This window comes from Rhizobacter sp. Root1221 (assembly GCF_001425785.1).
Lineage (GTDB): Bacteria > Pseudomonadota > Gammaproteobacteria > Burkholderiales > Burkholderiaceae_C > Rhizobacter.
In genome coordinates, this window is sequence record NZ_LMDI01000056.1 from 56006 (window position 1) to 112368 (window position 56363).

Here is a 56363-nt window from a genome sequence, read left to right on the forward strand (position 1 = left end):
GCGCCAGCTCACGCGGGAGGTCACCCGCCGCTACGACGCGGAGGTGGCCTGCAGCGGCCTCAAGACCACGCAGTACTCGCTGCTGAGCCACGTGATCGCGCTGGGGCCGGTGCGCCCGTCCGACCTGGCCGCGGCCATGCACCTGGAACCCTCCACGCTCACCCGCAACCTGCAGCCGCTGGTGGCCGCCGGCCTGGTCGAACAAGGGCCCGGTGACAACGCCCGCAGCCGCCTCATCACCGCCACCCCCGAGGGCCGTGCCAAGCGCACCGAGGCGCAACGCGCCTGGAAGGTGGCGCAGACCGGGCTGAACCAGACGCTGGGCGCCAGCCGTGTCGCCCGCCTGCACACCCTGATCGACGAATGCCTGGCGCTGCTGGGCGAAGCCCCTGAAGGACCGTCCGATGACTGACACCTCACGCGCCAGCGGTGCCACCCTCACCCTCGTGCTGCTGGCCGCCGCCGGCACCTTCGCGCTGACCATGGGGGCCCGCCAGTCGATGGGCCTGTTCCTCGGGCCACTCAACACGCAGACCGGCCTCGGCCTCGCGAGCATCAGCCTCGCCTTCGCGTTCGGCCAGCTGTGGTGGGGGCTCACGCAACCGTTTGCAGGCATGGCGGCCGACCGCTTCGGCGCTGGCCGCGTGATGGTGGTGGGCATCGTGATGCTGGCACTGGGCACCGTGCTCGTGCCGCTGATGACCACCACCGCGGGCCTGATCCTCGCGATCGGCGTGCTCGCCGCCGGCGGTTCGGGCATGGCCGGTCCGGCCGTGCTGATGGGCGCCACCACCCGGCTCGTGCCGGCCGACAAGCGCGGGGTGGCCACCGGCATCGTCAACGCGGGCGGGTCGTTCGGCCAGTTCGTGTTCGCCCCGCTCGCGGCGTTCATCACCGTCACCGCGGGCTGGGTCACCGCGGTCCAGGCGCTCGGCGTGATCACGCTGCTGGCGCTGCCGGCAGCCTGGGTGTTGCGCGGTGCATCGCACACGCCCGCGGGGTCGCCCACGGCACCGGCGGCACCCCGCGAATCCATTGGTGCCGTGTTGAGCCGAGCCTCGCGCACCCCGAGCTACCTGATGTTGTGCGCGGGCTTTTTCGTGTGCGGCTTCCACGTCGCGTTCATCGCCACCCACCTGCCCGGTGTCGTGGCGTCGTGCCAGCTGCCGCCACAGGTGGGCGCCTGGGCGCTGGGCACCATCGGGCTCTTCAACATCGTCGGCAGCCTCGCCGTCGGCTGGGCCGTCGGGTTCCAGGGCGGCCGCTGGCGCATGAAGTCGCTGCTGTCGCTGATCTACGCCACGCGCGCGGTTGCGGTGCTGGTGTTCCTCCTGGCCCCGAAGACCAACACGACGATGCTCGTGTTCGCCGCCGTGATCGGTGTCACGTACCTGTCCACCGTGCCCCCCACCGCGGGCCTGGTCGCCAAGATGTTCGGGCCGGCCCACATGGCCACGCTGTTCGGTGTGGTGATGCTGGCCCACCAGATGGGCGGCTTCCTCGGGGCGTACCTGGGTGGCAAGTCGTTCGAGTGGACCGGGGCCTACGACTGGATGTGGTACGCCGACATCCTGCTGGCCGTGGGCGCCGCCCTGGTTCACCTGCCGATCCGCGAGGCGCGCCGCGGCGAACCGGCGCTCGGCGGCGTGCCCGCATGAAGGCTTGGCAAACCATGCCGCCCCCCTCACTCGGGCGGCCAGGCCGCGAGGGTGCGCCGACGTAAAATTCAGCCAACGGCCCGAGGTTCCGTCCAGCAGGACGAACCCGCCGGGCCTGTCACGCCGTCGCTTGGAAGTACTCATGCCTGATACGGCACGCGTTGCACGCGTGGCTGACGTGGCTCAGCGGTTTGGTCTTGTCCTGATGGTTGGCTCCTTGCTGGCCGCGTTGTGGGTGGCATTGGCCGTCTTTTTCGTGGTGCAGCACGAGCGCCTGTTCGACCAGGCCTTCCGCGACCTGCGGCTGGTGAACAACGCCGTCGCCCAGCACACCAGCGGCCTCTTCCGGACCATCGAGACCGACTTGCGCATGCTCGAGCTGTGGATGCAGGCGCACCCGCGCACGGACCCCCTCACCGACCCCGAATTCGCCACCCTGGTGGCCGAGATGGACCGCGCGTCGCAGGGCATGATCAACCTGCGGCTGGTCGACGAGAATGGCCTTGCACATGCGCTGAGGCAGGGCCCGGACCGTGCCCCCGCGCGCGTGGACGACCGCGACTACTTCCTGGGCAGTGACCGCGGCCACGATGCGCCGCGGTCGGTGTTCATCGGCAAACCGGCCAAGAGCCGCTTGACCGGCGCGTGGTCCATCCCGGTGTCCTGGCGCCTCGAACCCCAGGTGGGCCGCTACGTGCTGGTCACGGGCGTGGTGCAGCTCGACCGGCTGTTCGACCAGCACGACCGCCTGCGCCACCAGCCTGACGGCAGCGTCAGCCTGGTGCGCCAGGATGGCATCTTGCTGTCGGTCACGCCGTTCGACGAACGTTTCCTCGGCCGCGACGTGCGGGAGGCGCTGAACGTTCCGGCCGACATCGCCGTGCCGCCGAACGGCCGGTTCACGAGCGATGGACGGCAGTCGGATGGCATCCCCCGCATCGGCACGTACGAACGGCTCACGAACTTCCCCGTCACCGTGGTGGTCGCGCGCAGTGTCCCGGCGATCATGGCGCCCTTCTACTTCCAGCTCCGGAACGTGCTCGCCGCCAGCGCCGTCGTCACGTTGGCCATGATCGCCTTCACCACGTTCCTCCACCGCTCACAAAGCGCGCTGCGCCCCGCCCGGAAGGACCTGCAGCCGCTCGGCACCACCGACGAGTCGACCGGCACTTTCAACCGCCATGCGTTCGCGCACATCGCCCGCCGCGAGTTCCTGCGCGCGCGCCGCTTCGACCGGCCCTTGACCATGCTGGCGCTCGACGTGGACCACTTCGGCGACATCGACGACCGCCACGGCCATGCCACCAGCGGCCGGGTGCTCATGGAGTGCACCGGCCGCTGGGTGCACCTGCTCCGCGAGCAGGACGTGCTGGGCCGGCTGGGCGAGGAGGAGTTCTGCGTTCTCCTGGCGGAAACGCCAGGCAACATCGCCCAGGCCGTGGCCGAACGGCTGCGCGCCGCCACCGCCGCCACGCCGATGCACGGCGGCCAGCACGTGTCCGTGAGCATCGGCCTCGGCACTGCCACCGTCACCGACCAACAGTGGACCGACACGCTGGAGCGCGCCGACCAGGCGCTGGACGCCGCCAAGGCCGCCGGACGCAACCGGGTGGCCGTCGGCTCGTGACACGCCCCTCCTGCTTGTCACACCCTTCTGGTGGATGGCGGCGCAGCGGGTGGCCGACGATGATTCCACCAAGGTCGGCGCACACAGTCGACAGGCCCCGGGGAACACAACCAGCATCTCGGCGAACCGGCCCACCGCCACGGGCGGGCACGCTCTGGGCGGACAATGGCGGATCCAGCCTTCCACAGCCACCGCCATGATCGTCCGCATCGACATCGAACAAACCGCACCCTCCGTCTTCGCCTACCGCGTGAGCGTCGAGGCCGAGACGCTCTACGACGACGAAAGCCTCGGCTCGTTCGAGGAAGCCCTGATTGCCGCCATCGAGGGGCTGGCCCCGGATGCCGTGGCCATCGAACTCGCCTATGGCGGCGTGGTGTCGGGCACCTACCCGCTGCACGTGATCGCGACGAACCTCGACCAGGTGGCCACCCACGCCATCAACACCACGGCCGCCATCTACGAAGCGCGCGCCCGCTGACCCGGTAATTTGTCACGCGTGCCGCGCCCTGCGGCCCGCTCGGGGTGGCCCACAATCCGCATCCGGTGCGCGGCCCCGCGCAGAAAGAAACACGCATGAACGGCTTGCTGGCCCTCCTCGGCATCGAATCCTGGAAACCCGTGCTGACGGCGCTCGCGCTGCCGCCGGTGCCATTCCTGCTGCTGGTGCTCGTCGGTGCCCGCCTGATCCTGCCCCGGCGCGGCCTCGGCTGGTTCGTCACGCTGCTCGGCGTGGCCGGCCTCTGGCTGAGCGCCTGTTCGGGTGCGGGCCAGCTGCTCAACACCTACGCGCTGAAGCCGCCGGCGCCCCTGTCGGCGTCCGACATTGCGGACCTGAAGAGCGAAGCCCGCGCCAAGAAACCGGTGGCCATCGTGATCCTGGGCAACGGCGCCGAGGTGCTCGCGCCCGAGTACGGGGTGTCGAACCTGGTGGCCTCGTCCCTCGAGCGCCTCCGCTACGGGGTGTGGCTGCACCGGGAAACCGGCGTGCCCATGGCCTTCAGCGGCGGGGTGGGCTGGGCGCAGCGCGATGGCCAGGCGGAAGCCCAGATCGCCTCCCGCATCGCCACCCAGGATTTCGGCCGCCCGCTGAAATGGGTGGAAGACAACTCCCGCGACACCCGCGAGAACGCCATCCGCACGCTCGCCCTGCTGCGGGCCGACGGCATCACGCACATCGTGCTCGTCACCCACGGCACCCACATGCCCCGGGCCTTCAAGGTTTTCCAGGAGGTGGCAGCCGGCACCGTGCGCATCCAGCCCGCCCCGATGGGGCTGGCCGTCGGCAGCGGGTCGCGCACGCTCTCCTGGATCCCCTCCCCCCAGGGCTTCGACCTGATGCGGCGCGTGCTGCACGAACTGCTGGGCAAGTGGATGGGGGCCTGAAAACACGAACCCCTCCCGACCTGAACAGGTGGGAGGGGCGGGCGGCTGACGCCGCCGTTTCGGGGCTCCGGAGGATAGAGGTCCGGGGCTCCTGTGCGCAGAGACTGCGACTTGGGTTGCACCTGCTTGGCAGGTGACTTGAAGTTAGTCGCCCACCCAGGGTCCTTCAAGCGGACTGTTCCTATGGATTACCCGGAATCAGTTCGGAGGTTTCATCACGGTGTCCACCAGCCGTGCTACCCGCGCCTCCACATCGGCATCCATTGAAATGGTGCGCCCCCATTCCCGCGACGTCTCGCCCGGCCACTTGTTGGTGGCGTCCAGGCCCATCTTGCCCCCGAGCCCGCTCACCGGCGACGCGAAGTCGAGGTAATCGATGGGCGTGTGTTCGACAAGCGTGGTGTCGCGCACCGGGTCCATCCGGGTGGTGATGGCCCAGATCACCTCCTGCCAGTTGCGGATGTCCACGTCGTCGTCGGTCACGACGATGAACTTCGTGTACATGAACTGGCGCAGGAAGCTCCACACCCCGAACATCAGCCGCTTGGCGTGGCCGGGGTAGCTCTTGCGGATGCTGATGATGGCCATCCGGTAGCTGCAACCTTCGGGGGGCAGGTAGAAGTCGGTGATCTCCGGAAACTGCTTCTGCAGGATGGGCACGAACACCTCGTTGAGCGCCACGCCCAGCACCGCGGGCTCGTCGGGCGGTTTGCCGGTGTAGGTAGAGTGGTAGATGGGATCGCGGCGCCGCGTGATGCGGGTGACCTCGAACACCGGGAACCAGTCCTGCTCGTTGTAATAGCCGGTGTGGTCGCCGAAGGGCCCCTCGATGGCATGCAGGTACCCGCCGATCTCCTTCAACGCGACGCCATGTTCGCTGGTGCCGGTGTAGCCCGGCGCCGCCACGGGAATGCGGCCTTCCAGCACGATCTCCGCGGAGGCCGGGGCCTGCAGCATCGTGCCGGCCTCTCCTACCGCGGTGTCGGCCACCTCGGTGCGGCTGCCGCGCAGCAGGCCGGCGAACTGGTACTCCGACAAGGTGTCGGGCACCGGGGTCACCGCCCCCAGGATGGTGGCCGGGTCGGCCCCCAGCGCCACCGCGATGGGGAATGGCTGGCCGGGATTGGCACGGGCGAAGTCGCGGAAGTCGAGCGCGCCACCCCGGTGGGCCAGCCAGCGCATGATGACCTGGCGCCGGCCGATCACCTGCTGCCGGTAGATGCCGAGGTTCTGCCGCCGCCGAGGGTTGGCCACCTGCTGCGGTCCGCGCGTGATCACGAGGCCCCAGGTGATCAGCGGCCCGGCGTCGCCCGGCCAGCAGGTCTGGACCGGCAGTTCGCCCAGGTCCACCTCGCTGCCCTCGAGCACTTCTTCCTGGCACACCGCCTTTCGCACGGAGGCGGGTTTCATGTCCCACAGCGCCTTGGCCATCTGAAGCAGCCGGCCGGTGTCCTTCAACCCGCGGGGGGGCTCCGGTTCCTTGAGGCTCGCGAGCACGCGGCCCACGTCCCGCAGCTCCGACAGGCTGCTTGCACCCATCCCCTTGGCAACTCGACCTGTCGTTCCGAACAGGTTCGTCAAGGCCGAAATTTTGTAACCCGTGGGGTTCTGGAACCAGAGCGCCGGGCCGCCGGCCCGTAGCACTTTGTCACTGACCGCTGTCATTTCAAGCCGCGCCGATACAGGGTCCGCAATGCGACGAAGGTCACCCTCCCGCTCCAGACCCGCCATGAAGTCACGCAAATCGCGGTATTTCATACTTTTTGGCTATTAAGAGCGAGCTTCATATTCTTGACTCATGATGAAATGCCTTCCTAGAATCCGCCCACTCTGACACAGATCAGGGATTACCCGTGCCACTGTTCGGTGACGTGAACCGGTGTTGCACATGCACAGAGAAGACTCCGCGGAGCAGGCCCCCGGTCGTTGGGATCGGGCCGGCAACGCGGCGAATTATCGCCGTCGCCCTCCAACGCAAGCCCCGATCACGGGCCGCGTGGAACCAGGCGGGGATGAGGACAGGAGTGACATGGAAAACAATCGTCAAGGAACGGGTGCCGCGGTTTCGCGTGTGGCCCGTTCGGTCGCCCGGGGCGGCCAGGTGTTTCTGCGTGACGTGGGCCAAGGCCTGCTCGAAGTCAGCCACAACACGTTCGCCCTCGTCGGGTTCGCGCTCGTGGCCCTCGTGGTGTTCGGTGCCGGCCGTGCCGACCTGCGCGCCACGTTCGAATCGCGTGCCCTCGGCTGGCTGCAAGCCCGCCACGAGGCCCGCACGGAAGGCACCGTCGAGGCCCTGGCCTCGCTGAACGAGCCGGACGCCATCCTGCGCGCCACGGCAGCCGACCTGAAGGATCTCACCAAGCAGCAGGCCGCCGTGGCCGTCTGGATCTCCCGCCGCTACCGCGTGGCGCCGGAACCCGTGAGCCGCCTGGTCAAGGAAGCCTGGACCGTCGGGGCCAAGACCAACCTCGAGCCCACGCTGATCCTGGCCATCATGGCCATCGAGTCCAGCTTCAACCCGTTCGCCCAGAGCCCGGTCGGCGCCCAGGGCCTGATGCAGGTGATGACCCGCGTCCACGACGACAAGTACGAACCGTTCGGTGGCACCCACGCCGCCTTCGACCCGGTGACGAACCTGCGTGTCGGTGTGCGGGTGTTGAAGGAATGCATCGCCCGCGCCGGCAGCATCGAGGGTGGCCTGCGCTTCTACGTGGGCGCCGCGAACCTGACCGACGACGGCGGCTACGCCTGGAAGGTGCTGGCCGAGCAGGCCCACCTGCGCGCCATCTCCGGCGGCCAGGCCGTGCCGGTCAATGCGCCGCTGAACGCCGCCCCGCCTGCGGTGGCGGTTGTGCCCGAGCCCGCGGCCGTGCCGGCCGTCGACACCCCTCCGGCCGAGTCCGCGCGCACCCCGGCCACGGCAGCCGGCGACAAGGTGGCGCTGCTCAACTGAGTTGGTGGTGCCCGGGCGGGCACCGCGGTACACTGGCGGCACTGCGCAACTGGCGATGGGGCGCCGCGGAACACATCCGCGGGCCTGAGGTGGTGAACCACCGGGGAGCGCAGCCGGCCCAGGGCAAAAGCCCGGTCCGTTTCAGCCGTTCGCCTGGGCAGCCCTGTGATCGCGTGCAAGCGACCCCGAACCGCTCGGGCCGCCTGCGCGCCGTTCCGACCGGGACTTCTTTCCAAGAGGACTGCCAAACCATGTTTGACCGCACCCAATCCACCATCGCCGCCGTCGATCCCGACCTGTGGGCCGTCATCCAGCGCGAGAACCAGCGCCAGGAAGACCACATCGAGCTGATCGCGTCCGAGAACTACGCCTCGCCCGCCGTCATGGCCGCGCAAGGCACCCAGCTCACCAACAAATACGCCGAAGGCTATCCCGGCAAGCGCTACTACGGCGGCTGTGAACACGTCGACGTCGTCGAGCAACTCGCCATCGACCGCCTGAAGCAGATCTTCGGCGCCGAAAACGCCAACGTGCAGCCGAACTCCGGCTCGCAGGCCAACCAGGGTGTGTTCTTCGGCCTGCTGCAGCCGGGCGACACCATCATGGGCATGAGCCTCGCCGAAGGCGGCCACCTGACCCACGGCATGCCGCTGAACATGAGCGGCAAGTGGTTCAAGGTCGTCAGCTACGGCCTCGACGCCAACGAAGCCATCGACTACGACGCGATGGAGCGCCTCGCCCTCGAGCACAAGCCGAAGCTGATCATCGCAGGCGCGTCGGCGTACAGCCTGCGCATCGACTTCGAACGCTTCGCCAAGGTGGCCAAGGCCATCGGCGCCTACTTCATGGTCGACATGGCGCACTACGCCGGCCTGATCGCCGCCGGCGTGTACCCGAATCCGGTGCCGTTCGCCGACGTCGTCACGTCCACCACGCACAAGAGCCTGCGCGGCCCGCGCGGTGGCGTGATCCTGATGAAGGACCACGTCGCCAAGCAGATCAACAGCGCCATCTTCCCCGGCATCCAGGGCGGCCCGCTGATGCACGTCATCGCCGCCAAGGCCGTCGCCTTCAAGGAAGCGCTCTCGCCCGAGTTCAAGCTGTACCAGCAGCAGGTCGTCAAGAACGCCGCCGTGCTCGCGGAAACCCTGACCCAGCGCGGCCTGCGCATCGTCAGCGGCCGCACCGAAAGCCATGTCATGCTCGTCGACCTGCGCCCGAAGGGCCTGACCGGCAAGGAAGCCGAAGCCGTCCTCGGCCTCGCGCACATGACCTGCAACAAGAACGGCATCCCCAACGACCCGCAGAAGCCCATGGTCACGAGCGGCATCCGCCTCGGTTCGCCGGCGTTCACCACGCGTGGCTTCAAGGAAGACCAGGCCCGCGCCACGGCGAACCTGATCGCCGACGTGCTCGACAAGCCGCACGACGAAGCCAACCTGGCCGAAGTGCGCGCCAAGGTCGCTGCACTGACCCGCGACTTCCCGGTCTATCGCTGATCGAATGGCAATCGCCGGCCTCACGGCCGGCGATTGCCCTTTCATCGACTCACGATGCGTTGCCCTTTTTGCAGCCACGAGGAAACCCAGGTCGTCGAGACACGCGAATCCGACGAGGGCGATGTCGTGCGCCGTCGGCGCCGGTGCCAGAGTTGCGACAAGCGTTTCACCACCTATGAACGCGCGGAAATCGCGCTGCCCCACGTCGTCAAGAAGGACGGCACGCGGGCCGAGTTCGACCCGTCGAAGATCCGCGGCTCCATGAGCCTCGCACTGCGCAAGCGGCCGGTGAGCGTGGAGCAGATCGACGCGGCAATGGAACGCATCCAGGACAAGCTGCTGAACTCGGGCACGAAGGAAGTGCCCTCCACCCGCCTCGGCGAGCTGGTGATGCGTGAACTCAAGCGCATCGACAAGGTGGCCTACGTGCGGTTTGCCTCCGTGTACCGCAGCTTCGAGGACGTCGACGAGTTCAGGCAACTGATCCGCGACATCTGACGCACCCCAGACCACTGAACGGCACCCCCTGCGGGTGCCGTCTGTTTTGTGCCGTGCTTGGCAGGCGATGGTTCTGGCGGGGTTCCTAGAGTAGGGGCATTGATTCCCCACGAGGCCCCCATGCCACCCCTTCCCCGCCCTGCTCCCGGCTTCACGCTGGTCGAAGCTGCCATCGTGCTGTGCCTGATCGCCGTGCTGGCCGCGCTCGCGTGGCCCTCGTTCGATGCCCTGCTCGAGAACCGGCGCCTCGACGGCCTGGCCTCCGCCCTCGGAGCCGACCTCCAGTTCGCCCGCGCCGAAGCCGTCGTCCGCAACGAGGCGGTGCGCTTCACCGTGTTGCCCGGCGGCGATGGCGGCACTTGCTGGCTGGTCCACACCGGCCCCACCGCCCATTGCACCTGCGAGGCCGGCTGCACCGGCGACGCCCAGCTGCTGCGCCGCGCCAGCGTGCCATCGGCCCAGCGGATGCAGGTGCGTGCTCCGGCGGTGTCGCTTCAATTCGACCCCCAGCTGGGCACCTGCACACCGGCCGGCACGTTCGAACTGGCGGCGGTGTCGGGTCGCGCGGTGCACCAGGTCGTCAACGTGATGGGGCGCGTGCGCAGTTGTTCACCGCAAGCACGGGTGCCAGGCCATGTGGCGTGCTGACCCCTCGCGCCGGCAGCGCACCGGCCGCGGCTTCACGCTGATCGAGCTGGTCGTGGTGATGTTGCTGGCGGCGCTGCTGGCCACGCTGGCCTACCCGAGCTTTCGCGCCCAGTGGCTGAAGGCGCGGCGTGGCGACGGCCGTGTCGCGCTGATGCAGCTGCAGCAGGCACAGGAACGCTGGCGTGCCGAGCACCCGGCGTACGCCTCCGCGAGCGACCTGGGCGCCCCCGCCCAATCCGCCCATGGGCACTACCGCCTCGGCGTGTTGTCCGCCTCCACCACCGGCTACGAGCTGCAGGCGGTGGCCCACGGCCCGCAGCGGGCCGACGAACGGTGCATGGTGCTGCGCGTGCGCCAGGCGCAGGGTGAAACCACGTTCCTGTCGGGGCCCACCGAACTCACCGACAACCCCGACCCCACCAACCGCGGGTGCTGGAACCGATGAGCATCCCTTCCCGCCACCGAACGCGCCCGCTCGGGCTGTCGGTGCTCGAGCTGATGGTCGGTCTGGCCGTGGGCCTCGTGGTCACCGCACTGGGCGTGTCGGCCATGGCCCGGCAGGCCACGGCCAGCCGCCGCGTGCTGCTCGAGGCCCGCGTCACGCAAGACCTCCGCGCCGCCGCCGACCTGCTGGCCCGGCACGTGCGCCGCGCCGGGCACTGGTCCGGCGCGGCCCGCGGCGTGTGGCGCCCCGGTGCTGCACGCCCTGCCACCAACCCGCACACCTTCAGCCCCGAAGCACCCGACCTCCTCCGCTTCACCTACTCGTCGCCCGCCGGCGGCCCCGGCGAGGGTGTGGCCACGAACGACCACTTCGGGTTCCGGCTCCGCCAGGGCATCCTCGACATCGAACTCGGCGACGGCCACTGGCAGCCGCTCACCGACCCCGGCGTGCTGCGGGTCACCCGGCTGCAACTGATCCCCCATCACCATGAGCGGATGCTGCCCGCACCTTGTGCCCAACCGTGCCCCGCCGCAGCCGGCCTGTGCCCGCCACGCGTGCAAGTGCGCGGGGTCGATGTCCTGATCGACGCCGAAGCCACCACCGACGCATCCCTCCACCGCCAGGCCAGCGCCCACGTGCGCCCCCGCAACGACGTGCTGGTCGGCCAGTGCCTCCCATGACCGGCCAGCGCATCGTCCTCCGCCGCACGGCAGGCGCCGTGGCCCTGCCGGTGGCGCTTGCCATGGCGCTCGCCATGCTGCTGTACATCGGCATCGTCAACGGCAACCTGCTGACCGAGCAGCGCCTGTCGGCCAACCGCCATCGCGCGGCGGTGGCGTTCGAGGCCGCCGATGCCGGGATCGACTGGATGCTCGGGCGGCTCAACGCCGGTGACCCGGTCGACCCGCAGTGCGAACGCCGGCCGGCGCCGGGGCGGCCCTCGTTCCGGGAGCAGCACGCCGGGCTGCCGGACGCCCATGGCGCCTGGGCTCCGTCCGGCCTGCCCGTCGCCTGCACGGCAGGCGGCGCCACCTGGACGTGCCAGTGCGGTTCGCCGGCATCCGTGGGCGACAACGGCCCCACGCCCGGGTCGGCCGCCGCGTTCTCGGTGCAGTTGGAACCGGTCGCCCCCTCCCATCTGATGCGCGTGGCCTCCACGGGCTGCAGCAACCCGGCGCCCCCCTGCACCGGTGGCACCGCTGGCACCGGCCAGGCCGACGCCCAGGCGCGTGTCGAATTGTCGATCGCCCACCTGCCCGCGCTGGCCCAGTGGCCTGCCGCGGCACTCACCGTCCTCGGCAGCCTCCAGCTCGGCAGCGCGCCTTGGGTGCTGCTGCACCCGGACCCGTCCTCGGGCGGGCTGGCGCTGCACACCGGAGGCGCCGTGGCCGCCGACCGCCTCGTCACACGGGGCCCGCCCGGCACACCCGCCGCCGCCAGCATGCTCACGGCCGACCCAGCGTTGCGCCACACCGACCGTCCGCACGCATTCGCCGCGCTCTTCGGCATGCACCACGCCGCGTGGCGAACCCTGCCCACGGTGCGGCATGTCGATTGCGCCTCACCTTGCGACGGCGCGCTGCGCCGGGCACTCGGCCCGGGCGGGCACCACACCATGCTCTGGCTGAACGGCGGGTTGCACCTGGCCGAGCCGCAGCAACTGGGCACCCCGGAACGGCCGGTGCTGGTGATCGCCGACGGGCCCGTCTCCTTCGCGCACGCGGTGACGGTCCACGGGCTCGTCTACACCACGGCATCCCGCTGGCAGGCGCCCGCCGGTGCCGAGGTCACCGGGGCCGTGGTGGCCGAGGGCGACCTGCACGGCAGCGGCACCACCGTCGTCCGGCACGACCCGCAGGTGCTGCAGGCGCTGCACGAGCGCACCGGCACGTTCGTCCGCGTGCCTGGCAGCTGGAAGGACTTCCCTTGAGCCCGCCGCACCGGCTTCGGAGTCGGGCCGCAGGCCGTGGCATCGGCCTGCCCGAGGCCCTGATCGCCCTGGCCGTGCTGACGCTGGCCCTGATCGGGGCGCTGCGCTGGCAGGCCATCGCCCACCACGGGGCCGGCGTGGCCGCCGAGCGCACCGAGGCCGTGTGGCTCGCCCAGCAAGCCCTGGAGCGCCTGCGCGGGTTCACCACCCTCGAGCCCGAGCCGGGCCGGTTCTCGTTTGCAGACATCGAGTCCGCCGAAGACACCCTTCCCGGGCGAACCACCCGCTTCACGGTGCGCCGCAACGTCACCCCGGACCCGGCGGCTCGCAGCAAGCAGGTGCTGGTCACCGTGTCCTGGGACGACCGCACCGGTGCCTCCCGGCAAGTGGCGCTCCATTCGGTGATCGACGGGGCGCTACCCGAGCATTCGGCCACGCTGGGCCTGCCGTGGGCACCCAGCCCCCTGGCGCTGCCCGCGCGGCCCGCCGTCCCCTCACAATGACGTCTCCGCCCTCACCGTGTTGCCCCGCCGTGACCCACCACCCCGACCCGTCCCTGCCCCCTTCCGAGTTCGACCTTGCCACGATGCAGCAGGCCCTGTCGCTGGCCCACGCCGCCATTGCGCTGAGCGAACCCAACCCGCGCGTCGGGTGTGTCATCGTGGACGCGCAACGGCGGGTCATCGGCCAGGGCCACACACAGCAGGCGGGAGGACCCCACGCCGAGGTGATGGCCCTGCGCGATGCGGCCAGCCGGGGCGTCGACGTGCGAGGTGCCACTGCGTACGTGACGCTCGAACCGTGCTCTCACCACGGGCGCACGCCGCCGTGCTGCGACGCGCTGATCGCCGCGGGCCTGGCGCGGGTGGTGGCCGCCATCGAGGACCCGAACGTGCTGGTCGCCGGCCAGGGCATCGCCCGGCTGCGGGCCGCCGGCGTGCAGGTGGACGTGGGCGCAGGGGGTGAGGCGTCCCGCGAGCTGAACATCGGCTTCTTCTCGCGCATGCAACGCCAGCGCCCATGGGTGCGCCTGAAAGCCGCGGTGTCGCTCGACGGCCGCTCCGCCCTGGAAAACGGCGCCAGCCAATGGATCACGGGCGACGCTGCACGCGCCGACGGCCACGCATGGCGGCGGCGTGCCGGCGCCATCCTGACGGGGGTGGGCACCGTGCTCGACGACAACCCCCGCCTCGACGTGCGCCTGGCCGACACCCCGCGGCAACCGTTGCGCGTGGTCGTGGACTCGCAGTTGCGCACGCCACCCGCGGCCCGCATCCTCGACGCCCCGGGCGAGGTGCTGGTCTTCTGCGCAGCCGGGGCTGATCCGGCCCGTGCCGACGCCTTGCGCACACGCGGCGCCGAGGTGGCCGAGGCCCCCGGTGCCGACGGGCGTGTCAACCTGGCCGCCGTGCTGGCCCACCTGGGCCGGAGGGGCATCAACGAACTGCACGTCGAGGCCGGCCGCACGCTGAGCGGCGCTTTCGTGCAGCAGCGGCTCGTGGACGAGTTCCTCGTGTACATGGCGCCGAAGCTGCTGGGCCTCGGGCGCGAGCTTGCCGCCTTTGGCCCGTTGACGGCACTGGATGATGCAGTGACGCTACAGTTCCACAGTGTCGAGCGGATCGGCGGCGACCTCCGCCTGCTGGCCCGGCCCTGACATCCCACTCCACGAGTTCCCCGACATGTTCACTGGCATCATCACCGGCCTCGGCCAGATCACCGCCGTCGACGCCCTCGGCGCCGACCCGTCCCACGGCAAGCGTCTCACGCTCGAAGCCCCGCCCGGTTACCTCGACGACGTGCAGCTCGGCGACAGCATTGCGCTCAACGGCGCCTGCATGACCGTCACCACGTTCGACGCCGCTACCCGCCGGTTCACCATCGACATTTCAGCCGAAAGCCTCGACAAGACCGCCGGGCTCGACCGCGCGGGCTCAGTGAACCTCGAGAAGGCGCTGCGCGCCAACGACCGCCTGGGTGGCCACCTGGTGAGCGGCCACGTCGACGGCCTGGGCCGCGTGACCCATTTCGCCCCCGTGGGCGAATCCTGGGAACTGCGCATCGAGGCCCCGAAGGACCTGGCCCGCTACCTGGTCTACAAGGGCTCCATCACCGTCAACGGCGTGAGCCTCACCGTCAACCGTGTCGCCGACTCGGCCACTGGCTGCGAGTTCAGCATCAACCTGATCCCCCACACCCTCGAGCACACCACCCTGGGCAAGCTGGCCGCCGGCCACCCGGTGAACCTCGAGATCGACCAGATCGCCCGGTACACCGAACGCATCCTGTCGTTGAAGTAGGCCCCCCAGTCGGCTAGCGCCTCCTGCCCCCAAGGGGCGCCCGCGGTCGCCCGGGGGACCCGGGCTCGGCGGTAGCTTGATCTGGCGCGGAGCTTCGCTTGCTCTGGCACCCCCGGGGCATAATGCGGGCCTATGCCGATTTCACCGATTCCTGAACTGGTCGCCGAGCTGGCCGCCGGTCGAATGGTCATTCTCGTCGACGAAGAAGACCGCGAAAACGAGGGTGACCTCGTCCTCGCCGCCGACCACGTGACCCCCGAGGCGATCAACTTCATGGCCCGGTTCGGGCGCGGCCTGATCTGCCTGACGCTGCCGCGCGAGCGGTGCGAGCGGCTGCAGCTGCCACCCATGACTCGCCGCAATGGCACGCAGCACGGCACGGCGTTCACGGTGTCGATCGAGGCTGCCACCGGCGTCACCACCGGCATCTCCGCGGCCGACCGTGCCCGCACGGTGCAGGCCGCCGTGGCCAAGGACGCCCAGCCGTCCGACCTGGTGCAGCCCGGTCACATCTTCCCGCTCCAGGCCCAGGACGGCGGTGTGCTGATGCGCGCCGGTCACACCGAGGCCGGTTGTGACCTGGCCGGCATGGCCGGCCTGAGCCCCACGTCCGTGATCTGCGAGATCATGAAAGACGACGGCACGATGGCGCGGCTGCCCGACCTGGAGGTGTTCGCGAAGGAACACGGCCTGAAGATCGGCACCATCGCCGACCTCATCGGTTACCGCAGCCGCAACGAAACCCTCATCGAACGCCTGAGCCAGCGCGAGATGGTCACGGCCCAGGGCACGTTCACGTGCACCGCGTTCCGTGACCGCACCGGCGGCGTCCACCTCGCGCTGAGCCACGGCCCCGTCGATGACAGCGACGAAGTGCTCGTGCGTGTGCACGAACCCTTCTCGGTGCTCGACCTGCTCGACGCCGGGGCCTGCGGCCACTCGTGGCCGCTGCCGAAGGCCCTCGCCGCCTTGCAGGCCGCGGGCCGTGGCGTGGCGGTGCTGCTCAACTGCGGCGACGACGCCAAGACGCTGCTGCCGCGCCTGAGGGCCCTCGACCAGCCGGTGGCTCCGCCGCGCGGCCAGATCGACCTGCGCATCTATGGCGTGGGCGCGCAGATCCTGCGCGAACTGGGTGTCACGCGCATGAAGCTGCTCGGCAGCCCGCGCCGCATGCCCAGCATGGCCGGTTATGGCCTCGAGGTCACCGGCTTCGTTTCGGCCGACTGACCGACGCCCTGTCCCCTTTCCTCTTCCCTCCGTTCGTTCTTTTGCTCCCCCTTCCCGAGGAACCCTCCCATGCAAGCTGCTGACAAGGGCCAGGCCACCGATCTGGATGGAACCGACCTGCGCATCGGCATCGTGCAGGCCCGCTTCAACGAGAAGCTGACCGCGCAACTGGCCACGTCGTGCATCGACGAGCTCGTGCAGCTCGGCGTCTCTGCCAAGCACATCAAGCACGTCACCGTGCCGGGCGCCCTCGAGGTGCCCATCGCCCTCAACGCGATGGCCGAGAGCGGGCGCTTCGACGCGCTCGTCGCGCTCGGCTGCATCATCCGCGGCGAAACGTACCACTTCGAACTCGTGGCCAACGAAAGCGGCAGCGGCGTGACCCGCGTGTCGCTCGACCACGAGGTGCCCGTGGCCAACGCCATCCTGACCGTCGAAGATGAAGCGCAGGCCTGGGCCCGCGCCGAGGAAAAAGGGCGCGACGCCGCCCGTGTGGCCGTCGAAATGGCCAACCTGCTGGAAGACCTCTCGTGACCGACACCCCCAAGAAAAAGAGCGCCGCCCCCCGTGGCGCACCGAAGGCGAACGCGCCGAAGTCCGCCCGCCGCCGCTCGCGCGAAGTGGCCCTGCAAGGGCTGTACGAATGGCTCATCTCGGGCGCCGAGGCCGCCGTGATCGACGCCCACATGCGTGAGCAGGAAGGCTTCGAGAAGTGCGACCCGGCCCACTTCGAGGCGCTGCTTCACGGCTGCATCTCGGAGGCCGCCGACCTCGACACCGTGCTCAAGCGCCACGTCGACCGCCAGACCAACCTGCTGTCGCCCATCGAACACGGTGTGCTGATGATCGGCTCGTACGAGCTGAAGCACTGCATCGACATCCCGTACAAGGTGGCGATCAACGAGGCCGTGGAACTCGCGAAGAGTTTTGGCGGCACCGACGGCCACAAGTACGTCAACGGCGTGCTGGACAAGGCCGCGGTCGACCTCCGGCCCGTGGAAGTGGAAGCCTTCCGCGCGTCGCGCCGCTGATCCACCGAACGCCGGGGAGCGCCCGGCGTGGGGCCGGCGCATCGCCGGTAACCGCCCGGATGTCGTGTTTCGTGTCGGTGTGTTACGAAATCAACGAAGCCGGTGTTTTTTGGTGCCAAGGCCCACCCACATTGCACTAAGCTTGGTTCGTGGTGGTCCTTCGACCACGCCCAATGCCTGCCCATGTCTGGTCCCGAGCCCGAACCGTCCCTGCCAGCCCCTTCCGACGCGACACCCTCCCCGGACTCCGCGACGTGGAGTGACACCGACCTGGGCCTGTCCGCCAAGGGTGCTCCTGCCAAGCCCGAGATCCCCCAGCGGGCCGTGGTCGCCACCGACCAGCTCTCCACCATCGGGCACATCGGCCGCTACGCGCTGAAATACCAGATCGGCGAAGGCGGCCTCGGCCGCGTCTACGCCGCACACGACCCGCTGCTCTCGCGGCTCATCGCCATCAAGACGCTGAACCTCGAGATCTCCGCCGACGAGCGCGACTCCTTCAACGCCCTGTTCCTGAACGAAGCCCGTGCGGCCGGCGGCCTGAGCCACCCGCACATCGTCACGGTGTTCGACGCCGGTGTCAGCGAGCAAGGCCCTTACATCGCCATGGAACTGCTGCGCGGCCGCGACCTGCGCCAGCTCCGCCTCGAAGGCTGGCGCCCCACGCCCATGCAGGCCGCGCTCGTGATCCGCCGCGTGGCCGACGCCCTCGCCTACGCGCACTCGAAGGGTGTGGTCCACCGCGACATCAAGCCCGCCAACATCTTCATGGTGGGCCGCACGCAGCCGCGCGTGCTCGACTTCGGCATTGCCCGCGTGGCGCACCACCACGATGCACAAGGTGAAGGCGACGTGGTCGGCGGGTCACCGTACTACATGTCGCCCGAGCAGATCCGCCAGGAAACGGTCGATCGCCGCACCGACGTTTTCTCGCTCGGCGTGGTGCTCTACGAACTGCTGACCGACGTGCGCCCGTTCCGCGGCAGCTCGCTCACCGAGATCACCGGGGCCGTCCTCGACGTGGAGCCCCCGCCGGCCCACGAAGTGGACCCCAACGTGCCGAAGGCGCTGTCCGACATCGCCGCCCGTGCCATGCAGAAGAACCGCGACGACCGGTTCAGCTCGGCCCGCTCACTGTCGCGCGAGCTGCGCCATTGGCTCGAGGAACACCCCCAGCACGACGCCGATGCCCCCGAGACCCCGGCCGCCAACAAGCGCACCCTCGCCTGGGCCGGTGCCGGCGTGGCCGCGCTGGCCCTCGCAGTCGCCGCCTGGTGGGCGCTCGGCTCGCATGGCGACGACACCGGGGCCCTGCAGGCCACGGCGCCGGCAGCCTCGGCCGTGCAAGCCGCCCCCCCCGCCGCTTCGGCCCTCCCCGTGCCCATGCCGCTCCCGGCGGAGCCCCAGGCGTCCGCACCGCCGCCCGACACGGCCATCGCGTCGGCCAGCGCGCCGCTGCCCGACGCCGCGCCGTCCGCCGGGAACACGGTGGCCCTCGCCACCACGCCCAGCACCGCGCCCGCGGTGGTGCCTCCGGCCGACCTGCCCACGGTGAAGCTCGTGCCCGCCACCACGGCCAAAGCCCCGGCCGTCGAGGCGCCGGCCAAACCCGCCAAGCCACCGAAGGAAACCCCGAAAGAGCGCCGCGCGCGCGAAGCCCGTGAAAGAGCCGAGCGCACCACCGCCGGCGCGCCCGTGCTCGTCACCGGCATCGTGCGCATCGCGGTAAGTCCATGGGGCAACGTCGAAATCGACGGACGTCCCATGGGCACCACGCCCCCGCTCAACGAACTGACCCTGCCCGAGGGCCGCCACACCGTGACGATCCGGAACGATGAATTCCCGCCGTTCAGCGCCTCGATCAACGTCGTGCCCGGTCAACCCGTCAACGTGAAACACCGCTTCGGATCATGACCAAGACCCTGCTGCTCGCCATGTCGGCAACCGCGCTCGTGCTCATCGCCGGTTGCGTGCAACCGCCGCCGGCGCCGCCGGTCGGCCTGCTCGATGTCACCTCGCGTCCGGCCGAGAGGGCGCTTCTGGCCGGCATCCGCGCCTACGAGGACGGCCAGTACCCCGAATCGGAAAAGCAGCTCAACGCGGCGCTGCAAAGCGGCCTCGTCTCGCCGAAGGATGCGGCTGCCGCGCAGAAGCACCTGGCATTCATCTACTGCACGAGCAACCGCACGCCACAGTGCGAAGGGGCGTTCCGCGAGGCCCGCAAGGCTGACCCGGCCTTCGCGCTGAGCCGCTCCGAACAAGGCCACCCCTCCTGGGGGCCCGTCTACAAGCGCATGTCGCCATAATTCGCGGTTCGCGCGGCATCGGGCCGCGCACCGCCCTCATGACCACACCGTTCTCGCACCTGCTGCGCATCTACTGGGAAGACACCGACGCCGGCGGCGTCGTCTTCTACGCCAACTACCTCAAGTTCTTCGAACGCGCCCGCACCGAATGGCTGCGCACCCGCGGTTTCGAGCAGGAAGTGCTGCGCGCCACGCAACGCGTGATGTTCGTCGTGGCCGACACCCGCGTGCGTTACCTGCGCCCCGCCCGCCTCGACGACCAGCTGCGCATCACGGTAGACGTGCGCGAGGCCGGCCGGGCCTCGATGGACATCGCCCAGGTGGCCTGGCGCGGTGACCAACGCCTGGCCGAAGGGGAAATCCGCATTGGCTGCGTGGACACCGACAGTTTCAAACCCAGGCGTATTCCCGGCGAACTGCTGGAGGGGCTCGTCCTGGCGCCGCGATAATGTCGGTTTCACGGAACAACTGACGCCCGGGGGCGTCTGACCGTCGACCTTTTCGAGACTGGATACCGGCTGAATGAACCAAGATTTTTCGATCGTCTCGCTGATCCTGCACGCGAGCCTTGTCGTGCAGCTCGTGATGGCGGGTCTGTTGCTCACGTCGCTCGCCAGCTGGACGGTGATCTTCGGCAAGCTCTTCGGCCTGCGCAAGGTGCGCAGCACCAACGATGACTTCGAGCGTGAGTTCTGGACCGGCCGCAACCTGAACGACCTGTACAGCGACGCCGCCCAGCGCACCGATGGCGCACCGATGGAACGCATCTTCGCGTCCGGCATGCGCGAATTCATGAAACTGCGCGAGCGCCGCGTGGTGGACCCCGCCGCCCTGCTCGACGGTTCCCGCCGCGCCATGCGGGCCAGCCTGCAGCGCGAACTCGACACCGTCGAGTCGAACCTGTCGTTCCTCGCCACCGTGGGCTCGGTCTCGCCGTACGTGGGCCTCTTCGGCACGGTGTGGGGCATCATGCACGCGTTCGTGGGCCTGTCGAACCTGCAGCAGGTCTCGCTGTCCACCGTGGCGCCCGGCATCGCCGAGGCGCTCGTGGCCACCGCCATCGGCCTGTTCGCAGCCATCCCGGCCGTGATCGCCTACAACCGCTTCGCCCGCGACATCGACCGCATCGCGATGCAGATGGACACCTTCACCGAAGAGTTCTCCAACATCCTGCAGCGCAACGCCGGCCACCCGGCGCCGGCACCGGCCGCCGCCGGCCCGGCCTCGATGGGACACTGAACCATGCCCGCCGTTGCCGGACGCGGCTCGCGCCGCCGCACCATCGCCGAGATGAACATGGTGCCGTTCATCGACGTGATGCTCGTGCTGCTGATCATCTTCATGGTCAGCGCGCCGCTCATCACGCCGGGCGTCGTCGACCTGCCCACCGTGGGCAAGAGCAAGCAACAGCCCCCCCACGTGATCGAGGTCGTCATCGCCAAGGACGAGACGCTGAAGCTGCGCTTCGACAACAAGGACGACGGCGCCGCCACGATGAAGAACCTGAAGGACCGCGTGCTCACCCTGCAGGACGGCGACGAGCGTTCGCCCGTGGTCATCTCCGCCGACCGCGCGGTGAAGTACGAGGTGGTCGTCAAGGTGATGGACACCCTGCAGCGCGCTGGCGTGCAACGTGTGGGGCTTGCCGTGAAGACCACCGGTGTTTGAATCGCTTCACAAGCCCATGCACGACCTGCACCTGCCGGGCCTGAACCGCAACGATCTGCTGCCGCGCCAGCCCGCCGGCATGGGCCGCGGGCTCATGCTTGCACTGGCCGCGCACGTGCTGCTGGTCGTGGCCATCGCCTTCAGCGTGCACTGGAGTTCGAGCGATCCCGCCGGGGTCGAGGCCGAACTGTGGTCGGCGGTGCCCCAGGTCGCGGCGTTGCGCACCGAACCGCCGCCGCCCGAACCGGAGCCTGCACCCAAACCCGAACCCGAACCCAAGCCGGTGCCCAAGCCCGTCGAGGCGCCCCCGCCTCCGAAGGCCCTCCCCGATCCGCAGATCGCGATCGAGAAGGAAAAGGCGCGCAAGGAAAAGCTGAAGGAAGACAAGCGCCGCGAAGAGGAAGATCAAAAGCGCGAGAAGGCCGAGCAGCAGAAGCGCGACGACGCGAAGAAGCTCGAGGAGAAGAAGCTCGCCGACAAGAAGCTCGCGGACCAGAAGAAGGAAGATGCCCAGGCCGAGGCGCGCCGCAAGGAATGGCAGGCCCGCATGGACAAGAACCTCGGCAATGACAAGGGTTCCCCCAGCGGCACGGCCGCGCAGACGTCGGGCCCGTCGTCCACCTACGGCGGCCGCATCCGCGGCGCGGTGGAGCCCAACATCACGTTCACCACCGAGCTCAACGGCAACCCGACGGCCGAGGTCGAGGTGCGCCAGAGCCCGGACGGCACCATCACCGGCAGCCGGCTCGTCAAGAGCAGCGGCGTGAAGGAATGGGACGACGCGGTGCTGCGGGCCATCGACAAGACGCAGAAGCTGCCGCGAGACATCGACGGCCGCGTGATCTCGCCCTTCATCATCACCTTCCGGCCGAATAAATAGAGCCCCCTACGGCGCTTCGCGCCGGTCCCCCCATGGGGGAGCCCGCGGTCGCCCGGGGGACCCGGGCTCGGCGGTAGCTTGATCTTTCGCTTCGCTTCGCTCGCTCTCTCCTGGCGTTCGCGATTCGGGGCGTTGCTCGCTGCGCGTCGCTTGCCTCTCACTTTTGTCATCCCGGCGTTCGCCCACTGCTGTCCGGGAAAAAACAGGCTGTCGCCCCGGCGCAGGCCGGGGTCTCCACCGGTGCCGAGCATCCGGGCGGTGGTGAGCTTGTGGCGGCTCAGCCGCTCACACCATCGTCTCGTCCACTTCCTTTGCCTCCCCTGCCACCGGGGCGCCTTGCGGGCCGGGCACCTGCAGGCGACGAATGCGGCGGCGGTCGGCGCGTTCCTTGAGCCATCCGACCCAGCGGCCTTCCACGGTCAGCCGCCCCCACGACGCCAGCGCGCGCCCGTGCCCGGCGTCGAGCAGCCCCATGCCGTGCGTGGGTGCGGGGTGCGACACGAGTTGACCACCGGCGAGGAACCGGCGCAGGTTGAGGCCCAGCGGGGTATCCCGGCCGAACATCAGGGTGCCGCCCGGGGCACGCCAGCCATCGGACCGCACGGCCACCTCGCCGGTGATGAACACCTCGGGGTGCGACGGGCTCTGCAAGGTATCCCCCACGAGCAGGAAACCCTTGTCGCCCAGCGACAGGCCGCTTTCGGGGGCCCAGCGCGGCGGGCCGGGCTCCAAGGCCACGAGCGGTGCGTCACACGCGAGGCGCATGCCCTGGCCGAGCAGCATCTGGTTGCCGAAGAGCGCGTCGCAGCGATCCTCGAACAGGGTGACCTGGCCACGCTTCAACACGCGGCGCACGTGCTGCTGGAACGCCGGTGGGTGGTGCGGCACCGGCACACCGCCACCCGTGACCAGCGCCACCCGCGCACGTTTGCCGAGGCGCAGGTGCACGGCCAGGGCCAGTTCGACGGCGGGGATCTCTCCGCCCACCACTACCACGCTCAGGGCCTGCTCCTCCGACAAGGCCACGAGCGCGCTCCACAGCCGCATGAAGTGGTCGACCGGGCGGTGGAACAGCGCGTTTTCGCGGGCACCGGCGATGCGGTCGCGGTCAGGCACGGCGGGGGAATCGACGCTGAGGGCGTCGTACGTGAGGGTGTGGCCGTTCGCCAGCGTGACGCGGCGGCGCGGCGCGTCGAGGGCGAGCGCGTCGCTGTCGACGAGTGTGGCCCCGGCGCGCTGCGCCAGGGGTGCGAGGGCCACGCAGCAGTCGTCGGGTGTGTGCCGCCCGGCAATCCAGCCGGCGAGCATGCCCGGCGCCACGTGGCGCGCATGGGCCACGAGGGTGACCTGGGTGCCCGGCAGCGGCGAGGCGGCCAGTTCATGCAACACCTGCAGGTGCGCCGGCCCGCCGCCGATCAAGACGAGGTGCTTCATGGGGCGACAGTGTCGCATCCCTGTCGCACCGCCGGGACTCAACCCCTGGACACGGGTGGCAGAAGGCGTTCGAGTGACCAGGCCCCGGGGCCCCACAGGACCAGCGCGATCAGCAGGCTGCCCCAGAAGACGTGCTGCTGCAGCGCCTGCGGTGCGATGTCCGCCAGGCTCAGCACCGCCATCAGGTTGACGACCGACAGGCCGAGTGCCGCGAAGCGGCCGCCCAGGCCCAGCACCAGCAGCACCGGCAGCACGAGCTCGCCGGCCGTGCCCATCACCGCGGCGAGCGCCGGTGGCAGCAGCGGCACGTGGTAATCCTCGGTGAAGAGCGTGAGGGTGGTGTCCCAGTCGTTGATCTTCGTGAGGCCGGACAAGAAAAACACCTGCCCCACGTAGAGGCGCGCCGCCAGCTGGGCAAGGGGTTGAAGGTGTTCGAGGCCCCGCACCAGCAGGCGCCAGGGGGCAAGCAGGGGGTCGAGCCAGGCCAGGTTCATCGGGGGTTCCTCCGGTCGTTGTGCATGCCCGTTGGTCGCATGGAACGACCGATCCTTTCAGGCAGCGATGCGCACTTGCAGCAGCCAGCCGTCGCGCACGGCGGCCACGAGCCACGGTTCGAACACGAACGCGGGACCCGCGCCGTGCAGGGCCTCGCCGAGCGATGCCCCGGCGAGCAATGCCGACGTGAACTGCACGGCCGGACCGTCGACCAGCGACACCTCGGGACGCCAGCCGGCACGCCACACGAGCGCATGCTCCGATCGGCCCTCGGCCAGTGCGGCACGCGCCAGCGGGAGACGGTCGGGCAGGCCGGCGGCGCGGTGGGCATGCCACAGCGTGACGACGGGGAAGGCGCTGTCGACCACCGACACACCGGGCGCCAGGTCGAGGTGCAGGCGATCGGCGTCGGCCTCGCCGAGTCGTGCGAGCGTGGCCGGGTCCGGTGCAGCATCGGCGGCGCCGGCGCATCGGGCCACGGCCGCGTCGAGCCGGGCGCAGTCTGCCAGGTAGGGCCATTCGGCGAGCGACCGGTCGGCGGCCAGGAAACCGGGCAAGTCGCCGCCCCAGGTGGACAGGTCACCCCGCAGCGGCGGATGGGCCGCCCAGAGCACCTGTGCCAGGCGGCCGAACGGCTCGGTACCGAGCATGGCCTTCACCGTGGGGTAGGTGCCGGCCAGCGCCCGCTCGGCGGCACCGGCGGCGTTGGCCTCGTATGCGGCCAGGCCACGCGGCAGGCGATGCGGACGCAGCCCGTCGGGCAGCGCCTGCGCGCCCCGCACCATCAGCCGCTGCACGAGCGCCTGCTGCCGGCGGCGTTCAGCCTCGCGGTTCATCGCACCGCCGCCTGGATGCGTTCGGCCTGGCGGGCCTCGTCGAGCAGCACCGCGAGCGCGGGCACGTCGGTGTCCCACTCGATCAGCGTGGGCACCGGGCCCAGCCGGCGCACGGCATGCCGGTACACGTCCCACACGGGCGCGTGCACGCGGCTGCCGTGGTCGTCGATGACGATGTCGCCGAGATCGCAGTAGCCGGCCAGGTGGATCTCGCCCACCGGCGCGGCGTCGAGGCGGTCGATCCAGTCGCACGCGGCACGCACCGGCTCCACGCCGTCGTTGAGCGCGTTGACCACGAGGTTGTTGACGTCGAGCAGCAGGCCGCAGCCCGTCCGCCGGGCCAGCGCGTTGAAAAACTCGGGTTCATCCATGTACTGGTCGGACCAGGCCACGTAGGCCGACAGGTTCTCCACCAGGATGGGACGGCGCAGGCGGTCCTGCACCTGGGCCACGTTGGCAGCCATGATGGCGAGCGATGCCTCGGTGAAGGCAACCGGCAGCAGGTCGTTCGCATGCAGCACCGGGCCGGCGCCCAATGGCGCGGCGCGGGCAAAACTGGCGTGGTCGGACACACGCACCGGGTCGGTGGCCTCCACGAGCCGGGCAAGCCGGTCGAGGTGCCATGGATCGAGCCCGGCGGCGGCCCCCAGCGACAGCCCCACGCCGTGCAGGCTGACCGGATACAGCGCCCTCGCCTCGGCCAGCACCGCCCGGGCCGCGCCGCCCTCGGCGAAGAAGTTCTCCGAGTGCACCTCGACAAAACCGAGTACGGGACGGGTCTCGATCAGTTCGCCGTAGTGCGCGTGGCGCAGGCCGATGCCAATCGACCCGCCGGTGTTCACTTCTTCTTCGCTTCTTCAGCGGTCTTGCCGCCGAGGTCCTTGCAGGTGCCCTTCGGCACGTACTTCCAGTCGTCGGCGCTCTTGTCCACCTTGGCCTGGCCGGCACAGGAATGCGAACCGGACAGGCTCGCGCAGTCGTTCTTGCCGGCCTCGGCGACGCCGTAGCACTTCTCCTTGGCCTTGTCCTGCGCGGCGACCGGGGCGGTGAGGCCCATGGCCAGCACGGAAGCGAGGGCGGCCGAGACGATGTGGTTGGTGTTCATGCGGAATCTCCTTGGGATGGGGGTAGGGTTCGCTGCCCCGGTAGATCGGACAGACCCGTGTGGGTCGCCCAGTTTCGCGGCTTCTTACAAGCCCGCAAGCATGATGCCTCGAAATCGCGGCGGTTCAAGGGGAGAGCATGGCCGCGTCCAGGGCGTGGCGCACCGCGGCCACCTGCAGGTCGAGCGGCATGCTCGGCAGGCCGGGCCGGCCCACCGCCTGGTGCGGCAGCAGCGGCAGGTGGATGAAACCACCGGGCACCGCACGGCGTGCGAGCAGGTGCTGCTGGGTGAAAAACACGTGGTTGCAGACGTAGCTGCCCGCGCTGTTGGACAGCGACGCCGGAAACCCGGCCCCATGCAACGCGGCCAGCATGCGGCGCAGCGGCAGGGTGGACAGGTAGGCCGTGGGGGCATCGGCGATGACCGGGGTGTCGTGCAACACCGCGCCGGTGTTGTCGGGCGGGTCGGCGTCGCTCAGGTTGACGGCCACCCGTTCGAGCACCAGGCCGGCAGCGCCCGACGACTGGCCCAGGCCCACCACCAGCACCGGCGACAGCGTCTCCACGGCCCGTACCAGCCCGGCCGCCCCCTCGGCATAGGCCACCGGCAAGCCGAGCGCCACCACGACGGCCGCGCCCACGTGCACGCCGTCGAGCGCGCGTGCCACCTCGAGCGACGGGTTCACCCGTTCACCGCCGAACGGGTCGAATCCGGTCAGCAGGATCTTCGGGGGGCGGCGGGCGCGGTCCACCATCGAATTGTGCATGGATACCCGTTCATTTCGGGAGTACGGGAAATCGCCGACGGCCTACCATCGTGACGCGAGAGATCGTTTTCGCAGACCCGCCGGCGTGCCCCGGCCCGTTCAGAGGACGTCCCCACCATGTCCGATCTTTCCGACTTCGTGAACCTCGATTTCGATGGCGACACGCCGGTCGTCCGCAAGAGCGCCCCGCCGCCCGCGGAAAAAGCCCAGCATGCCACGTTCCGCTGGCCCACGCCGCCGTTCGCCGCCTACCCGGACGCCCTGGAGCAGAGCCAGGCGCAACGCTGCGAGTTCGTCGGGGTCAACGGCAAGAAGGTCAACGGCCGCCTGATCTTTTTCGTGCCCGACGACTTCGTCGCCCACGTGCAGGTGCCGCCGGCACGCACGACCATGCCGCTGCGTTTCAGCCAGTTCCGTTCGCTGCGTGTGCTCGACGCACTGCAGCCGGTTCGCGAGGCCGGTGCCGGTGCCCAGGCGCGGGTGCTCGAACAACGCCCGCGCAGCAACTACCGCATCACACTGCCCGGTGGCGGCGAGATGGACGGCGAGACCATCGGTCACGTCGAGAACGGCCACGGCCTCTTCCTGTTCCCGCCCATCGATGACGATGGCAGCGTGCAGCGGCTGTTCGTGCCGCGCAACGCCTACACGTCGTTCGACGTGGGTCCGCGCATCGGCGAGCTGCTCGTGTCGCAGAACATGGCCACGCCGCAGCAGGTCGAGCAGGCCGCCGACATGCAGCTGCAGATGCGCAGCCAGAAGCTCGGTGACATCCTGCTGATGCGCCAGGTGGTCAGCGCCGAGCAGTTGCTCGCGGCGATCGAGAAGCAGGCCAGCATGCCGATGGTGCGCATCGGCGAGGCGCTCACGTCGCTCGGCATGGTCACCGAGGAACAGCTCCAGGACGCGCTGTCGCAGCAGAAGCAGGACCGCGGCGTGCCGCTGGGCGAACTGCTGGTGCGCATGGGCCTCGTCTCGCGCGAGGACCTGCAAAGCGCCCTCGCCCGCAAGATGGGCTACCCGCTCGTGAACCTCGACGCCTTCCCGTTCGAGGAAGACGCCGTGCGCAAGCTGCCGTACGCAGTGGCCGCCCGCGTGCAGGTGATGCCGCTGATGATCCGCGAGGGCCGCCTCGTGATCGCGCTGGACGACCCCGTGCACCGCCGGTCCACCGTGGACGAGGTGGAGTTCATCACCCAGATGAAGACCGTGCCCGTGCTGGCACAGTGCATGAACATGGAGACGCTGCTGCTGTCGGCGTACGAGAAGTTCGGTGCGGCGTCCGTCGCTCGCATCTCGCTCAACATCGCCGACCCCATCCCGTTCGAGGTGCACGACACCGGCAAGCTGATGGAGACGCTCGAGAAGGAAGGCCTCGACGCGCTCGCGCCGGAGGACGACCGCCAGATCGAGCAGAGCGACAACTCGCTGGTGCGCCTGATCAACAACATGATCATCGAGGCGCATGCCGACGGGGTGTCCGACATCCACGTCGAGAGCTACCCCGGCCGCGACAAGATCAAGATCCGCTTCCGCAAGGACGGACTGCTGCGCACGCACCTCGAGCTGCCGCCGAACTACCGCAACGCGCTGATCGCCCGGATCAAGATCATGTGCGACCTCGACATCTCCGAGCGCCGCAAGCCGCAGGACGGCAAGATCAACTTCGCGAAGTTTTCGCCGCAGCACAAGATCGAGCTGCGGGTGGCCACCATCCCCACCAACAGCGGCCTCGAGGACGTGGTGATGCGGATCCTCGCGTCGGCCAAGCCCATCCCGGTCGACAACCTCGGCCTGAGCCCCTACAACCTCAAGCACCTCAAGGAGGTGATGGAGCGCCCGTACGGCCTCGTGCTGTGCGTGGGCCCCACCGGCTCCGGCAAGACCACCACGCTGCATTCGGCGCTGAGCCACATCAACGTCCCCGAGCGCAAGATCTGGACGGCCGAGGACCCGGTGGAAATCACCCAGCCCGGCCTGCGCCAGGTGCAGGTGAACCCGAAGATCGACTGGACGTTCGCCAAGGCGCTGCGCGCCTTCCTCCGCGCGGACCCGGACGTGATCATGGTCGGCGAGATGCGCGACGAGGAAACGGCCCAGATGGGCATCGAGGCCTCGCTCACGGGCCACCTCGTGCTGTCCACCCTGCACACGAACAGCGCACCCGAGACGGTCACGCGGCTGATCGACATGGGCCTCGACCCGTTCAACTTCGCCGACTCGCTGCTCGGTGTGCTGGCCCAGCGCCTCGTGCGCCGGCTGTGCAACCACTGCCGCACGTCGCGCCCGGCCACCGAGGACGAGGTCAACGAACTGCTCGACGACTACCTGCACGTGAGCCCGGCCGACCACCCCGACTTCGCCCGCGACACCGTGCGCGCTGGCTGGACCGAACGCTACGGCCGAGAGGGCCGGCTGATGATGTTCCACAGCCCCGGCTGCGAGAAGTGCGGCAACACCGGCCAGAAGGGCCGGGCCGGCCTGCACGAGTTGATGATCGTGTCGCGCGAACTGCGCCGGCTGATCCAGACGAGCGCCCGCGCCGAACAGCTGCTGCACGCCGCGCAGGTGGAAGGCATGCGCACGCTCCGCCAGGACGGCATCGAGAAGGTGCTGCAGGGGGTCACGAGCCTGAGCGAAGTGCGCGCCACGAGCAATGTGTAGCGGCCTCGAAATGAATGGCGGGTCAGGTTTGCCAAATTCGACCAGGCATGGCCCTCAAGTCGCCCGCTGGCGGGCCGTAAAGACAGGCAGTCGTACCCCTATGTCGCGCGCCGCCGTGCGCGCGTCTGATCGCGTCATCCCAGAAAGCCCTCGCCCATGAAATTCTCAGACCTCAAGCTTGGCGCCAAGCTCGGCACCGCGTTTCTTGCCGTGGTGCTCCTGACCACGGCCGTCGGCACGTTCTCGGTGATCCAGCTGTCGCGCCTGAACAGCAACACGGCCGACATCGCCGGCAACTGGTTGCCCGGGGTGTTGATCGCCACCGACATCCGCGGCACGCTGAACACGGCACGCCGCGCGCAGGTCGACCTCGTGCTGGCCGCCGATGCCAAACAGTCCGAAGCGGCGCAGAAGTCGTTTGCCATCGCCACGAAACGCCTCGACGAGCAGATGGCCGATTTCGAGAAGCACATGTCCTCCGATGCGGAGCGCGAAGGGTTCCAGCAGCTGAAGTCCGACCGGGTCTCCTTCGACGCCGCCCACCGCAAGCTCGCTGAACTGGCCGCCGGTGGCGAGGCGCAGTTCCCCGAGGCCCGCGCGTGGCTCCAGGGCGAGGCCTCCGGCAACTTCAACCAGCTGGTGGCCACCAGCACCCAGCTGGCCGACGCCAACATCAACGGCGCTGCCGGCGCGGGCAAACAGGCCGAGGCCACCTTCCACAGCGCCCGCGCCTGGATCATCTCGTTCGTCGCGGCCGCCGTGGCGATGGCCGCGCTGATGGCCGTGTGGATCACGCGCCTGATCACCCGCCCCGTGGCCCGTGCCGTGCGTGCGGCCGAGAGCATCGCCGCCGGCGACCTGACGGTGGACCTGAGCGCCACCGGCAAGGACGAGACCGCGGTGCTGCTGCAGACCCTGTCCGGCATGAAGGACCGCCTCGCGCAGATCGTGGGCGGCGTGCGCCAGAACGCCGACGGCGTGGCCACCGCCAGTGCCGAGATCGCCTCGGGCAACACCAACCTGAGCGCCCGCACCGAACAGCAGGCGAGCGCGCTGGAGGAAACGGCCGCGTCGATGGAAGAGCTGTCGAGCACCGTCAAGCAGAACGCCGACAACGCCCGCCAGGCCAACCAGCTCGCGATGGGCGCCTCCACGGTGGCCGTTCAAGGCGGTGAAGTGGTGAGCCGCGTGGTGGACACGATGAAGGGCATCAACGCCAGCTCGAAGAAGATCGTCGACATCATCAGCGTCATCGACGGCATCGCGTTCCAGACGAACATCCTCGCGCTGAACGCCGCGGTGGAAGACATCATCAGCGTCATCGACGGCATCGCGTTCCAGACGAACATCCTCGCGCTGAACGCCGCGGTGGAAGCCGCACGCGCAGGCGAACAGGGCCGCGGATTCGCGGTGGTGGCCAGCGAGGTGCGTTCGCTCGCGCAACGCAGCGCGGAAGCCGCCAAGGAGATCAAGACCCTCATCAGCGACAGCGTCGAACGCGTGGACCAGGGCACGACCCTCGTGGACCAGGCCGGTGTCACGATGCAGGAGGTGGTGTCGTCGATCCGCCGGGTCACCGACATCATGGGCGAGATCAGCGCCGCCAGCGCCGAACAGAGCAGCGGCGTGGCCCAGGTAGGTGAAGCCGTGACCCAGATGGACCAGGCCACGCAGCAGAACGCCGCGCTGGTGGAAGAATCCGCGGCCGCCGCCGAGAGCCTCAAGACCCAGGCGCGTGCGCTGCTGGACGCCGTGTCGGTGTTCAAGCTCGACCAGGGCTTTCGTGCCGCGGCGCCGGTGAGCGTGCCGATGGTGGGGCAGAAGGCCGAGGCCAGGCAGCCCCTGGTGGAACGCCGCAGCCCGAACCGTGCCACCAACGTCGTGCGGCCGGCTTTCAAGGCCGCCGCGCCGAAGGCCCTGCCGGCTCCGGTGGCTACCGCGCCGAAGGTGGTTCCGACTGCAGCGGCGTCGAACACGGGCACGGATGACTGGGAGTCGTTCTGACGGGGGCAACCCCGTCACCCCGGCGCACGCCGGGGCCCACTGGTCGCTGCGAGTTGCGTTTTCTCGCTGCGCGAGGCCGCGCCGGGTCTCGGCCCGGCAGCCGAGTCCCTTCTTGTTCTGGTGAAAAAGAAGGAACCAAGANGCCGGGTCTCGGCCCGGCAGCCGAGTCCCTTCTTGTTCTGGTGAAAAAGAAGGAACCAAGAAAACACCTCAACACCAGCTTCCCAGACCTTTGCCCAGACGCTTCGGCTGAGCGGGACTCGCTCGGTGTACGCCGAGGACTCGATCAAGCCAGGACGTCTCTCCACGCCCTGGCTCCCGGGGTCTGCCTTCCCAGGCACCGCACCACCCGTGCCACTCGCGTCACCCTGGACGGGTCTCCGGCTTGGTGGATGGTTGCCCCGCGTCGCTCCCGGATTCGCTCGCCGCACATCGCGCAAGCGAKGTGCGCGCCCTCCAGCACGAGGCGAAGCGAGTGCACGGGGTTCCCCCCGTAGGAGGCGTCGAGGAGCGCAGCGGCTTGGGGGTTGCCGCCGCGCAGCGGCGGTCGAGCCCACTTGTTTGAGCCGAAGGCGAGTTGTGGGCTCGCCCCCAAGACGCGAGCACCGCAGAGCAGTCGCAGGCGGCGAAGCCGACTGGGACCGCCTCCTCCGGGGGGCGCTCTTTGCCCACTTTCTCGCGCGAGAAAGTGGGTCGGCTGCCGGGCCGAGACCCGGCGCGGCCTCGCCAGAGAGAAAACGCAACTCACAGCGCGCAGTGGGCCCCGGCGTCCGCCGGGGTGACGGGGGTGACGGGGTGACGGGGTGACGGGGTGACGGGGATTTTCCCCGGACCGCAGTGGGCGTTCGCCGGGACAACTACTTGACCGACAACGCCCGCGCGATCCGGTGCTTGTGCACCGTGGTGCGTGGCACCGGCATGTCGAACCACTGCCGCACGTCCTCCTCGAGGCCGATGCCGTGCATGTAGTTGTAGAGCGCCTTCTTGAGCGCAAAGCCCAGCGCGTCGTGGTCGGTGCCGGTGGGGTCGTGGAACCCCACGTCGTTCTTGGCGAACGACACCGGCGGCAGGGGCTCCAGCGTGACGCCATAGGCCGCGGGGTCCTTGCCCACCGGTGAGTGCACGGTGCATGCGAAGCGGTGGAAGAAGCCGCTCTGGATGCAGCCGTTCTCGAACAGCTGGCGCACGTACTCGAGCGCATCCACCGTGTCCTGCACGGTCTGGGTCGGGAAGCCGTACATCAGGTATGCGTGCACCAGGATGCCCGCGTCGGAGAACGCGCGCGTGACACGGGCCACCTGCTCCACCGACACGCCCTTTTTCATCAGGTTCAACAGCCGGTCGGACGCCACCTCGAGCCCGCCCGAGATCGCGATGCACCCGCTGTCGGCCAGCTGCAGGCACAGCTCGGGGCTGAAGGTCTTCTCGAAGCGGATGTTGCCCCACCACGAGATGGACGTCTGCCGCCGCTGCAGTTCGGCCGCCAGCGCCTTCAGCGCCTTGGGCGGCGCCGCCTCGTCGACGAAGTGGAAGCCGGTCTGCCCCGTCTCCTGCACGATGGACTCGATGCGGTCCACGAGCGTGGCCGCGGACGCCCCGTCGTAGCGCGAGATGTAGTCGAGGCTCACGTCGCAGAAGCTGCACTTCTTCCAGTAGCAGCCATGGGCCACCGTCAGCTTGTTCCAGCGGCCGTCGGACCACAGCCGGTGCATCGGGTTCAGCATGTCGAGCAGCGACAGGTAGCGGTCGAGCGGCAGGCCGTCCCACGTGGGCGTGCCCACCTCGGCGAACGCGATGTCAGGCTCGCCCATGTCGGCGAACTTGACCACCGCCTCGCCGGCCGGGCGCAGGAACGTGCGCACCAGCCGCTGGCTGGACCGCTTGCCGGCCAGGTGGTCGAGCAGCGCCAGCAACGGCCGCTCGCCCGCGTCGAGCGTGACGAAATCGAAGTGGTCGAACACCCGCGGGTCGGACAACTCGCGCAGCTCGGTGTTGACGAACCCGCCGCCGAGTGCGGTGACGATGGTGGGATCGTGGGCCTTGATGGACTGCGCGATGCGGAACGCCGCGTACACCGCACCCGGGAACGGCACGGACACCAGCACCAGCGTGGGCGCGTGGCGGCGCACGGCGTCGAGCGTGAGGTCGTGCAATGTGCGGTCGACGAGGTTGAGCGGCGCCGCCAGCGCCTCGGCGAGCGGGTCGAACGTGGGCTGGCTCTGCGCGAGGGACTCGGCGTAACGCACGAACTCGAACCGCGGGTCCACCGCATCGCGCAGCACGTCGGCCAGGTCGTTCAGGTACAGCGTGGCGAGGTGGCGGGCCCGGTCTTGCAGGCCCAGCGCGCCGAACGCCCACGCGAGCGGGTCGCCGCCATCGTCGTCCACGTACACGTCGAGCGAGGTGAACCGCGAGCCCTCGGGCAGGAAGGACCGGCCGCAGATGCGGTGGGCGAGCGTGGCGTCGCGGCCCTGCAGGAACGCGAGCACCGGGTCGATGGTGGCCAGGTAGCGGTCGAAGCGGTCGTGGAACGCATGGACGTTGGCACTGCGCGCGGCCTCGGGCATGGCGTCGATGCAGGTGCGCACCTCGCGCAGTCCGGCCACGGAAAAGAGCTTCAGCACCAGCGCGAGCGCCAGGTCTTCCTGCACGGCGTCGAACCCGCGCGACCGCAGGAACCCGGTCAGGTAGGCGGTAGACGGGTACGGGGTGTTGAGCTGCGTCATCGGGGGGATGACGGACAGGATGCGCATGGGGGAGGACGAACGACAGCAGGCCAGACCCGCATTCTGCCAGTGCGGGGCTTTCCGGCGTGTCAGCGGGGCCGCCCCTTCGCCTTCGCGCGCGCAGGGGCATCGTCCGCCGGGCGGTGCTGCATGACCAGGTCGTACAGGCCCTGGCTGGCGATGGACAGGCCCCGGTCCCGCCTGCGCACGAGGTAGAGCTGCCGCGTGAGCCCGGGCCACGCGAGCGGCCGGGTCACCACCTGCGGGTGCCGGAAGTGGAACAGCGCGAGCGACGGCACGATGCTGACCCCGAGCCCCGCGCCCACCATGCCCATCACGGTGGCGAGCTGGTCCACCTCCATCAGCGTGTTCAGCTGCAGCGGGTGCAGCGCCGCGTCGAGGTACTGGCGCACGCTGCTCGTGCGCGACAGGTGCACGAACGGCACGGTCGCCACGTCGCGCGGACGCACCGACCCCGCCGACGCCAGCGGATGGGCCGCGGGGCACACCAGGTGGAAGCGGTCGCTGCAGAACGGCTCGGCCTGCAACTCCGGGGTGTCGGCACGCACGGCGGCAATGGCGAAATCGGCCTGGCCGCTGCGCACGGCATCCACGCAGGCTTCCGACAACACGTCGCGCACCGCGAGTTCGATGGCCGGGTACGCCGCTCGGAACGTGGCCAGCACGCCGGGCAGCCAGCCAGCCGCCAGCGACGGCAGCAGGGCCACGGCCACCCGCCCGCGCCGGCGCATGGCGTAGTCGGCTGCGCTGGCCACGGCCCCTTCGAACTCGGCGAGCAGGCGGCGGGCCGACGGCTCGAACTCCCGGCCCTCGGTGGTCAGTTCGACGTGGCGGGTGCTGCGCTCGAAGAGGCGTTGCTGCAGGCCCTGCTCCAGCGAACGGATCAGGGCGCTGAACGCCGGCTGGGACAGGTGCGTGAGCGCCGCCGCACGGGTGAAGTTGCGCTGCTCGGCCAGCGTGACGAACGCGCGGAGCTGGCGGGTGGACAGATTGATCTGCATTTCAGATCATTCGATCCGATCTTTGGACTTCCCGCAATAGATCGAGTTGCCTACAGTGCCCCCTGTGCACCGGCCTGTCCGCGGGTGCGGGAGCAACAATGATGGAACCCATCCTGCGGGTAGGCTGTGCCGCCGGTTTCTCCGGCGACCGCACCGACGCCGCCGGCCCGGTGGTCGATGCGCTGGCCGCGGCCGGCGGTCCGGCGGTGCTGATCTTCGAGACGCTGGCCGAACGCACGCTGGCACTCGCGCAGTTGGCGCGCCGCCACGACCCCGGGGCCGGTTACGAGCCGCTGCTCGACGACCTCGTGCGGCCCGTGCTCGCCCGCTGCCTGGCCGCCGGCATCCGCATCGTCAGCAACTTCGGGGCGGCCAACCCCGACGGGGCGGCCCGCCACATCGCGCGCATCGCCCGCGAGCTGGGGCTGCGCGCCCCGCGAATCGCCGTGGTGCGGGGTGATGACCTGAGCGGGCCCGCGAGCCGCCCCGTGCTGGCAGCGGCGCTCGGAGACCACCTGGGTGGCCTGGCGATCGTCAGCGCCAACGCGTACATCGGCGCCGAGGCCATCGCCGATGCGCTCGTGGCCGGGGCCGACGTGGTGGTGTGCGGCCGCGTGGCCGACCCGTCGCTCACCGTGGGCCCGGCACTGGCCCACTTCGGCTGGGACCGCACCGACTGGGACCGCCTGGCCCGCGCCACGATGGCCGGCCACCTGCTCGAGTGTGGCGCGCAGGTCACCGGCGGCTATTACGCCGACCCGGGCCACAAGGACGTCCCGGGCCTGGCCTCCCTCGGGTACCCCATCGCCGAGATCGATGCCGACGGCCACTGCACCATCACCAAACCCCCGGGCACCGGTGGGCGCATCGACATCCACACGGTCAAGGAACAGCTGCTGTACGAGGTGCATGACCCGGCCGCCTACCTCACGCCCGACGTGGTGGCCGACATCATGGGTGCCACCGTCACCGAAACCGGGCCCGACCGCGTGCGGCTGGCCGGTGTGCGCGGCCACCCCCGGCCGGACGGGCTGAAGGTCAACGTGTGTGTCGAGGCGGGCTGGTTCGCCGAGGGCGAGATCTCCTACGCCGGCGCACGCGCCGAAGCCCGTGCACGCCTCGCAGCCGACGTGCTGCGCGAACGCCTGGCCGTGCTCGGCCCGCTGCGCGTGGACCTGATCGGCGTGACCAGCGTGCTGGCCGACGACGGCGGCCGGGCGCTCGCCGACCACCCTGCGGGCGACGCCCGCGACGTTCGCCTGCGCGTGGCCGCCAACCACCCCGACCGCGGCACGGCCGAACGCCTGGGCCGCGAGGTGACGGCGCTGTACACCTGCGGCCCGGCTGGCGGCGGCGGCGTGCGCACCAGCGTGCGGCCACGGCTCGGCACCGTGTCGTGTTCGGTGCCACGCACCGAGGTGCCCACCACGTGGGCGTTCATCGAGGAGACCACCGCATGAACACCGTCACCGTGCCGCTCCACCGGGCCGCCCACGGGCGCACCGGCGACAAGGGCAACCGCTCCAACATCAGCGTGATCGCCTGGTCACCCCGCCTCTGGGACACGCTGGTGGCCCAGGTCACCGAGGTCGCCGTGGCCCACCTGTTCCGCCACCGCCGGCCCACCCGGGTCACCCGCTACCTGGTGCCCGGCCTGCACGCGATGAACTTCGTGCTGGACGACGTGCTCGACGGGGGTGTCAACGACGCCCTGAACCTCGACAGCCACGGCAAGTCGCTGTCGTTCCTGCTGCTCGACCTGCCCCTCACGCTGCCGATCGACCTGGCCGACGACCTCGTCGGCGAGGCGGCGGATTACCATCCCTTCCCCTCGCAGGAGACCTGACATGACCTTCACGCCCCGCCGCCGCCTGGTCGGCGCCCTTGCCCTTTCCCTTGCCTTCGCGGCCGCCACACCGGCTCGCGCCGAGACCTTCCCCGCCAAGCCCATCACCTTCATCGTGCCGTTTGCCGCGGGCAGCGCCACCGACCAGCTGGCCCGGGCCCTCGGCCAGGCGGTGAGCCAGGAGTCGAAGCAGGCCGTCGTCATCGACAACAAGGCGGGCGCCAACGGCATGCTCGCGGCACAGTACGTGGCCCGTGCACCGGCCGACGGCTACACCGTGCTGATCGCCACCAACACCACCCAGGCGGCCAACCAGCACCTCTTCAAGAAGATGCCGTACGACCCGGTGAAAGACTTCACGCCCGTCACCGGCCTCGGCAAGGGCGGCCAGGTGCTCGTGGTGCGCACCGAATCGCCGTGGAAGTCCGTGGGCGAGCTGATCGCGGCGGCCAGGCAGGCGCCCGGCAAGCTGACGTTCGGCGGCGGCAGTTCGTCCAGCCGCATGGCGGTGGAGATGTTCAAGCAGCTCACGCACACCGACATCCTGCACGTGCCCTACAAGAGCAACCCGAACGCCGTGACCGACCTGATCGGCGGCCAGATCGACCTGATGATCACCGACACCGCCACCGGCGTGCCCCACGTGAAGGGTGGCAAGCTGCGGGCGCTCGGCGTGTCCACGGCCAGACGCCTGCCCATGCTGCCCGACGTGCCCACCATCGCCGAGGCAGGCGTGAAGGGCTACGAGTTCACCTACTGGTTCGCCGCGTACCTGCCGGCGAACACCCCGGCCCCCGTGGTCGCCCGCGTGCACGAGTTGCTGGTCAACGCCACCCAGGGCGCTGCTGCCAAGTCGTTCTACGAGAGCACCGGCGGCGACGCATGGACCACCTCGCCGGCCGACCTGGCCAAGTTCCAGGTGGCCGAGACGGTGAAGTGGGGCAACGTGATCAAGGCGGCCGGCATCGAGGCGGAGTGATCGGCTGGGGGCCTCGCCCCCAGCCTCTGATACCGCGCTCAAGCAATGAGTGCTTCCACACCCTTTGCTTCGACAATTTGCAGAAGCTTTGCAGCCGCGCCACTGGGATGCTTTTCGGCCCTGGGCGATTCCCACTTTTGCACTGTCGAAACGCTCACGTTCAAGAACGTGGCGAAGACAGACTGACTCATCTTGGCAACCTTGGTCCGAATCTTTACGACGTGCTCGGGAGAATAATCAGGAGGCACCTCGCAAAGCACGCGAACCTTGGCAAGGTTCGGTTTCGACAAAACCCCGTACGCAAACAAGTCTTCCGCCGTCTCCAGAGCTTCCTGGAGCAGGCGTGCGTCTTCATTTACTTTCTTTCGAGGCATTGCATATCTCCTTAAGTACTGCGCCCTCGACGAGCTCATTCAACTTCTCGCCCCCAAATTTTTGCATCGAAGCGGAAATGACCTTGGCCGTTTCGACCACAGCGTCGGGGAAATCATCGCCTGGCTCGCTCTTCTCTCTGCCGAAAAGGAAAATGATTGCATGAGGATTGCGCTTCGCGACCAACGTTCGCGTCGAACCACTCTTGCCCTGCCCGGCTACCGCAACGCGCTTCTTGCAAATACCTTGACCCAGCTCGGCCTCAAATTGTCCCTGCTCGATCTCACGCGCTGCAACACATAGCGCGCTGTCAGAAAGAACCTTCTTGGCCCAGCGGTCGAACGTCCTGGTCTTGAAGACTCGTCTGGATTGAGGTTTGGCTTGCATAGACGGTTAGAAGTATAGCACCAGGTGCAACGGTTCCGGGTTTGTTCCAGGTCACAATTCCTCAGCCACCACCCTTCGAAGCGTGGTGGCGAGCAGCCAGGGCGTGTGCCGGAATCGTGCCGGGAGCGCCGCTTGCTTGTCCCGCGGGCCCGGCTCCGCGCCGCTCCGGACACCCCCGATGCCCATCCCGCCCCCCTCCGCCCTGCCGCTACCCCACCGCCCCATCGGCGGCGGCGTCATCACGCTGCTCGGCCTGGCGCTCACCGGCGGCGGTGTCTGGCTGGCCGCGCTGGGCGGTTCGTGGTTCTACGCAGGCGCCGGCCTGCTGTTGATCGTCATCGGTGTGCTGCTGGCCCTCGGCCGGCGCCAGGCGCTGGCCGTGCATGCGCTGCTGCTGGGCACCACCGTGCTGTGGGCGCTCTGGGAGGGCGGCCTCGACTGGTGGCCCCTCGCCGCCCGCGCCGACGTGTTCGTGCTGGTGGCCGTGTGGTTGCTGCTGCCGTGGCCCGGCGCGCCGGGCGTGCGCATCCGCGGGCGTGGCGTGCTCGGGGCCGTGCTCGGGGCCTCGCTGCTGGTGGCCGTGGCCACCTGGTTCTTCGACCCGCACGACGTGGGCGGCGAACTGCCCGCACGCGACCTGCCGTTGGCCGCCGCCCCCGTGCCCGATGGCGATTGGATGGCGTATGGCCGCACCGGGTTCGGCCAGCGGTATTCCCCGTTGCGCGAGATCACGCCGGAGAATGTCGCGAACCTCCGGCCCGCCTGGACCTACCGCACCGGTGACTTCCGCGGCCAACCCGGCGACCCGGTGGAAACCACGTTCGAGGTCACGCCGCTGAAGGTGGACAACCGGCTGTACCTCTGCACGCCCCACCAATCGGTGATCGCCCTCGACGCCACCACCGGCAAGGAACTCTGGCGCCACGACCCGAAGGTGCAGGGCGAACTGGCGCTGCAACACCTCACCTGCCGCGGGGTGTCGTACCACCCGGGGCCGTCCCCCGTGCCGGGAGACACCTGCCCGTCCAAGCTGTTCATGCCCACCGCCGACGGCCGGCTGCTGGCGCTGAACCCGGGGAACGGGGCGCCATGCACCGGCTTCGGCGGCGGGACAGGCCACATCGACCTCTGGGCCGGCATGCCGAACGTGAACCGCGGCTCGTACTATTCCACGTCGCCCGCGGTCGTGACGAAGCGCCTCGTGATCGTGGGGGGCACGGTGCTCGACAACGTCTCCACCACGGAACCCTCCGGGGTCATCCGTGCATTCGACATCGACACCGGCACACTCGTGTGGAACTGGGACGCCGGCAATCCCGACACCTCCACCCCGCTGGCCGCCGGGCAGCACTACACGCCCAGCTCGCCCAACAGCTGGTCGGTGTCGAGCGTGGATGAAACGCTGGGCATGGTGTACGTGCCCCTCGGCAACCAGCCGCCCGACCAGTGGGGCGGTGCGCGCAGCGCGGCAGCGGAACGCTATTCGTCGTCGGTGGTGGCACTCGACCTGGCCACGGGCCAGGTGCGCTGGCATTTCCAGACCGTGCACCACGACCTGTGGGACTACGACGTGCCGGCCCAGCCCACGCTGGTGGACCTCACCATCAACGGCGCGCCGGTGCCCGCGCTCGTGCAGCCCACGAAACAGGGCGAGCTGTACGTGCTCGACCGGCGCACCGGCCAGCCACTGCTGCCCGTCACGGAAAAGGCGGCCCCCCAGGGCGCCGCGGCAGGGGACCGCACCGCCCCGTCGCAGCCCGTGTCGGCGCTGTCGTTCGACCCGCCACCCCTCACCCCGCACCACATGTGGGGCGCCACGCTGTTCGACCAGCTGGCCTGCCGCATCGCGTTCCACCAGCTGCGCTACGAGGGGCGCTACACGCCGCCGTCCACCGGCGGTTCGCTCATCTACCCCGGCAACTTCGGCGTGTTCAACTGGGGCGGCGTGGCGGTGGACCCGCAGCGCCAGGTGGTGTTCGCCACCCCCACCTACCTGGCGTTCGTCTCGACACTGGTGCCTCGGGCGGACGGCACCACCCAGTACGTCCAGGGCAAGTCCCCGCCGAAGGCCCCGCTGCCGGCACTCAACGAAAACTTCGGCGCGCCGTTCGCGGTGAAGCTCGGCCCATTCACGTCGCCGCTGGGCATTCCGTGCCAGGCGCCGCCGTGGGGCTACGTGGCCGGCGCCGACCTCGTCACGGGCAAGGTGGCCTGGCGGCACCGCAACGGCACGGTGCGCGACATCACGCCGCTGCCGCTGCCGTTTCGCATGGGGGTGCCGAACATCGGCGGTCCGGTGGTGACGGCAGGCGGCGTGGCATTCCTGTCCGGCACCATCGACAACGCGGTGCGGGCCTACGGGGTGACCGACGGCCGCATGCTGTGGGAGCAGCGCCTGCCGGCCGGCGGCCAGGCCACGCCGATGACCTACACCGGTGAGGACGGCCGGCAGTACCTGCTGGTGGTGGCCGGCGGCCACGGCTCGTTGGGCACCACGCCGGGCGACCACGTGATCGCCTACGCGCTGCCCCGTTAACATACCCGCGCAAAAGCCACACTGGCGCGCCGGGGCCCCCGCTCCGGCGATCATCGCGGCTTCGCCGGCCACACCCCACACCATGAAGATCGATTTTGTCTCCGACGTCTCCTGCCCCTGGTGCGCCATCGGCCTCAAGTCCCTCGAAACCGCACTGGAGCGCATCGGGCCCGGCCTGCAGGCCGAGCTGCATTTCCAGCCGTTCGAGCTGAACCCCACCATGGGCCCGGATGGCCAGGACGTCGCCGAGCACCTCGGCGAGAAGTACGGCCTGTCTCCCGAGCAGGTGGCCCAGAACGGCGAGGCCATCCGCGCCCGCGGGGCGACGGTGGGTTTCACGTTTTCGATGGGTGCGCGCCGCCGCATCTACAACACCTTCGATGCCCACCGCCTGCTGCACTGGGCCGAGCTCGAGGGCCGCCAGCACGAGCTGAAGCTCGCGCTGTTCAAGGCCTACTTCACCGACGGCGAGGACCCGAGCGACCACACGCTGCTCGTGCGCGTGGCCGGCGAGGTGGGGCTCGACGAAACCCGCGCCCGCGAGGTGCTGGCGAGCGGCGCGTACGCCGACGACGTGCGCCAGCAGGAACAGTTCTACCAGCAGCAGGGCATCCACGCGGTGCCGGCCGTCATCATCGACGGCCGCCACCTGATCCAGGGCGGCCAGCCGGCCGAGGTGTTCGAACAAGCGCTGCGGCAGATCGCCGCGGCACCCGGAGCATGACCATGGCCAAGAAGATCCTGATGGTGCTGACCTCGCACGACCAGCTGGGCAACACCGGCCACAAGACGGGTTTCTGGCTGGAGGAGTTCGCCGCGCCGTACTACACGTTCGTCGACGCCGGCGCGGCCGTGACCCTCGCGTCGCCGAAGGGCGGACAGCCGCCGCTCGACCCGAAGAGCGACGCCCCTGACGCCCAGACCGCCTCGACCGAACGCTTCCGCAAGGACACTGCCGCCCAGCAGGCGCTGGCCTCCACGCGGCCACTCACCACCGTGAAGGCCGGCGACTTCGACGCGGTGTTCTACCCCGGCGGCCACGGCCCGCTCTGGGACCTGGCGGAGGACCCCGTCTCCATCGCGCTGATCGAGCAGTTCGACCGGGCCGGCAAGCCCGTGGCCACGGTGTGCCACGCCCCCGGTGTGTTGCGGCACGTGAAGGGTGCGAGCGGCGAACCCCTCGTGAAGGGCCGCCAGGTCACCGGCTTCACCAATTCCGAGGAAGCGGCCGTGCAACTGACGGACGTGGTGCCGTTCCTCGTGGAGGACATGCTCACTTCGTGCGGCGGTGTGTTCTCGCGTGGCCCCGACTGGCAGTCGCATGCCCTGGCCGATGGGCACCTGATCACCGGGCAGAACCCGGCGTCCTCCGAGGCGGCGGCCGAACTGGTGGTGAAACAGCTGGGACGCTGACCCCGGCCACGGGGAAGCGCCGGTCTCTGGCATGCTATGCACCCTGGACCGATCCCACCCTTCCCCAACGATGCCCCCGGCCCCACCCCACACCTTGACCCACGCCACCGCCGCGCTGCCCCCCGGGGCACTGCCGGCGCAGCCGGTGCTGGTGGCCCGGCCCGAGCTCGTGGTGTGTGACGAGTGCGATGCGGTCCACGGCCGCATCCGGCTGGCCCGGGGCCACGTGGCCCGGTGCAGGCGCTGCGGCGCGTTGCTGGGCCGCAGCCACGTCGTCACCACCGCCGGGCAGCTTGCCTTCGCGCTGGCAGCGCTCGTGTTCCTGCTGATCGGCAACCTGTCGCCGCTGGTCGCACTCGACCTGCAGGGCATCCGGATCAGCGTCACCCTGCCCCACGCGATCTCTCTCACCTGGCGCATCGGCCAGCCGCTCGTGGCGATGCTGGCCACGGCCACCGCGCTCGTGTTTCCGGCCGCGCTCATCCTCCTGCGGCTCTACGTGCTGGGGTTCCTCGTGGCAGGCCAGGTGCCCCCGCGCTTTCGCTTCGCGATGCGGGCGCTGCGCTGGTGCACCTACTGGAGCATGGTCGAGGTGTTCATGCTCAGCGCCCTCGTGTCGATGGTGCGCAGCGCGGGGGTCGCCGACCTGGTGCCCGGCGTGGGCATGTTCGGCTATGCGGCGCTGACGCTGCTGCTGACGTCCATCACCGCATCCGGCCTGCACGGCATGTGGAAACGCGGCAGCGAACTGGGGGCCGGATGAGCACCCCGGGCGACGACACCCTCCACACGGGCCGACAGCTCGGCCTGTTCAGCTGCCACACCTGCGGGCGGGTGTCGGAGGCCGTGGGCCGCGTGGCCCCCGATGCCGCCCTCGCATGCCCGCGCTGCGGCACCGCGCTGCACCACCGCGCGCCGCGCAGCCTCGAGAAGTCGTGGGCTTACACCTGGGCCGCGTTGCTGCTGTACCTGCCGGCCAACATGTTGCCGGTGATGTCCACGGTGAGCCTCCAGGGCACCGTGAGCCACACCATCCTCGGCGGCATCCACGAACTGTGGGTGGCCGGCGACTGGGGCCTCGCCCTGATCGTGTTCGTCGCCAGCGTGGGCGTGCCCATCGTCAAGCTGGTGACCATCCTGATGCTGCTGATGACGGCCGGCAAGGCGTCCACCTGGTGCTCGCGCGAACGCACCACGATGTACCGCTGGATCGAGGCCGTGGGCCATTGGTCCATGCTCGACGTGTTCGTGGTCGTGCTGCTGGTGGGCATGATCCACTTCGGTCCGTTTGCCGGTGTGGAACCGGAATCCGGGCTGCTCGCGTTCGGCGCCGTGGTGGTGCTGACCATCCTTGCCGTCTCCAGTTTCGATCCCCGGCTCCTCTGGCCCGATCCGGCCGACAATCCCCCTGCCCCTGCACCACCCGCACCCCATGAGTGAGTCCGACGACACCAGCGCTCCCCCCCTTGCCGCACCCGAGCCGATCACCCGCAAATGGCGGGGGCCCTCGCTCGTGTGGCTGGTGCCCATCGTGGCGCTCATCGTCGGCATCTCGCTGCTCGTGCGCAGCATCCTGGCCACCGGCCCGGTGCTCACCATCCAGTTCGAAGGCGCCGACGGACTGCGCCCCGGGCAGACCGAGGTGCGGTTCAAGGAGGTGGTCGTGGGCCGCGTCGAGACCGTGGCGTTCAACGACGACCGCTCCCGCGTCGTGGCCACGGTGCGCCTGAGCCGTTCGGCCGCGTCGCTCGCGGTGGAGGACACCCGGTTCTGGGTGGTCAGGCCGCGCATCGACATCGGCGGCGTGAGCGGCATCGAGACGCTGTTCTCGGGCGCCTACATCGGCGTGGACGCGGGGGTGTCGGCCGAAAGCCAGACCGAGTTCGAGGGCCTGCCCGGCCCGCCTTTCCTGCTGCGTGGCGAACCGGGCCGTGGCTTTGCGCTGCGCACCAGCGACCTGGGGTCACTCGACGTGGGTTCGCCCATCTACTACCGGCGCACCCGCGTGGGCCGGGTCGTGGGCTACAAGCTCGACCCGGATGCCGACGAGATCGCCGTGCAGATCTTCGTCCAGGCGCCGTACGACAAGCTGATCAACCCGCAGACGCGGTTCTGGAACGCGAGCGGGGTGGACCTGGCCATCAACGCCAACGGCCTCACGCTGAACACACAGACGCTGGCCTCCGTGCTGTCGGGTGGCCTCGCGTTCGAGCGGCCCGTCGAATACAACAAGCTGCCCCCGGCCGCCGACGGCCACCGGTTCCCGCTGTTTCCCGATCGCAAGACAGCGATGGCCCCGCCCGACGGCGATCCGCTGCGCGTGCGCATGGTGTTCGAGCAATCGGTGCGCGGCCTGTCGGTGGGGGCGCCGCTCGATTTCCTCGGCATCGAGATCGGCACCGTGCGGTCCATCGGCATCGACTACGACCGCAAGGGGCAGCGTTTCCCGATCGAGGTGACGGCCGACATCTACCCGCTGCGCCTCGGCCAGGCCCGCGAGTCGCTCACCGAACCCGGCACCGACCCGGCGCGCCGTGACGTGCTGCTGCTCAAGCGCCTGGTCGACAACGGCGTGCGTGCCCAGGCGCGCAGCGGCAACCTGATCACCGGGCAAATGTACATCGCCCTCGACTTCATCCCGCGCAGCCGCCGCGTGACCCTCGACACGCAGAGCCAGGTGCCGTCCATCCCCACGGTACCCGGCACGCTGAGCGAACTGCAGCCGCAGATCGCCGAGATCGTCGACAAGATCAACAAGGTGCCGTTCGACGAGATCGGCAAGAACCTGAACACCACGCTGCGGGAAGCGAACCAGGCCATCGCGAAGTTGAGCCCCGAGGCCCAGAAGGCGCTCGTCGACGTGCAGAAGACACTCGACGAGGTGCAGAAGACGATGGGGGCCGCGCAGAAGACGCTCGGCGACGCCGACCGCCACCTGCTCTCGCCCGACGCCCCGCTGCAACGCAACGCCGAGCAGACCATGCTCGACCTGCAACGCGCGGCCCAGTCGCTGCGCACGCTGACCGACTACCTCGAGCGCCACCCGGAATCGCTGCTGCGCGGCAAACCGGATGACGCCAAGCTCCGCTGACACCACCATGCGCCTACTGCCCTCCGTCCTCGCCGCCGTGACCCTGGTCCTCGCCGGGTGCTCGTCCACCCCGGCCACACGGTTCCACAGCCTGCTGGCCGGTAGCGGCACGGCCGCCGCGCCCGCGCCCACCCGCTACGTGGACCTGGGGCCGGTGGGTGTGCCCGCCGCGGTGGACCAGCCGCAATGGGTCGTTCGGCTGCCGGACGACAGCCTGCGCATGCTCGAACAGGAGCGCTGGGTGGCCCCGTTGCGCGACGAGGTGCGCGCCGCGCTGCTCGACGGGCTGCGCCAGCGGTCGGGCGTGGGCGATGCCCGCACCGCGCCGGTGCCGCCGGGCGACGTGTCACGCGTGCGCGTGGACGTGCTCCGTTTCGAATCCGCCGCCGGCCGCGGCACCTGGCTCGAGGCCCGCTGGACCGTGGCACCGGGCGACCTGTCTTGCGGGATCTCGTTGCGCGAGCCCGCCGACACGGACCCATTGGCCCTCGCCGCCGCACATCGGCGCGCGGTGAACACGCTGGCCGACCGCATCGGGGTGTCGCTGTCCACCAGGGGGTGCCCGGCGTGACTGCCGGGCGGGCCCGCGAGATCCGCTTCAACGTGTTCGGCCGCGTCGTTGCCATCACTGCCACGGCCACCGGCTGGCAGCCGTTCCATGTGGGCGACGGCACCCGCCGGCCGGCCAGCTTCGTGATCCCGGATTTCGTGACCGAGGACGAACTCGCGCAGTACCTGTTCGACCTGTTCCACGAATCGGCCTCGCCGTCGAACGGCGAGGTGACGCGCCTGGGGTGATGACCGGCGAGGCGCGAGCGCGCCCGCGCCGCGTCCCCCCAACCAGTCACCCCAGCGTCAAGCGCGTCAGAACCGCCAGCGCCACGGCATACCGCAACCAGCCGAACTTGCGCCGCAACAGCGCGTACCCGAGCCACCCCGAGGCCAGCAGCAACGCCAGCGCGCTGCCGCTGCGCGCGGCCACCAGCATCATCAGGCCAGCCTGGATCCCGAACGTCACCCACGGCACCGCCACCTGCGGCGGCGTCAGCACGGGCGTGTCGCCTTCCGCGGTGGCAGTTTCGGTGGCGGTTTCGGTGGCCGCCGGGGCCGGCTCGGTGGCCCGGGCGGCTTGCTGCCGCGCCTGGCGGGCGGCCTGGCGTTGTGCCTGGATCTGGCCCGCGGTGAGTTGCAGCTGCGGCACGGGCCGCGGTGCGGGCACCCACCACGCCCCCTCGGCGCGCAACGGCGCCTCGCCACGGGCGGACCGTTGGCGGAACGTGTCGGCCGCCCTGGGGCGCACGGCCTCGCCGCCCACCGGAAGCGCACGCGCGGCGGTCACCAGCTTGCCGCCCTGCGTGGCGTTGACCATGCGGACGAACTGCGCCTGCCCCAGCAGCGTGTCGCGGGAGGCCGGGGTTCCGTTCCAGGTGGCCTGGCCGCCCCCCGCGGTGCCGGCCCGGTGGAGTGCCGCGCGCAACGCCCGGCGCTGTGTGCGCGACACCGACGGCCCATCATTGACCACCACCCCGGTGACCTCCTGGCGCGCGCCGCGCCGCATCACGTGCTGCTTGTCGGGGTGGGGCGTGAAGCCTTCGTCCTTCAGCACGTGGTGCACCTGGCGCAGCAGGCGGCCGACCAGCGCCTCGCCGTCCCCCGACGCCGAAAACGTCAGGTCGTCGGCATACCGCGTGTACCGGAAGCCGAGCTTGGCGGCCAGCCCCTGCAACCGGCGGTCGAGCCGGCGGCACAGGATGTTCGTGAGCATGGGGCTCGTGGGCGCGCCCTGCGGCAGCACCCGCTCGCGCGCGGTGCCGCCCACGTGGAAGGGCTCGCCATCCACCTCCAGCGTGTCGCTGACGTTCTCGCTGCACAGCAGCGCCAGCACGGTGGCCACGGCCTCGGGGTAACCGAGGGCGGCGAACACACCCTTGATGCGCGGGTAGGCCACGCCCGGGAAGAAGTCCTTCAGGTCGAGGTTGATCACCACGCCCTGCCCCGCGTGCGGCGCGGCGTTGGTGACGATGCTGCGGCCCGGCAGGAACCCGTGGGCCGCCGCGTGGCACGGCACCTTCGCGAGCACGTTGTCGAGCACCCAGTACTGCGCCCGCTTGAGGCGGGGCATGGGGGCCGAGATGATGCGTTCACCGCCGGTCTTCTTCGGCAACGCAAACCGCCGGTAGTGCGTGACCCTGGCCACCTCGCGGTGGAAACTCAGGAACTTCAGCTCGGGCACCGACAGGCCCATGGCCTCGGCCAGCGCCTGCGGCGTGGCCAGCAGCGGCAGGCCGCCTTCGCGCAGGCGGGCCAACGCGGCCTCGGCGTCGGTTGGCGCCTGCAACCCGCCCGACACACCTTGCCCGAGGTACCCGGCGTGAGAGGCCCGGGCCGCGTGCCAGCGCAACGCGCGCTCGTGGCGTTTCTGCTCACGGGCCTGTGCGGTGGTCTCGCGCCGTTCACGGGCCTGGGCCATGCGCGCCTTGCGCATGGCTTTCAGCGCGGCCACCGGGTCGCCCCGTTCGCGCACCACGGCCTGCAAGCGGTTCAGGGCCTGCACCAGTTCGGCTTCGCGTTCGATGAGGGCCGCTTCGACCGAAGGTTTGCCGGCATCCGCCGGCCAGAAGCCAAAGCGGCGCATCTCGTCGAGGACGACGGCATCTTTGCTGGACGCGGCAATGCGCTCGATGAGTTCGGCGCGGGTGGGCTGGCGGGCGGTCACGAGACACGCCCCTGCGGCCGGGGAAAGGTGAGTGCAGCACGTGTCTCATCGAAGAGCCTGAAAGGCTTCGAGGACGGGCGCAGTCCACTCGACGCCGCGCGACACCCAGTGCGCCAATGCGCTTGAGGCAAGCCATACCGGCATTGCGCACTGGGTGTCAGCGCGGCACAGTGAAGACGGCGCCCGTGACGCGTGGAACAGCAGGGAGCAAGGACGGCGAAACACCGCCCGGGTTGCAAGAGCCTACGTGCTGCACTCACCTTCAGTTTAGCCTGAACTTTTCTCATGCCGGTTCCTGTGGAGCGGCCACGCGTGCATCACGCGCGGCATCGATCTGCGGCTGGGCGAGCTGGCGCACCGCCAGCATGTGGGCGCACGGCCCGCGCCGCAGCTTGTTCTGCTGGAAGAAGTTGCAGGTGCACTGGCCGTCCTGCAGCCGCTCGTCGGCGTCGAGCACGAGCCGCGGCTGGTGCTCGCGGCGGCCTTCCTTGACGCTGCCGCCGACGGTCAGGCCCGCCCCCCGCGGCGCCACCTCGTCCACCCGCACCAGCCGCTTCTTCACGAGTTCCAGCGCCTGCGCTTCCTCGGGGCTCGCGAACCGCAGGTGCTCGAGCGGCAACGGCTCGCGCGACAGCTCGCGCCAGGCGTACTGGCCGGCGGGCAAGTCGAACACGGCTCGGCCGGCCTGCACCCAGCCTTGCAAGGCGGCGGCCACGTCGGCCCCGGGCAATGCGGTGGCCTTTGCCAGTTCCGCGGGGGTGGCCACCCACGCCCGTTGCAGCGCCTCGGCCACGGAGACCTTGGCCGCATCACGCACGTCGTGGCGGGTCTGCAGCAGGTCGAAACGGCCCGCCGCCGACCAGTCGTTCGCCGTCCAGCCCGAGAGGCCCAGCGTGACGGTGATGTCGTCCATCTCGACGACCCAGAAGCTCGGCATGCCGGAGCCCAGCAGATGGACACGAACCCGCGTGGCCACGGCGATCAGGCGTTCGAGGGTCAGCAGCCGGCGGCGGCCCCAGAGCCGGATGCTGCGGGGTTCGGTGAGTGGCGCTCCCACGATGGCACTGCGCCGCGTGACGAGTTCGAGGTTCCACGGCTCGAACACGATGCGGGCCGGTTGGCCCGGCTGCAGCTCGAACCGCAGCGACCGCGGGCCCGCGCGTTCGCGGTGCTGCCGCAACGTGGCGCAGAGGTTGTGCAGGTCCATCGGGTGCAGTTCCACCACCGTGGCCGGCAGCATCATCGCGCTCGACACCTGCAGGAAACCGCGCACCCAGCTGTCGGGCAGGTCGATCTTTTCCTCGTGGAACGCCGGGTCGTCGCCGGTGGCCGCCGTGAACCCGGACGGGTCCACCTGGAACCGCGTGGCCTTGTAGTCGCGGATCTTCTGGAACTCCTCGAACAGGCTCACCGAGTAGTCGATGTTCGTGGTGCCACACGCCATCTCGCCGGTGCGGTCGAACACGCCGTGGCCCACGCTGACCGCGCAGTACGTGGATTCGTCCTGGCTGAAGGCCTCGAACAGCAGCCGCTCGGGATGCACCGTGATGACCGGGTCGAGCACGTACCAGGCGTCGCGGTTGGCCTGGTACAGCCAGTCGAAGTAGCGCCGCTGGGCCTTGTAGAAGGGCTCGAGCAGCGACCGCTTCCGCTGCCGCAGTGCCCCGAGTTCCTCGCTGGCCTTGGCCGCTTCCGCCCGCACGGCTTCGGCCTCCGACATGTATTGCGCGAGCAGCTGGCCCTCGTTGGCTTCCAACCACTGGCGGTAGGCAGACTTGTCGCGCCCGCGGTAGCGCTGGTCGCTCACCACCACCGCGTGCAGCGCCGACAGTGCTTCGCGGAACGCCAGGTGGGACCCCGCGCGCAGCTGCCCCTCGAAAAACGTGGGCGGGCGCAGCGTGTCGGGCGCGAAGCTGAAGGCCTGCGCCGTGTCGCTGTTGTCGGTGGTGGTCTTGCCGTAGTACTGGTAGCGGAATTGCATGGCGATCCGGTCAGGTCGTGGAGGCCGGCACGGCCGGGGCTTTCCACACGAGGAACGGCAGGTCGATCTGCGGGTGGCGGGCCGCGATGTCGCGCAGGCCCGCGATGAACTGCGGCTTGTCGGTGAGGCTGGCCGTGACCACCTGGCGCGCGAAGATCTCGGCCACCACGGCGGCCGTCTCGGGCGCCTCGGTGTGCGCGCGCAAGAAGGCGATGACCCGCGACTTCGCCGTGCGCCCGCGCTGCACCTGGCTCAGCACCGCGAGGAAGTACGGCTTCAGCGCGCGCAGCCGCGCGGCGAGCGCCTGTGCGTCGCCGGCCGGCAGCTCCAGCAGCCACTGCGTGACGAACAACTGCACCTGCGGGCTCGGGTGCTGGCTCAGCCGCGTGAGGCACAGGCTGGCTTCCGCCGCATCCATGCGCCGCACGAGGCGCTGGCGGCCGAGGGCCTGTACCCAGTCGCGCGGGTGGTCCACCCACGCGATCAGCAGTTCGGTGGTCAACGAGGCATCGGGCAGGCGCTCGCCGAACCACGACGAGGCCGCGGCGCGGGCGTCGTCGAACTCGGCGTCGGCGAGCGGCAGCAAGTGGGCCGACTGCTCGGGCGTGGGTGGCCAGGCCGCGGTGAGCGTCGCGTCGATCGCCTGCAGCGCCCATGTGCGCACGGTGACGTGGGTGTGCCGTGCGAGCGTGGCCTGTTGCCGCACGCTGTAGTCGGCCGGCGACAGGTCCGCGAGCGCCCACGCGCCGTAGCGCTGTGCCCCGGCGCTCTGCGCCTGCAGCGCGCGCCACACGCTGGCCGGGTCGCGGCCAGGTGCCACCGCCACGAGCATCTGCGTGAGCCACTGCAACGCGTCGTCGTGCACCCCCTCGCCCGTCTCGGCACGGAACAGCGCGGCGTGCAGGCGTTCGGCGAGGGTCGCGGCAAACACCGGGTCGGCCTCGGCCATGCGTCGCAACGCCGGCGCCACCGCCGCACGCACCACGGCGTCGGGCTGCAGTGCCAGGTCGGCCAGCAGGTCCGCCTGCGTGCGCAGCACCTCGTCAGGCAGGGACGCCAGCAGCCGCACGCCACATGCGCGGCGAAGCGGGTCGTCCGACCCCAGCAGGCGGGTCAGCGTGGCTGGCGGCAGCACCGCCAGGCCGTGGGGTTGCAGCAGCAGCCAGGTCACCGCGAGGTCCACCACCGGCGTGGCGGCTTGTTCCAGCAGGCACAGCACCGGTTCCACCGGCGCGCGGGCGGCAGGCTCGGCGAGCGACGTGGTCAACAGCTGGGCGATCTGCCCGCACGCGGTGTCGAGCGCCGGCGCGGCAGGGTCCACTGCGAGCAGCGCCGCGGCCAGTTCCGCGAACAGCGGCACCGGCGGCGACAGCAACGCGAGGCCACGCCCCTGCCGGCGCACCGGCCCGTGTTCGGCCAACATCATCGCAACGACCAGCGGCACGTGGACGGCAAACGCAGCCGGGTCGCCCGCGAGGTGCAACAGGCCGAAATCGCGCGCCGCGGGCAGCGGGCTGGTCACCAGCAGCCGCAGCCACGGCACCTGGGCCGCGGGTTCCGGGGCGAGTTCGATGCGCCCACGCACAGCCGCGAACCCGACCGAAGCCGTGGGTGCGTACGGGCTGAGCAACAACGATGAGAGCACGGCCTCGGGTTGCTGCTGCACGAAGGCCGAGTGGTCCTGCAACGCGCGGGCGGCGACGGCATGCACCAGCGCGCTCCGGCTGAACATCGCGAGTTGCAGCAGCGCACCAGGGTGCTGGTCCCACATCGCGCGCAGGCCGTCGACCCGATCGGCCGCAGCCTTCGACTCATCGAGCGGCTCGCCGGTCCACCAGCGGGTGCCTCGTGCGGACGTGTGCACCCCGTCGAGCCCGCCCAGCAGCAGCTTCGGCACCAGCAGCCAGCCCGCGCTGCGGGCGTAGTGGCGCAGCACCGGTGTGTAGCGCCCGTTGACCAGCTGCCACCGCGTTTCCTCGCGTGCGTCCGGCAGTTCGGCATCGTCCAGCCCCAGCAGCAGGTGCACTGCGAGCGCCGGGGCGGCCGGGTGGCCCACGCTGCTCAGGCGGCGCAGGTGGCGCCAGCCGCGCAGGCGGAAGTAGTTGCGCGTGCGCGGACCATAGGCCGTGCCCGCCTTGCCACCTCGTCGCCGCACGCCGGCCGACGAGACACGCGGATTCGCCGATGTGTTCTCGAACCGCGCGTGGAGCAGGCCCAGCACCTCGGCGTCGTCGCGCACCTCGGCGGCCTTGTACAGGTAACGCACGCCCTGGAACACCTCGGGCACCAGCGGCAGCCGGGCGAGCAGCGCCAGCAGCGCGGTGCGGGCATCGGCCCGCGCGAACGCGAGGTCATAGGCATCGAGCAGGCGCTGGGCGCCGTCCGGGCCGCCGAATGCGGCCTCCGTGTCGGCCTCGCCGCCGGGCAGGGCATCGGCGCGCAGCGTGGCGGCATGGGCCTCGCGCGCGTCGGCGTCGAGCAGCAGCAGCCACGCCTGGTGCGCCGCGCGGCGCGTGGCCGGGCTGCGGCCGCGTTCGCGCAACACCCGCATGGCCTCGGTGGCGCCGGGATCGCGCAGGCGGCCGATGGCCACGGCGAGGCACAGGTCCAGCAGGTCGTCGCCCGTTTCCAGCAACTCGACGAGGCGCGGCACGAGCGCCACCAGCGCGGGCGGTGGTGGCGAACCACTGCACTCCGCCACACGCCACGCGGTGCGGGCCTGGCGGGTGGGCGATTCGAGTTTCCAGCGCGAGGGCGAGAACCGCGCCGCCAGGGCGGCGAGGTGCGGACTGGCAGCCTCCGCCGCCGCGGGCGCAGTGGCGCTGGCGACTGGCAGAGGGGGTGACACCAGCCCGTCGAAACCCTCCGACCGCTCGAGCGATTCGCCGGCGGCCAGGCGGCGTTGAAGGAAATCCCGTGCGCGGCGATGGGCTTCCTCGACGGTGCATGGCATGGGCGTCAGCGACGACTCGCGCACCTCGATCAAGGCACCGCCCGTGCGGCGGCCTTGCCGAACGGTGACCACGCAGTGCGCTGCCACATCGGCCCCGGGCCGAACCGGCAGGTCCAGCGCGACGATCTCCACCGTGCATTCGTGCGCGGGCGCACGTTGGCGAACGAGTGTCGCAAACGCGATCTTCCTCAAGTGACTCCCTCCCAGGACCAGCGGACCGCGGCACCCTCACCGCCAGTCGGATTCTGGCACGGGTCGCGGCCACGCCGCGCCGTGGTGGACTCGCTCGCTACGGAGTTCGGTCTTCCCCTGGCAAGGCCGCGACAGAAGGCAAGCAAGCGAAGCGAGCAACGCCCCGAACCGCGAACGCCAGGAGAGCGAGCGAAGCGAAGCGAAAGATCAAGCTACCGCCGAGCCCGGGTCCCCCGGGCGACCGCGGGCGCCCCCCACGGGGGGGCAGGAGCAAAGCGACGTGGGGCGGCCTCATCTTTTACTGAGCCACCACGCCACATTGACCTGGATGTTCTCCAGCAGCCGCACGGTGGCCGTGGCCTGGTTGGACACCAGCGCGAGCGATTGCTGCACGAGGTTGACCTCCTGGTCGACATACTTCGACAGGGTATTGGCGTGGCGGAACTGCCCCATCTCCTGGGCGAGTTCGGCAAGACCATCGACCCACAGCGCGTGCAGCGACATCCACTGCTTGGCGATGGCGTGTGTCATCGCCGCGCCCTGGGTGGCCGCAGTGCCGTCGAGTGCCATCGCGGGCAGCGCCGCGGCGGCCTGGGCAGCGTTGGCGGACTGGCTGACGAGCAGGTGCCCGGCCAGCGACTGCAGCGACCAGGCCCGCGCCGCGGGCACCAGCGGCAGCGGCGACTGGACGAGGCGGAGCTGCGCGAGCGGCAGGTCTTCCGGGCGGGCGACGGCGGAATCCGTCATCGAGGCATTCACACGGCGCATCGGCGGTTCTCCTTCATTGGCCAAGCCGCTGCAGCATCCGGTGGAGGGTGCGGATCTGCGGCGCCTTCTGCGAGTAGTAGTCCGGGGCGCTGTAGCCCCACCAGTCCCAGCACCCTTCAGGGTTCTGGATGCGGCCGTCGTCGATGCCCTCGACCTGCGGGTACAGCACGACGATGCCGTTGGTGTCGGCCATCTCGTTGTAGCCGGTGGTGGTCATGTAGCGGTTGCCGTACGGCGGGTCACTCGCCCGGTCGGGCCGGCCGTAGGTGAGGTCGACGTAGTTGTAGCCCTGCTTGCAGCCGTGCAGCGCCACGTGCACACGGGGCTTGACCTTGCCCTCCTCCACCGCCTTCGGCACGTAGGCGTACCCGTACGGGCTGAAGCAGCAGGTGCCCTCGTCGCCGAAGAACTCGGCCTGGTCGAAGCGCACGAGGCGGCCCGACAGCCGATCGGCCGGTGCCTGCAGCTTGCGGTGCAAGTGCCGCAGGATGGTCCAGCTCTGCATCTCGCTTGGGGCCCCCTCGGGCCACTGGTTCAGGTACGGCGGGCAGTTGGCTGCCAGCGCGTTGTCCTCGAGGTTCGTGGTGATCAGTGCGTGGCCGGCAGGCTGGTCGCCCACGAAGGCCAGGTTGGCCCCGGTGACACCGAGCTTGCGATAGAACTGCTCGGTGGTGCGCACCACCGACGACTGCACCACCTGGTCCTTCGTGCCCGTGAAGATGTAGAGCCGGTGGTCCTTCACGTGTTCGAGCGGGTCGATGTCACCCCGCTGGGCCGTGGCCCGTGCCGCGGTCAGCAGGCGCTCGGGATCGGGGCCGGCCTGGGGGATCAGCGGGTTCATGCAGATGAACAGCGCACCCTGCACGTAGGCATCGCCCGCGAGCACGGCCCCCGCACGGAACGACTCGGCACAGCGGTAGGGGCCGCCAGCCACCACGCCTGCGCCAACGAACATCGAGGAATGGGCCAGGTGCAGTTGTACCGCCATGAACGCGCCGGACGACAAGCCCGACACGGAACACTGGGTGAGATCGGCCTGGAGACCAGGCAGCGGCGCGGCGCGAGGGGGAAAGCTCGTGGACGACATCAGGACCTCCGTCAAGCAATCGACAGGGCGGCGATGCTGCAGTGCCGCAGAATTGCAGGCTACACGAACGCCTTGGCCACGTCGATGGGCGGTCGCAAAATCACCCGCCCTTCGATGACGAAGCGGTCGCGGCGCAGCGTGGTCATGCGCCTGCGAGCAGCGCCCGTGTGCCGGCCAGCGCGCGCCGCGCGCGGTCGACGGCGCCCATGGACCGCGCGAGCGTGTGCGTGGGCACCTCGACGCTGATCGGCAGGCCGGGCGGCAGTGCGTGGAGCAGGCCCCGCAGGTCGAGCCCGCCATCGCCCGGGAACAGGCGCTCGGCCCGCGCCTCGGCGAGGATGGCGTCCATCGTGTGCGGCACCTCGGCGGGCACGTCGCAGAACTGCATGAAGTGCAGGTGCACGGGCGGGATCGCGGCGATGTCGGCGATGCGGCTGCGCGACCGGCTCAGGTGGAACGGGTCGATCAGCACCCCGCCGTTGCGGCGCCCGGCAGCGGTGACGATGCGGGTGGCCTGCACCAGGTCTTTCGCATCGGTCCACGGCATGAATTCGAGGTTCGCGGTGAGGCCATGGCTGGCGGCAAGGTCGCAGAACGCGGCGAACCGGTCGGTGAGGCGCGATTCGTCGGGATCGTTGCCGGCCACGAGCAGCGCCCGCGCGCCCAGGTGGGCGGCGCAAGCGATGGTGGCCTCGAAGTCGGCCACGCGGGTCTCGGGCTTCAGCCGGAAGATCTCGACGTCGAGCACCGCCGTGCCGGTGTCGGCCAGGCGGCGTTCCACCTCGCGCCGCATCGGCGTGTCGCCGACCAGGTCGTACTGCGGTTCGGTAGGTGTGGCGGGAATCAGGCGGATGCCCACGTGCGAGAAACCTGCCTCGGCCGCACACGACACCATCTCGGGCGGTGTCAGTTCGAGCACGGTCAGGGCGGCCAG

54 protein-coding genes and 1 riboswitch (2 of these 55 running past the window's edge) are annotated in these 56363 nt (G+C 70.1%); of the genes, 37 read left to right on the forward strand and 17 right to left on the reverse strand.

Annotated features, from left to right (window positions below):
* From ASC87_RS26330 to ASC87_RS26350, 5 genes are all read left to right on the forward strand, one after another.
* Positions 1–412, forward strand: the 3' portion of a protein-coding gene (locus tag ASC87_RS26330; RefSeq protein WP_056670003.1) for a MarR family winged helix-turn-helix transcriptional regulator. 62 nt of this gene lie to the left of the window's left edge; only the last 412 of its 474 coding nucleotides appear in the window; its start codon lies off the left edge, out of view; the stop codon is at positions 410–412.
* Entirely contained in the window at positions 405–1658 is a 1254-nt protein-coding gene (locus tag ASC87_RS26335) for an MFS transporter (RefSeq protein ID WP_056670006.1), read from the forward strand. Before ASC87_RS26330 ends, ASC87_RS26335 begins: the two co-directional genes overlap by 8 nt.
* 205 nt (positions 1659–1863) lie before the next feature.
* Positions 1864–3285: a sensor domain-containing diguanylate cyclase gene (locus tag ASC87_RS26340; RefSeq protein ID WP_162255210.1), complete on the forward strand. Its 1422-nt coding sequence runs from the start codon at positions 1864–1866 to the stop codon at positions 3283–3285.
* Between the two features lie 196 nt (positions 3286–3481).
* The gene (locus ASC87_RS26345; protein ID WP_056670011.1) at positions 3482–3766 is read left to right on the forward strand and encodes a hypothetical protein; all 285 of its coding nucleotides are present in this window, start codon (positions 3482–3484) and stop codon (positions 3764–3766) included.
* Between the two features lie 95 nt (positions 3767–3861).
* Positions 3862–4671: a YdcF family protein gene (locus tag ASC87_RS26350; protein ID WP_056670014.1), complete on the forward strand. Its 810-nt coding sequence runs from the start codon at positions 3862–3864 to the stop codon at positions 4669–4671.
* 198 nt (positions 4672–4869) lie between these two features.
* Here ASC87_RS26350 and ASC87_RS26355 read toward each other — a convergent pair whose 3' ends face one another.
* The gene (locus tag ASC87_RS26355; RefSeq protein ID WP_056670017.1) at positions 4870–6429 is read right to left on the reverse strand and encodes a UbiD family decarboxylase; all 1560 of its coding nucleotides are present in this window, start codon (positions 6427–6429) and stop codon (positions 4870–4872) included.
* Between the two features lie 271 nt (positions 6430–6700).
* Here ASC87_RS26355 and ASC87_RS26360 point away from each other — a divergent pair, with 271 nt between their 5' ends.
* From ASC87_RS26360 to tolA, 19 genes are all read left to right on the forward strand, one after another.
* Positions 6701–7624, forward strand: a complete 924-nt coding sequence (locus tag ASC87_RS26360) for a lytic transglycosylase domain-containing protein (RefSeq protein ID WP_082568971.1) — start codon at positions 6701–6703, stop codon at positions 7622–7624.
* 35 nt (positions 7625–7659) lie between these two features.
* Positions 7660–7790: riboswitch (ZMP/ZTP riboswitch) on the forward strand.
* A gap of 85 nt (positions 7791–7875) precedes the next feature.
* Positions 7876–9123: a serine hydroxymethyltransferase gene (gene glyA, locus ASC87_RS26365; RefSeq protein ID WP_056670023.1), complete on the forward strand. Its 1248-nt coding sequence runs from the start codon at positions 7876–7878 to the stop codon at positions 9121–9123.
* 54 nt (positions 9124–9177) lie between these two features.
* The gene (gene nrdR / locus ASC87_RS26370; protein WP_056670026.1) at positions 9178–9621 is read left to right on the forward strand and encodes a transcriptional regulator NrdR; all 444 of its coding nucleotides are present in this window, start codon (positions 9178–9180) and stop codon (positions 9619–9621) included.
* A gap of 120 nt (positions 9622–9741) precedes the next feature.
* Entirely contained in the window at positions 9742–10269 is a 528-nt protein-coding gene (locus tag ASC87_RS26375) for a GspH/FimT family pseudopilin (protein ID WP_056670029.1), read from the forward strand.
* Positions 10256–10714, forward strand: coding sequence for a type IV pilin protein (locus ASC87_RS26380; protein WP_056670032.1), 459 nt, complete (start codon positions 10256–10258; stop codon positions 10712–10714). Before ASC87_RS26375 ends, ASC87_RS26380 begins: the two co-directional genes overlap by 14 nt.
* Positions 10711–11394, forward strand: coding sequence for a PilW family protein (locus tag ASC87_RS26385; protein ID WP_056670035.1), 684 nt, complete (start codon positions 10711–10713; stop codon positions 11392–11394). The genes ASC87_RS26380 and ASC87_RS26385 overlap by 4 nt, the downstream gene beginning before the upstream one ends.
* Positions 11391–12644, forward strand: a complete 1254-nt coding sequence (locus ASC87_RS26390; protein WP_056670038.1) for a hypothetical protein — start codon at positions 11391–11393, stop codon at positions 12642–12644. The genes ASC87_RS26385 and ASC87_RS26390 overlap by 4 nt, the downstream gene beginning before the upstream one ends.
* Positions 12641–13147 carry a hypothetical protein gene (locus ASC87_RS26395; protein ID WP_056670041.1) on the forward strand — a complete coding sequence of 169 codons (507 nt, stop codon included), beginning with the start codon at positions 12641–12643 and terminating at the stop codon, positions 13145–13147. The genes ASC87_RS26390 and ASC87_RS26395 overlap by 4 nt, the downstream gene beginning before the upstream one ends.
* A gap of 83 nt (positions 13148–13230) precedes the next feature.
* Positions 13231–14301, forward strand: a complete 1071-nt coding sequence (gene ribD / locus ASC87_RS26400; protein ID WP_056670490.1) for a bifunctional diaminohydroxyphosphoribosylaminopyrimidine deaminase/5-amino-6-(5-phosphoribosylamino)uracil reductase RibD — start codon at positions 13231–13233, stop codon at positions 14299–14301.
* Positions 14302–14326: 25 nt separating this feature from the next.
* Positions 14327–14944, forward strand: coding sequence for a riboflavin synthase (locus ASC87_RS26405; RefSeq protein ID WP_056670043.1), 618 nt, complete (start codon positions 14327–14329; stop codon positions 14942–14944).
* A 132-nt stretch (positions 14945–15076) separates the two neighbouring features.
* Positions 15077–16171: a bifunctional 3,4-dihydroxy-2-butanone-4-phosphate synthase/GTP cyclohydrolase II gene (gene ribBA / locus ASC87_RS26410; RefSeq protein ID WP_056670047.1), complete on the forward strand. Its 1095-nt coding sequence runs from the start codon at positions 15077–15079 to the stop codon at positions 16169–16171.
* A 69-nt stretch (positions 16172–16240) separates the two neighbouring features.
* Positions 16241–16705, forward strand: a complete 465-nt coding sequence (gene ribH / locus ASC87_RS26415; protein ID WP_056670053.1) for a 6,7-dimethyl-8-ribityllumazine synthase — start codon at positions 16241–16243, stop codon at positions 16703–16705.
* A complete protein-coding gene (gene nusB, locus ASC87_RS26420; protein WP_056670056.1) occupies positions 16702–17202 on the forward strand; it encodes a transcription antitermination factor NusB in 501 nt (166 codons plus the stop codon). Before ribH ends, nusB begins: the two co-directional genes overlap by 4 nt.
* 183 nt (positions 17203–17385) lie before the next feature.
* A complete protein-coding gene (locus ASC87_RS26425; protein ID WP_082568972.1) occupies positions 17386–19116 on the forward strand; it encodes a serine/threonine-protein kinase in 1731 nt (576 codons plus the stop codon).
* Positions 19113–19508: a TssQ family T6SS-associated lipoprotein gene (locus tag ASC87_RS26430; protein WP_056670063.1), complete on the forward strand. Its 396-nt coding sequence runs from the start codon at positions 19113–19115 to the stop codon at positions 19506–19508. The genes ASC87_RS26425 and ASC87_RS26430 overlap by 4 nt, the downstream gene beginning before the upstream one ends.
* Positions 19509–19546: 38 nt before the next feature.
* Entirely contained in the window at positions 19547–19957 is a 411-nt protein-coding gene (ybgC, locus tag ASC87_RS26435; RefSeq protein ID WP_056670066.1) for a tol-pal system-associated acyl-CoA thioesterase, read from the forward strand.
* Between the two features lie 73 nt (positions 19958–20030).
* Positions 20031–20747, forward strand: coding sequence for a protein TolQ (gene tolQ / locus ASC87_RS26440; RefSeq protein WP_056670069.1), 717 nt, complete (start codon positions 20031–20033; stop codon positions 20745–20747).
* Between the two features lie 3 nt (positions 20748–20750).
* Complete coding sequence (locus ASC87_RS26445; RefSeq protein WP_056670078.1) at positions 20751–21176, forward strand: ExbD/TolR family protein; 426 nt, start codon at positions 20751–20753, stop codon at positions 21174–21176.
* Positions 21169–22056, forward strand: coding sequence for a cell envelope integrity protein TolA (gene tolA, locus ASC87_RS26450; RefSeq protein ID WP_235582306.1), 888 nt, complete (start codon positions 21169–21171; stop codon positions 22054–22056). Before ASC87_RS26445 ends, tolA begins: the two co-directional genes overlap by 8 nt.
* Positions 22057–22341: 285 nt before the next feature.
* Here tolA and ASC87_RS26455 read toward each other — a convergent pair whose 3' ends face one another.
* The 6 genes from ASC87_RS26455 to pcp all read right to left on the reverse strand — a co-directional run bounded on the left by ASC87_RS26455 (position 22342) and on the right by pcp (position 26692).
* Positions 22342–23490 (reverse strand): NAD(P)/FAD-dependent oxidoreductase, encoded by a 1149-nt coding sequence (locus ASC87_RS26455; RefSeq protein WP_162255211.1) that lies wholly within the window; start codon positions 23488–23490, stop codon positions 22342–22344.
* Between the two features lie 38 nt (positions 23491–23528).
* Positions 23529–23984 (reverse strand): DoxX family protein, encoded by a 456-nt coding sequence (locus tag ASC87_RS26460; RefSeq protein WP_056670088.1) that lies wholly within the window; start codon positions 23982–23984, stop codon positions 23529–23531.
* A gap of 57 nt (positions 23985–24041) precedes the next feature.
* A complete protein-coding gene (locus ASC87_RS26465; protein ID WP_056670094.1) occupies positions 24042–24821 on the reverse strand; it encodes a putative DNA-binding domain-containing protein in 780 nt (259 codons plus the stop codon).
* Positions 24818–25663: a DUF692 domain-containing protein gene (locus tag ASC87_RS26470; RefSeq protein ID WP_056670100.1), complete on the reverse strand. Its 846-nt coding sequence runs from the start codon at positions 25661–25663 to the stop codon at positions 24818–24820. The genes ASC87_RS26465 and ASC87_RS26470 overlap by 4 nt, the downstream gene beginning before the upstream one ends.
* A complete protein-coding gene (locus ASC87_RS26475) occupies positions 25660–25926 on the reverse strand; it encodes a DUF2282 domain-containing protein (protein WP_056670103.1) in 267 nt (88 codons plus the stop codon). Before ASC87_RS26475 ends, ASC87_RS26470 begins: the two co-directional genes overlap by 4 nt.
* 124 nt (positions 25927–26050) lie before the next feature.
* The gene (gene pcp / locus ASC87_RS26480) at positions 26051–26692 is read right to left on the reverse strand and encodes a pyroglutamyl-peptidase I (RefSeq protein ID WP_235582307.1); all 642 of its coding nucleotides are present in this window, start codon (positions 26690–26692) and stop codon (positions 26051–26053) included.
* Between the two features lie 117 nt (positions 26693–26809).
* On the opposite strand from pcp, the gene ASC87_RS26485 reads away from it, so the two are divergent.
* A complete protein-coding gene (locus ASC87_RS26485; protein ID WP_082568974.1) occupies positions 26810–29356 on the forward strand; it encodes an ATPase, T2SS/T4P/T4SS family in 2547 nt (848 codons plus the stop codon).
* A gap of 156 nt (positions 29357–29512) precedes the next feature.
* Positions 29513–31360: a methyl-accepting chemotaxis protein gene (locus ASC87_RS33535; protein WP_056670105.1), complete on the forward strand. Its 1848-nt coding sequence runs from the start codon at positions 29513–29515 to the stop codon at positions 31358–31360.
* A gap of 857 nt (positions 31361–32217) precedes the next feature.
* On the opposite strand, the gene ASC87_RS26495 is transcribed toward ASC87_RS33535, so the two are convergent.
* Both ASC87_RS26495 and ASC87_RS26500 read right to left on the reverse strand, forming a co-directional pair.
* Entirely contained in the window at positions 32218–34113 is a 1896-nt protein-coding gene (locus ASC87_RS26495) for a radical SAM protein (RefSeq protein WP_056670107.1), read from the reverse strand.
* 62 nt (positions 34114–34175) lie between these two features.
* Positions 34176–35102 (reverse strand): LysR family transcriptional regulator, encoded by a 927-nt coding sequence (locus ASC87_RS26500; RefSeq protein ID WP_056670502.1) that lies wholly within the window; start codon positions 35100–35102, stop codon positions 34176–34178.
* A 104-nt stretch (positions 35103–35206) separates the two neighbouring features.
* On the opposite strand from ASC87_RS26500, the gene ASC87_RS26505 reads away from it, so the two are divergent.
* The 3 genes from ASC87_RS26505 to ASC87_RS26515 are packed head-to-tail and all read left to right on the forward strand — an operon-like array spanning position 35207 to position 37933.
* Positions 35207–36568: an acyclic terpene utilization AtuA family protein gene (locus tag ASC87_RS26505; protein ID WP_056670111.1), complete on the forward strand. Its 1362-nt coding sequence runs from the start codon at positions 35207–35209 to the stop codon at positions 36566–36568.
* Entirely contained in the window at positions 36565–36954 is a 390-nt protein-coding gene (locus ASC87_RS26510; protein ID WP_056670114.1) for a hypothetical protein, read from the forward strand. Before ASC87_RS26505 ends, ASC87_RS26510 begins: the two co-directional genes overlap by 4 nt.
* A 1-nt stretch (position 36955) precedes the next feature.
* Positions 36956–37933, forward strand: coding sequence for a tripartite tricarboxylate transporter substrate binding protein (locus tag ASC87_RS26515; protein ID WP_056670116.1), 978 nt, complete (start codon positions 36956–36958; stop codon positions 37931–37933).
* Positions 37934–37971: 38 nt separating this feature from the next.
* Here ASC87_RS26515 and ASC87_RS31295 read toward each other — a convergent pair whose 3' ends face one another.
* Together ASC87_RS31295 and ASC87_RS31300 are read right to left on the reverse strand one after the other, a co-directional pair.
* Positions 37972–38307 (reverse strand): DNA-binding transcriptional regulator, encoded by a 336-nt coding sequence (locus tag ASC87_RS31295; protein ID WP_164492012.1) that lies wholly within the window; start codon positions 38305–38307, stop codon positions 37972–37974.
* The gene (locus tag ASC87_RS31300) at positions 38285–38692 is read right to left on the reverse strand and encodes a type II toxin-antitoxin system RelE/ParE family toxin (protein ID WP_082568975.1); all 408 of its coding nucleotides are present in this window, start codon (positions 38690–38692) and stop codon (positions 38285–38287) included. The genes ASC87_RS31295 and ASC87_RS31300 overlap by 23 nt, the downstream gene beginning before the upstream one ends.
* 178 nt (positions 38693–38870) lie before the next feature.
* Here ASC87_RS31300 and ASC87_RS26520 point away from each other — a divergent pair, with 178 nt between their 5' ends.
* From ASC87_RS26520 to ASC87_RS26555, 8 genes are all read left to right on the forward strand, one after another.
* Positions 38871–41228 (forward strand): membrane-bound PQQ-dependent dehydrogenase, glucose/quinate/shikimate family, encoded by a 2358-nt coding sequence (locus ASC87_RS26520; RefSeq protein ID WP_056670119.1) that lies wholly within the window; start codon positions 38871–38873, stop codon positions 41226–41228.
* Positions 41229–41310: 82 nt separating this feature from the next.
* Positions 41311–41952: a DsbA family oxidoreductase gene (locus ASC87_RS26525; protein ID WP_056670123.1), complete on the forward strand. Its 642-nt coding sequence runs from the start codon at positions 41311–41313 to the stop codon at positions 41950–41952.
* 2 nt (positions 41953–41954) lie between these two features.
* A complete protein-coding gene (locus ASC87_RS26530) occupies positions 41955–42641 on the forward strand; it encodes a type 1 glutamine amidotransferase domain-containing protein (RefSeq protein WP_056670126.1) in 687 nt (228 codons plus the stop codon).
* Between the two features lie 94 nt (positions 42642–42735).
* Positions 42736–43404: a paraquat-inducible protein A gene (locus ASC87_RS26535; RefSeq protein WP_056670129.1), complete on the forward strand. Its 669-nt coding sequence runs from the start codon at positions 42736–42738 to the stop codon at positions 43402–43404.
* On the forward strand, positions 43401–44081 hold the full coding sequence (locus tag ASC87_RS26540) for a paraquat-inducible protein A (protein WP_056670132.1): 681 nt from the start codon (positions 43401–43403) through the stop codon (positions 44079–44081). The genes ASC87_RS26535 and ASC87_RS26540 overlap by 4 nt, the downstream gene beginning before the upstream one ends.
* On the forward strand, positions 44074–45732 hold the full coding sequence (locus ASC87_RS26545) for an intermembrane transport protein PqiB (protein WP_200954533.1): 1659 nt from the start codon (positions 44074–44076) through the stop codon (positions 45730–45732). The genes ASC87_RS26540 and ASC87_RS26545 overlap by 8 nt, the downstream gene beginning before the upstream one ends.
* Positions 45733–45739: 7 nt before the next feature.
* On the forward strand, positions 45740–46303 hold the full coding sequence (locus tag ASC87_RS26550) for a membrane integrity-associated transporter subunit PqiC (RefSeq protein WP_056670140.1): 564 nt from the start codon (positions 45740–45742) through the stop codon (positions 46301–46303).
* The gene (locus ASC87_RS26555) at positions 46300–46530 is read left to right on the forward strand and encodes a hypothetical protein (RefSeq protein ID WP_235582308.1); all 231 of its coding nucleotides are present in this window, start codon (positions 46300–46302) and stop codon (positions 46528–46530) included. Before ASC87_RS26550 ends, ASC87_RS26555 begins: the two co-directional genes overlap by 4 nt.
* A gap of 46 nt (positions 46531–46576) precedes the next feature.
* Here ASC87_RS26555 and ASC87_RS26560 read toward each other — a convergent pair whose 3' ends face one another.
* From ASC87_RS26560 to ASC87_RS26585, 6 genes are all read right to left on the reverse strand, one after another.
* On the reverse strand, positions 46577–48448 hold the full coding sequence (locus ASC87_RS26560) for a reverse transcriptase family protein (RefSeq protein ID WP_056670143.1): 1872 nt from the start codon (positions 48446–48448) through the stop codon (positions 46577–46579).
* A gap of 283 nt (positions 48449–48731) precedes the next feature.
* The gene (locus tag ASC87_RS26565; RefSeq protein WP_056670146.1) at positions 48732–50429 is read right to left on the reverse strand and encodes an SWIM zinc finger family protein; all 1698 of its coding nucleotides are present in this window, start codon (positions 50427–50429) and stop codon (positions 48732–48734) included.
* Positions 50430–50439: 10 nt separating this feature from the next.
* Positions 50440–53574, reverse strand: coding sequence for a hypothetical protein (locus ASC87_RS26570; RefSeq protein ID WP_157604382.1), 3135 nt, complete (start codon positions 53572–53574; stop codon positions 50440–50442).
* A gap of 291 nt (positions 53575–53865) precedes the next feature.
* Positions 53866–54342, reverse strand: coding sequence for a hypothetical protein (locus ASC87_RS26575; protein ID WP_056670152.1), 477 nt, complete (start codon positions 54340–54342; stop codon positions 53866–53868).
* 13 nt (positions 54343–54355) lie between these two features.
* Entirely contained in the window at positions 54356–55429 is a 1074-nt protein-coding gene (locus ASC87_RS26580) for a poly(3-hydroxybutyrate) depolymerase (RefSeq protein ID WP_235582309.1), read from the reverse strand.
* 142 nt (positions 55430–55571) lie between these two features.
* Positions 55572–56363, reverse strand: partial view of a sugar phosphate isomerase/epimerase gene (locus ASC87_RS26585; protein ID WP_056670154.1) — the 3' portion only. The gene runs 18 nt beyond the window's last position; the window shows 792 of its 810 coding nt (coding positions 19–810); the start codon falls outside the window, past its right edge — the gene reads right to left on this strand; its stop codon occupies positions 55572–55574.

Bases quoted from the DNA above. Each gene is read 5' to 3' on its own strand.
- ASC87_RS26335 (WP_056670006.1), top strand. From the start codon at position 405: ATGACTGACACCTCACGCGCCAGCGGTGCCACCCTCACCCTCGTGCTG.
- ASC87_RS26340 (WP_162255210.1), top strand. From the start codon at position 1,864: ATGGTTGGCTCCTTGCTGGCCGCGTTGTGGGTGGCATTGGCCGTCTTT.
- ASC87_RS26345 (WP_056670011.1), top strand. From the start codon at position 3,482: ATGATCGTCCGCATCGACATCGAACAAACCGCACCCTCCGTCTTCGCC.
- ASC87_RS26350 (WP_056670014.1), top strand. From the start codon at position 3,862: ATGAACGGCTTGCTGGCCCTCCTCGGCATCGAATCCTGGAAACCCGTG.
- ASC87_RS26355 (WP_056670017.1), bottom strand. From the start codon at position 6,429: ATGAAATACCGCGATTTGCGTGACTTCATGGCGGGTCTGGAGCGGGAG.
- ASC87_RS26360 (WP_082568971.1), top strand. From the start codon at position 6,701: ATGGAAAACAATCGTCAAGGAACGGGTGCCGCGGTTTCGCGTGTGGCC.
- glyA (WP_056670023.1), top strand. From the start codon at position 7,876: ATGTTTGACCGCACCCAATCCACCATCGCCGCCGTCGATCCCGACCTG.
- nrdR (WP_056670026.1), top strand. From the start codon at position 9,178: ATGCGTTGCCCTTTTTGCAGCCACGAGGAAACCCAGGTCGTCGAGACA.
- ASC87_RS26375 (WP_056670029.1), top strand. From the start codon at position 9,742: ATGCCACCCCTTCCCCGCCCTGCTCCCGGCTTCACGCTGGTCGAAGCT.
- ASC87_RS26380 (WP_056670032.1), top strand. From the start codon at position 10,256: ATGTGGCGTGCTGACCCCTCGCGCCGGCAGCGCACCGGCCGCGGCTTC.
- ASC87_RS26385 (WP_056670035.1), top strand. From the start codon at position 10,711: ATGAGCATCCCTTCCCGCCACCGAACGCGCCCGCTCGGGCTGTCGGTG.
- ASC87_RS26390 (WP_056670038.1), top strand. From the start codon at position 11,391: ATGACCGGCCAGCGCATCGTCCTCCGCCGCACGGCAGGCGCCGTGGCC.
- ribD (WP_056670490.1), top strand. From the start codon at position 13,231: ATGCAGCAGGCCCTGTCGCTGGCCCACGCCGCCATTGCGCTGAGCGAA.
- ASC87_RS26405 (WP_056670043.1), top strand. From the start codon at position 14,327: ATGTTCACTGGCATCATCACCGGCCTCGGCCAGATCACCGCCGTCGAC.
- ribBA (WP_056670047.1), top strand. From the start codon at position 15,077: ATGCCGATTTCACCGATTCCTGAACTGGTCGCCGAGCTGGCCGCCGGT.
- ribH (WP_056670053.1), top strand. From the start codon at position 16,241: ATGCAAGCTGCTGACAAGGGCCAGGCCACCGATCTGGATGGAACCGAC.
- ASC87_RS26425 (WP_082568972.1), top strand. From the start codon at position 17,386: ATGTCTGGTCCCGAGCCCGAACCGTCCCTGCCAGCCCCTTCCGACGCG.
- ASC87_RS26430 (WP_056670063.1), top strand. From the start codon at position 19,113: ATGACCAAGACCCTGCTGCTCGCCATGTCGGCAACCGCGCTCGTGCTC.
- ybgC (WP_056670066.1), top strand. From the start codon at position 19,547: ATGACCACACCGTTCTCGCACCTGCTGCGCATCTACTGGGAAGACACC.
- tolQ (WP_056670069.1), top strand. From the start codon at position 20,031: ATGAACCAAGATTTTTCGATCGTCTCGCTGATCCTGCACGCGAGCCTT.
- ASC87_RS26445 (WP_056670078.1), top strand. From the start codon at position 20,751: ATGCCCGCCGTTGCCGGACGCGGCTCGCGCCGCCGCACCATCGCCGAG.
- ASC87_RS26455 (WP_162255211.1), bottom strand. From the start codon at position 23,490: ATGAAGCACCTCGTCTTGATCGGCGGCGGGCCGGCGCACCTGCAGGTG.
- ASC87_RS26460 (WP_056670088.1), bottom strand. From the start codon at position 23,984: ATGAACCTGGCCTGGCTCGACCCCCTGCTTGCCCCCTGGCGCCTGCTG.
- ASC87_RS26465 (WP_056670094.1), bottom strand. From the start codon at position 24,821: ATGAACCGCGAGGCTGAACGCCGCCGGCAGCAGGCGCTCGTGCAGCGG.
- ASC87_RS26475 (WP_056670103.1), bottom strand. From the start codon at position 25,926: ATGAACACCAACCACATCGTCTCGGCCGCCCTCGCTTCCGTGCTGGCC.
- pcp (WP_235582307.1), bottom strand. From the start codon at position 26,692: ATGCACAATTCGATGGTGGACCGCGCCCGCCGCCCCCCGAAGATCCTG.
- ASC87_RS26485 (WP_082568974.1), top strand. From the start codon at position 26,810: ATGTCCGATCTTTCCGACTTCGTGAACCTCGATTTCGATGGCGACACG.
- ASC87_RS33535 (WP_056670105.1), top strand. From the start codon at position 29,513: ATGAAATTCTCAGACCTCAAGCTTGGCGCCAAGCTCGGCACCGCGTTT.
- ASC87_RS26495 (WP_056670107.1), bottom strand. From the start codon at position 34,113: ATGCGCATCCTGTCCGTCATCCCCCCGATGACGCAGCTCAACACCCCG.
- ASC87_RS26505 (WP_056670111.1), top strand. From the start codon at position 35,207: ATGATGGAACCCATCCTGCGGGTAGGCTGTGCCGCCGGTTTCTCCGGC.
- ASC87_RS26510 (WP_056670114.1), top strand. From the start codon at position 36,565: ATGAACACCGTCACCGTGCCGCTCCACCGGGCCGCCCACGGGCGCACC.
- ASC87_RS26515 (WP_056670116.1), top strand. From the start codon at position 36,956: ATGACCTTCACGCCCCGCCGCCGCCTGGTCGGCGCCCTTGCCCTTTCC.
- ASC87_RS31295 (WP_164492012.1), bottom strand. From the start codon at position 38,307: ATGCCTCGAAAGAAAGTAAATGAAGACGCACGCCTGCTCCAGGAAGCT.
- ASC87_RS31300 (WP_082568975.1), bottom strand. From the start codon at position 38,692: ATGCAAGCCAAACCTCAATCCAGACGAGTCTTCAAGACCAGGACGTTC.
- ASC87_RS26520 (WP_056670119.1), top strand. From the start codon at position 38,871: ATGCCCATCCCGCCCCCCTCCGCCCTGCCGCTACCCCACCGCCCCATC.
- ASC87_RS26525 (WP_056670123.1), top strand. From the start codon at position 41,311: ATGAAGATCGATTTTGTCTCCGACGTCTCCTGCCCCTGGTGCGCCATC.
- ASC87_RS26530 (WP_056670126.1), top strand. From the start codon at position 41,955: ATGGCCAAGAAGATCCTGATGGTGCTGACCTCGCACGACCAGCTGGGC.
- ASC87_RS26540 (WP_056670132.1), top strand. From the start codon at position 43,401: ATGAGCACCCCGGGCGACGACACCCTCCACACGGGCCGACAGCTCGGC.
- ASC87_RS26545 (WP_200954533.1), top strand. From the start codon at position 44,074: ATGAGTGAGTCCGACGACACCAGCGCTCCCCCCCTTGCCGCACCCGAG.
- ASC87_RS26550 (WP_056670140.1), top strand. From the start codon at position 45,740: ATGCGCCTACTGCCCTCCGTCCTCGCCGCCGTGACCCTGGTCCTCGCC.
- ASC87_RS26565 (WP_056670146.1), bottom strand. From the start codon at position 50,429: ATGCAATTCCGCTACCAGTACTACGGCAAGACCACCACCGACAACAGC.
- ASC87_RS26575 (WP_056670152.1), bottom strand. From the start codon at position 54,342: ATGCGCCGTGTGAATGCCTCGATGACGGATTCCGCCGTCGCCCGCCCG.
- ASC87_RS26580 (WP_235582309.1), bottom strand. From the start codon at position 55,429: ATGTCGTCCACGAGCTTTCCCCCTCGCGCCGCGCCGCTGCCTGGTCTC.